The 56,297-nt window shown below is 63.3% G+C and carries 53 protein-coding genes (2 of these 53 only partly in view); 25 read left to right on the forward strand and 28 right to left on the reverse strand.

The genetic code is table 11. The annotated features are described in order from the left end of the window. The 5 genes in view from BN1119_RS13850 to BN1119_RS13870 are tightly spaced (at most 44 nt apart) and all read right to left on the reverse strand, a layout consistent with a single transcriptional unit that may run on beyond the window. On the reverse strand, positions 1–587 hold the beginning of the coding sequence (locus tag BN1119_RS13850) for an ATP-grasp domain-containing protein (protein WP_052448066.1). 667 nt of this gene lie to the left of the window's left edge; only the first 587 of its 1,254 coding nucleotides appear in the window; its start codon is at positions 585–587; the stop codon falls past the left edge of the window. Further along, positions 584–1,774 carry an ATP-grasp domain-containing protein gene (locus tag BN1119_RS13855; RefSeq protein WP_052448067.1) on the reverse strand — a complete coding sequence of 397 codons (1,191 nt, stop codon included), beginning with the start codon at positions 1,772–1,774 and terminating at the stop codon, positions 584–586. The genes BN1119_RS13850 and BN1119_RS13855 overlap by 4 nt, the downstream gene beginning before the upstream one ends. After that, positions 1,771–3,027, reverse strand: a complete 1,257-nt coding sequence (locus BN1119_RS13860) for an ATP-grasp domain-containing protein (RefSeq protein WP_041999028.1) — start codon at positions 3,025–3,027, stop codon at positions 1,771–1,773. The genes BN1119_RS13855 and BN1119_RS13860 overlap by 4 nt, the downstream gene beginning before the upstream one ends. A 44-nt stretch (positions 3,028–3,071) precedes the next feature. Continuing rightward, the gene (locus BN1119_RS13865) at positions 3,072–3,827 is read right to left on the reverse strand and encodes an iron-containing redox enzyme family protein (protein ID WP_041999031.1); all 756 of its coding nucleotides are present in this window, start codon (positions 3,825–3,827) and stop codon (positions 3,072–3,074) included. Positions 3,828–3,847: 20 nt separating this feature from the next. Beyond that, entirely contained in the window at positions 3,848–4,111 is a 264-nt protein-coding gene (locus tag BN1119_RS13870; protein ID WP_041999034.1) for a 2Fe-2S iron-sulfur cluster-binding protein, read from the reverse strand. Positions 4,112–4,267: 156 nt separating this feature from the next. Here BN1119_RS13870 and BN1119_RS13875 point away from each other — a divergent pair, with 156 nt between their 5' ends. Beyond that, positions 4,268–5,680, forward strand: coding sequence for an aminotransferase-like domain-containing protein (locus BN1119_RS13875; protein ID WP_041999037.1), 1,413 nt, complete (start codon positions 4,268–4,270; stop codon positions 5,678–5,680). 158 nt (positions 5,681–5,838) lie between these two features. Here BN1119_RS13875 and BN1119_RS13880 read toward each other — a convergent pair whose 3' ends face one another. The 6 genes from BN1119_RS13880 to BN1119_RS13900 all read right to left on the reverse strand — a co-directional run bounded on the left by BN1119_RS13880 (position 5,839) and on the right by BN1119_RS13900 (position 10,926). Further along, a complete protein-coding gene (locus BN1119_RS13880) occupies positions 5,839–6,468 on the reverse strand; it encodes a LysE family translocator (RefSeq protein WP_041999040.1) in 630 nt (209 codons plus the stop codon). A 50-nt stretch (positions 6,469–6,518) separates the two neighbouring features. After that, the gene (locus tag BN1119_RS13885; RefSeq protein WP_041999043.1) at positions 6,519–7,334 is read right to left on the reverse strand and encodes a helix-turn-helix transcriptional regulator; all 816 of its coding nucleotides are present in this window, start codon (positions 7,332–7,334) and stop codon (positions 6,519–6,521) included. Positions 7,335–7,439: 105 nt separating this feature from the next. Next, positions 7,440–8,342 carry an EamA family transporter RarD gene (gene rarD, locus BN1119_RS13890; protein ID WP_041999046.1) on the reverse strand — a complete coding sequence of 301 codons (903 nt, stop codon included), beginning with the start codon at positions 8,340–8,342 and terminating at the stop codon, positions 7,440–7,442. 132 nt (positions 8,343–8,474) lie between these two features. Beyond that, entirely contained in the window at positions 8,475–8,639 is a 165-nt protein-coding gene (locus BN1119_RS20725) for a hypothetical protein (protein WP_167335479.1), read from the reverse strand. A 122-nt stretch (positions 8,640–8,761) separates the two neighbouring features. Continuing rightward, the gene (locus BN1119_RS13895; RefSeq protein WP_041999048.1) at positions 8,762–10,261 is read right to left on the reverse strand and encodes an aldehyde dehydrogenase; all 1,500 of its coding nucleotides are present in this window, start codon (positions 10,259–10,261) and stop codon (positions 8,762–8,764) included. Between the two features lie 122 nt (positions 10,262–10,383). Further along, on the reverse strand, positions 10,384–10,926 hold the full coding sequence (locus tag BN1119_RS13900; protein ID WP_041999052.1) for a cupin domain-containing protein: 543 nt from the start codon (positions 10,924–10,926) through the stop codon (positions 10,384–10,386). Between the two features lie 174 nt (positions 10,927–11,100). On the opposite strand from BN1119_RS13900, the gene BN1119_RS13905 reads away from it, so the two are divergent. The 6 genes from BN1119_RS13905 (at position 11,101) to BN1119_RS13930 (ending at position 17,634) form a co-directional block, all read left to right on the forward strand. Beyond that, positions 11,101–12,432, forward strand: a complete 1,332-nt coding sequence (locus BN1119_RS13905; RefSeq protein ID WP_041999055.1) for an omega-aminotransferase AptA — start codon at positions 11,101–11,103, stop codon at positions 12,430–12,432. A gap of 98 nt (positions 12,433–12,530) precedes the next feature. Continuing rightward, positions 12,531–14,027: a CoA-acylating methylmalonate-semialdehyde dehydrogenase gene (locus tag BN1119_RS13910; protein WP_041999057.1), complete on the forward strand. Its 1,497-nt coding sequence runs from the start codon at positions 12,531–12,533 to the stop codon at positions 14,025–14,027. A gap of 54 nt (positions 14,028–14,081) precedes the next feature. Continuing rightward, a complete protein-coding gene (locus BN1119_RS13915; protein WP_041999060.1) occupies positions 14,082–14,801 on the forward strand; it encodes a glutamine amidotransferase-related protein in 720 nt (239 codons plus the stop codon). Positions 14,802–14,842: 41 nt separating this feature from the next. Further along, entirely contained in the window at positions 14,843–15,958 is a 1,116-nt protein-coding gene (gene ald / locus BN1119_RS13920) for an alanine dehydrogenase (RefSeq protein WP_041999062.1), read from the forward strand. Between the two features lie 109 nt (positions 15,959–16,067). Further along, the gene (locus BN1119_RS13925) at positions 16,068–16,907 is read left to right on the forward strand and encodes a PfkB family carbohydrate kinase (protein ID WP_041999065.1); all 840 of its coding nucleotides are present in this window, start codon (positions 16,068–16,070) and stop codon (positions 16,905–16,907) included. A gap of 274 nt (positions 16,908–17,181) precedes the next feature. Continuing rightward, on the forward strand, positions 17,182–17,634 hold the full coding sequence (locus BN1119_RS13930) for an Rrf2 family transcriptional regulator (protein ID WP_041999068.1): 453 nt from the start codon (positions 17,182–17,184) through the stop codon (positions 17,632–17,634). Positions 17,635–17,701: 67 nt separating this feature from the next. On the opposite strand, the gene BN1119_RS13935 is transcribed toward BN1119_RS13930, so the two are convergent. Beyond that, the gene (locus tag BN1119_RS13935) at positions 17,702–18,214 is read right to left on the reverse strand and encodes a 4Fe-4S dicluster domain-containing protein (protein ID WP_041999071.1); all 513 of its coding nucleotides are present in this window, start codon (positions 18,212–18,214) and stop codon (positions 17,702–17,704) included. 136 nt (positions 18,215–18,350) lie between these two features. Here BN1119_RS13935 and BN1119_RS13940 point away from each other — a divergent pair, with 136 nt between their 5' ends. Both BN1119_RS13940 and rmuC read left to right on the forward strand, forming a co-directional pair. After that, the gene (locus BN1119_RS13940; RefSeq protein WP_041999074.1) at positions 18,351–18,566 is read left to right on the forward strand and encodes a hypothetical protein; all 216 of its coding nucleotides are present in this window, start codon (positions 18,351–18,353) and stop codon (positions 18,564–18,566) included. Beyond that, positions 18,563–19,903, forward strand: a complete 1,341-nt coding sequence (gene rmuC / locus BN1119_RS13945; protein ID WP_084205477.1) for a DNA recombination protein RmuC — start codon at positions 18,563–18,565, stop codon at positions 19,901–19,903. The genes BN1119_RS13940 and rmuC overlap by 4 nt, the downstream gene beginning before the upstream one ends. Before the next feature lie 58 nt (positions 19,904–19,961). Here the strand turns inward: rmuC and BN1119_RS13950 are convergent, their stop codons facing one another. The 5 genes from BN1119_RS13950 to def form a co-directional block, all read right to left on the reverse strand. Further along, on the reverse strand, positions 19,962–21,404 hold the full coding sequence (locus tag BN1119_RS13950; protein ID WP_041999077.1) for a TrkH family potassium uptake protein: 1,443 nt from the start codon (positions 21,402–21,404) through the stop codon (positions 19,962–19,964). A 93-nt stretch (positions 21,405–21,497) separates the two neighbouring features. Beyond that, positions 21,498–22,874 carry a Trk system potassium transporter TrkA gene (gene trkA / locus BN1119_RS13955; protein ID WP_041999080.1) on the reverse strand — a complete coding sequence of 459 codons (1,377 nt, stop codon included), beginning with the start codon at positions 22,872–22,874 and terminating at the stop codon, positions 21,498–21,500. 61 nt (positions 22,875–22,935) lie between these two features. Beyond that, the gene (gene rsmB, locus BN1119_RS13960; RefSeq protein ID WP_041999083.1) at positions 22,936–24,234 is read right to left on the reverse strand and encodes a 16S rRNA (cytosine(967)-C(5))-methyltransferase RsmB; all 1,299 of its coding nucleotides are present in this window, start codon (positions 24,232–24,234) and stop codon (positions 22,936–22,938) included. 60 nt (positions 24,235–24,294) lie between these two features. After that, a complete protein-coding gene (fmt, locus tag BN1119_RS13965) occupies positions 24,295–25,239 on the reverse strand; it encodes a methionyl-tRNA formyltransferase (RefSeq protein WP_041999086.1) in 945 nt (314 codons plus the stop codon). Between the two features lie 12 nt (positions 25,240–25,251). Then, complete coding sequence (def, locus tag BN1119_RS13970; protein ID WP_041999089.1) at positions 25,252–25,764, reverse strand: peptide deformylase; 513 nt, start codon at positions 25,762–25,764, stop codon at positions 25,252–25,254. Positions 25,765–25,872: 108 nt separating this feature from the next. Between def and BN1119_RS13975 the strand changes: the two genes are divergently transcribed. The 8 genes from BN1119_RS13975 (at position 25,873) to BN1119_RS14010 (ending at position 32,264) form a co-directional block, all read left to right on the forward strand. Next, positions 25,873–26,961 carry a LysM peptidoglycan-binding domain-containing protein gene (locus BN1119_RS13975; protein WP_041999091.1) on the forward strand — a complete coding sequence of 363 codons (1,089 nt, stop codon included), beginning with the start codon at positions 25,873–25,875 and terminating at the stop codon, positions 26,959–26,961. Between the two features lie 11 nt (positions 26,962–26,972). After that, positions 26,973–28,115, forward strand: a complete 1,143-nt coding sequence (gene dprA, locus BN1119_RS13980; RefSeq protein ID WP_041999093.1) for a DNA-processing protein DprA — start codon at positions 26,973–26,975, stop codon at positions 28,113–28,115. Continuing rightward, positions 28,108–28,581, forward strand: a complete 474-nt coding sequence (locus BN1119_RS13985; RefSeq protein WP_041999096.1) for a DUF494 family protein — start codon at positions 28,108–28,110, stop codon at positions 28,579–28,581. Before dprA ends, BN1119_RS13985 begins: the two co-directional genes overlap by 8 nt. Positions 28,582–28,635: 54 nt before the next feature. Next, positions 28,636–29,193: a DNA topoisomerase family protein gene (locus tag BN1119_RS13990; protein ID WP_041999099.1), complete on the forward strand. Its 558-nt coding sequence runs from the start codon at positions 28,636–28,638 to the stop codon at positions 29,191–29,193. A 350-nt stretch (positions 29,194–29,543) separates the two neighbouring features. After that, positions 29,544–30,104 carry an L-threonylcarbamoyladenylate synthase type 1 TsaC gene (locus BN1119_RS13995; protein WP_041999101.1) on the forward strand — a complete coding sequence of 187 codons (561 nt, stop codon included), beginning with the start codon at positions 29,544–29,546 and terminating at the stop codon, positions 30,102–30,104. Between the two features lie 69 nt (positions 30,105–30,173). Beyond that, positions 30,174–31,082, forward strand: a complete 909-nt coding sequence (gene hemF, locus BN1119_RS14000; protein WP_041999104.1) for an oxygen-dependent coproporphyrinogen oxidase — start codon at positions 30,174–30,176, stop codon at positions 31,080–31,082. A 103-nt stretch (positions 31,083–31,185) separates the two neighbouring features. Continuing rightward, positions 31,186–32,007, forward strand: a complete 822-nt coding sequence (gene aroE, locus BN1119_RS14005) for a shikimate dehydrogenase (protein ID WP_041999107.1) — start codon at positions 31,186–31,188, stop codon at positions 32,005–32,007. Further along, positions 32,004–32,264 carry a DUF1488 family protein gene (locus BN1119_RS14010; protein ID WP_041999110.1) on the forward strand — a complete coding sequence of 87 codons (261 nt, stop codon included), beginning with the start codon at positions 32,004–32,006 and terminating at the stop codon, positions 32,262–32,264. The genes aroE and BN1119_RS14010 overlap by 4 nt, the downstream gene beginning before the upstream one ends. Before the next feature lie 758 nt (positions 32,265–33,022). Here the strand turns inward: BN1119_RS14010 and yihA are convergent. Further along, positions 33,023–33,673, reverse strand: coding sequence for a ribosome biogenesis GTP-binding protein YihA/YsxC (yihA, locus tag BN1119_RS14015; protein ID WP_041999114.1), 651 nt, complete (start codon positions 33,671–33,673; stop codon positions 33,023–33,025). A 142-nt stretch (positions 33,674–33,815) separates the two neighbouring features. Here yihA and BN1119_RS14020 point away from each other — a divergent pair, with 142 nt between their 5' ends. The 4 genes from BN1119_RS14020 to hemN all read left to right on the forward strand — a co-directional run bounded on the left by BN1119_RS14020 (position 33,816) and on the right by hemN (position 37,652). Then, positions 33,816–34,433: a c-type cytochrome gene (locus tag BN1119_RS14020; protein WP_041999116.1), complete on the forward strand. Its 618-nt coding sequence runs from the start codon at positions 33,816–33,818 to the stop codon at positions 34,431–34,433. Between the two features lie 793 nt (positions 34,434–35,226). Continuing rightward, a complete protein-coding gene (gene yihI, locus BN1119_RS14025) occupies positions 35,227–35,799 on the forward strand; it encodes a Der GTPase-activating protein YihI (protein ID WP_041999119.1) in 573 nt (190 codons plus the stop codon). Between the two features lie 11 nt (positions 35,800–35,810). Continuing rightward, positions 35,811–36,251, forward strand: a complete 441-nt coding sequence (locus BN1119_RS14030; protein ID WP_041999285.1) for a DUF2489 domain-containing protein — start codon at positions 35,811–35,813, stop codon at positions 36,249–36,251. A 27-nt stretch (positions 36,252–36,278) separates the two neighbouring features. Then, positions 36,279–37,652 (forward strand): oxygen-independent coproporphyrinogen III oxidase, encoded by a 1,374-nt coding sequence (gene hemN, locus BN1119_RS14035; RefSeq protein WP_041999122.1) that lies wholly within the window; start codon positions 36,279–36,281, stop codon positions 37,650–37,652. Between the two features lie 81 nt (positions 37,653–37,733). Here the strand turns inward: hemN and add are convergent, their stop codons facing one another. The 5 genes from add to glnA all read right to left on the reverse strand — a co-directional run bounded on the left by add (position 37,734) and on the right by glnA (position 43,575). Continuing rightward, positions 37,734–38,735, reverse strand: a complete 1,002-nt coding sequence (add, locus tag BN1119_RS14040; RefSeq protein WP_041999127.1) for an adenosine deaminase — start codon at positions 38,733–38,735, stop codon at positions 37,734–37,736. 210 nt (positions 38,736–38,945) lie between these two features. Further along, a complete protein-coding gene (glnG, locus tag BN1119_RS14045; protein WP_041999130.1) occupies positions 38,946–40,364 on the reverse strand; it encodes a nitrogen regulation protein NR(I) in 1,419 nt (472 codons plus the stop codon). Between the two features lie 9 nt (positions 40,365–40,373). After that, positions 40,374–41,429: a nitrogen regulation protein NR(II) gene (gene glnL, locus BN1119_RS14050; RefSeq protein WP_041999133.1), complete on the reverse strand. Its 1,056-nt coding sequence runs from the start codon at positions 41,427–41,429 to the stop codon at positions 40,374–40,376. An 80-nt stretch (positions 41,430–41,509) separates the two neighbouring features. Continuing rightward, the gene (locus tag BN1119_RS14055) at positions 41,510–42,070 is read right to left on the reverse strand and encodes a DUF4124 domain-containing protein (protein WP_041999136.1); all 561 of its coding nucleotides are present in this window, start codon (positions 42,068–42,070) and stop codon (positions 41,510–41,512) included. A gap of 95 nt (positions 42,071–42,165) precedes the next feature. Next, positions 42,166–43,575: a glutamate--ammonia ligase gene (glnA, locus tag BN1119_RS14060; protein WP_041999139.1), complete on the reverse strand. Its 1,410-nt coding sequence runs from the start codon at positions 43,573–43,575 to the stop codon at positions 42,166–42,168. A gap of 348 nt (positions 43,576–43,923) precedes the next feature. Between glnA and typA the strand changes: the two genes are divergently transcribed. The 3 genes from typA to dtd all read left to right on the forward strand — a co-directional run bounded on the left by typA (position 43,924) and on the right by dtd (position 47,399). After that, positions 43,924–45,735, forward strand: coding sequence for a translational GTPase TypA (gene typA / locus BN1119_RS14065; RefSeq protein WP_041999142.1), 1,812 nt, complete (start codon positions 43,924–43,926; stop codon positions 45,733–45,735). 250 nt (positions 45,736–45,985) lie between these two features. Beyond that, a complete protein-coding gene (locus tag BN1119_RS14070; RefSeq protein ID WP_041999144.1) occupies positions 45,986–46,858 on the forward strand; it encodes a virulence factor BrkB family protein in 873 nt (290 codons plus the stop codon). Positions 46,859–46,961: 103 nt separating this feature from the next. Continuing rightward, the gene (dtd, locus tag BN1119_RS14075; protein ID WP_041999146.1) at positions 46,962–47,399 is read left to right on the forward strand and encodes a D-aminoacyl-tRNA deacylase; all 438 of its coding nucleotides are present in this window, start codon (positions 46,962–46,964) and stop codon (positions 47,397–47,399) included. A gap of 6 nt (positions 47,400–47,405) precedes the next feature. Here the strand turns inward: dtd and BN1119_RS14080 are convergent, their stop codons facing one another. Further along, positions 47,406–48,059 carry a spermidine synthase gene (locus tag BN1119_RS14080; RefSeq protein ID WP_041999288.1) on the reverse strand — a complete coding sequence of 218 codons (654 nt, stop codon included), beginning with the start codon at positions 48,057–48,059 and terminating at the stop codon, positions 47,406–47,408. 51 nt (positions 48,060–48,110) lie between these two features. On the opposite strand from BN1119_RS14080, the gene BN1119_RS14085 reads away from it, so the two are divergent. Next, the gene (locus tag BN1119_RS14085; protein ID WP_041999149.1) at positions 48,111–49,013 is read left to right on the forward strand and encodes a bifunctional GNAT family N-acetyltransferase/hotdog fold thioesterase; all 903 of its coding nucleotides are present in this window, start codon (positions 48,111–48,113) and stop codon (positions 49,011–49,013) included. A 63-nt stretch (positions 49,014–49,076) separates the two neighbouring features. On the opposite strand, the gene BN1119_RS14090 is transcribed toward BN1119_RS14085, so the two are convergent. From BN1119_RS14090 to gntU, 4 genes are all read right to left on the reverse strand, one after another. Then, positions 49,077–51,113: an AsmA family protein gene (locus BN1119_RS14090; protein ID WP_041999152.1), complete on the reverse strand. Its 2,037-nt coding sequence runs from the start codon at positions 51,111–51,113 to the stop codon at positions 49,077–49,079. A 150-nt stretch (positions 51,114–51,263) separates the two neighbouring features. Beyond that, a complete protein-coding gene (recG, locus tag BN1119_RS14095) occupies positions 51,264–53,333 on the reverse strand; it encodes an ATP-dependent DNA helicase RecG (RefSeq protein ID WP_041999155.1) in 2,070 nt (689 codons plus the stop codon). Positions 53,334–53,490: 157 nt separating this feature from the next. Continuing rightward, the gene (pssA, locus tag BN1119_RS14100; protein WP_041999158.1) at positions 53,491–54,840 is read right to left on the reverse strand and encodes a CDP-diacylglycerol--serine O-phosphatidyltransferase; all 1,350 of its coding nucleotides are present in this window, start codon (positions 54,838–54,840) and stop codon (positions 53,491–53,493) included. A gap of 148 nt (positions 54,841–54,988) precedes the next feature. Then, positions 54,989–56,297: the 3' portion of a gluconate transporter gene (gene gntU, locus BN1119_RS14105; RefSeq protein WP_041999160.1), read on the reverse strand. Its footprint extends 32 nt past the window's final position; only the last 1,309 of its 1,341 coding nucleotides appear in the window; its start codon lies off the right edge, out of view; its stop codon occupies positions 54,989–54,991.

The following is a 56,297-nucleotide window of genomic DNA, read 5'->3' on the forward strand; positions in this document are numbered from 1 at the left end:
AGGGGCTCCATCATGATGCCGCTGGCGTGATAGGGGGCCAGTTCCTCCCAGACGGCGGCGCAGTCGGTGTCTTCATGGACGGCCATGCAGCCCCGGCTGTTGCCCTCGGCCACCGGCTTGATGAAGCCGGTGCCGCCAAATGCCTCCCGGGTGGCGACCAGGGAGGCCAGGCTGTCGATGGCCCGGGCCGTCAGGGGCAGATAGTGATCCGGGGCGGGAACCTCGGCCTCCATGGCCCGAAAACGCCCCTTGTCCAGGCCCGCCAGGGCCGCCTCTGGCCGGGCGCCGGGCAGCCGGTAGTGCTGGGCCAGCATGGCTCCGAGCGGTACCCCCCTGTCGGAGAAGGGGAGTATGCCGACCGGTGTCATGGCCGCGTCGGCCAGGGCCTCGCACACCCGCGCCAGTGCGGGGCTCTGGCCGAGCTCCGCCTGGATCACCAGGTCGGCAGCCTGCCAGTCTTGCAGGCTGGCCCGCTCCACCACCAGCACCAGCTGGCAGTCGAATCGGCCGTGGGCCAGCTGGCGGAGCTTGGCGACATCATAGATGCGCACATTGTTGTAACCGACGATGACGAAACAGGGGGTCATGCTGATACCTCCATCCGCGCGGGCGGGGTCGAAATGTATTCCACTCGGGTCTGCTCCAGCAGGGCGCCGAGGGCGAGAGGTAGGGTCTGTGCCTGGCCCTGCACTATGCCGGACAAGGGGGTGGCACCGGTGGCATAGCTGATGCTGCCGGGGCGTGCCGCCACAGGCGTCGCCTGATGCCAGCTGTGCAGCAGGGCGCCCCAGCGGCCGTGGTCGAAGTGGATGCGCTGGGTCTCGCCCCTGTGGTGGGCCGGGTAGACGAACCAGCCGTAGTGGGTGTCGGTCAGGGGGGCCGCCTGCTGGGTGATCTCCCCGTGGAGCTGGTATTGCAGGTCGATGTGATAGAGGTTGAGCCCCGTCCTCAGGGCGAAGGTATCGGCGACCCCGGCCCCGCCGACCCGGCAGGCGGTCTCGAGGAAATAAACCCGGCCCGCCTCATCCTGGATCAGCTCGAAGTGGAAGCAACCCTGCGCCTGCCCCAGGGCGGCCAGGGTCTGGCGCAGCAGCGTTTCCATCTGCGGCTGGGGGGCTATCTGGACCGAGCCCAGGGGGGCGCCCCCGGCGTAGTCGAGGCAGTTGCCCACATAGCGGCTGGTGATGGATTGCACGACCTCGCCATCGCGCAGGAAGCCGTCCAGATGACAGATGCTGCCGGGGATGAAGGCCTCGACGAAATAGTCGTCCGGGCGGGTCAGCTGCCCGATGGCGCCGAGCAGCTTCTGCCTGTCCCCCATCACTATCCCGGTGCTGGAGGCTTCCAGCCTGGGTTTGAGCACGAAACAGCCGGGGCCGTCCGGCAGGCGGGCAAAAGCCTCAAGGGACCAGAAGTCGGGCTGGGGGATGCCGGCGGCGCGACAGCGCAGGCGCATGGCCCACTTGTCTCGCAGGGGCAATATGGCCGCCGGGCGATCTCCTGGGATGGCGAAACGCTCGCGCAGCAGGGCCGCCGCCAGCAGCTCGTACTCTGAGCGGGCGATCAGCCGGTCGGCGGCGCGCAGCAGAGGGGCGCACTGGCGGGCCAGCTCCTCGGCCTCGAAGCTGGCGACCTCATGGTGGTGGCTCCCGGGGGGAAGGTCTGCCTGGCCGCCGGGCAGGCAGAGGTAATCGACCCGGTGCGAGCCCTGGTCTATCACCTGGTCGTAGCGGATCTTGCCATAGGGCAGGCGGTGCAGGATGACGATGTTCATGGGTGATACTCCACCTGGAAGTGGTGCGCCGTGCTGGCGGCGAAGTCGGAGAAGTTGTGGTGCGGCAGCGCCGAGATGTCCCAGAGGGCCTGGCCGATGAAGATCTCCCGCTCTATCTGTGGCAGGCGATCACCCTCCTGCACAAACAGGCGCTGATCGAGCAGGGGGACCTCGGCGCCGTTCCGGGGCTGGATGCGCGCCAGGGTGCGGCCACTCTGACCGAAGAAGACACGAAAGAAGCTGCGCCGGTTCGAGGGTTGCACCGGCTGAAGCGGCCGTGACAACAGGCTGTCTAGCCAGAGGGAGAGCAGGTCCACCCCGGCGTGATGCCGGGTGCTCTCCAGTATGTAGGCACCGCCGATGCGCGGGTTGATCTCGACCATCTCCCACCCTTGCCGTTCGGCAAACTTGGCCTCGATATGGAACAAGCCCGTGGTGACTTCCAGGCTCGCCAGGCAACGGGTGACGAAGGTCTTGCCCTGCGCCAGTTGCTCGGCTTGTACCGAGACCGGGGGGCAGACGCAGGCGTTCTCCAGCACGGTAAAGCCCTGCTGGTGCATGTCTATCTTTTCATGGACGGCCAGTACCTGCGCCTCTCCCTTCGTCACTATGACCTCGAAGCAATACTCGGTGCCCTGGATCAGGTCTTCGATGATGAATTCCGGTTCCCCCTCAAAGACACCGGCATAGGCCTGATCGGCGCAGGCCTGTCGCCACAGCGTCTCGAGCTGGTCAGGTTGATCCAGCTTGTCCGCCCGAAATGCGCCGAATGAGGCGAGCCCGGTTCTGGGCTTGATGAAGAAGGCGCTGGGATCCGTGATCCCTTGCCACAAGGCGTCGGTAAGCGGCTGGGCTTGCACCCGGGAGAGTCCGTCTCCGTGCAGCCAGCGTCGCATGGTGAGCTTGTCCCGCAATCGGGTCACGCAGCTCACGTCGAGGTCGGTGGCGCCGAGCAGGCCATTGGTCTGTGCCATGAGCTCGCGATAGCCATCCCATACCGAGATACAGGCGACCAGGGTGACCTCGTCGGGCAGGCGCGCCAGGCAGGCCGCTATGTCCTGCATGGTCAGTGCATGGCCATCGGTGATCTCGAGCTGGCTGACCCTATCCCGCCAGGGAGGGGTGAGCGCGCGGGATGGGCGGGAAGAGAGGACATAACACTCGAGTCCTCGGGCCGCCAGCTGCTGTTGCAGTGGGGCGACCATGGAGAGCAGCTGGTGGGACAGGATCAGGACACCTGTGCGTGAATTCATGGGGTCACTCCTTGGGGGCCTGATGGACAGGCCCCGCTCCGTGCTTATGCGGCTTGCCCTGTGGCCTGGCCATGCTTCTCGTACAGCTCCACGAAGAACAGCTTGAGCAGCTCCTGGATTTCGCTGAAGTAGCGCTTGATGTCGACGATGTCCTGCTCGCTCTCGATGAGCAGATGCAGGATGTCCCACATCTCCTGGGTGTGATCCTCCACCAGATCGGTGTTCAGATGGGCGGCCTGACCGGCAATCTTGTCTTTGCCCAGGGAGTCGGCCATGGCGGCAATCTGCTTGGGGGTGATCTTCTGGGTGGTGTACTCGACCAGATAGCTGTAGCAGACCACGCCGAGGGGCTTCTCGTGTTCGGCCACGAAATAGAGGTAGCCGGCCAGCAGCCGGGTGTAGAAGCTGGGCTCGGTGCGATAGATCTCTTCCTGGCTGACGCCGATCCGCTCCGCATCCTGAATGAACAGGGTGTCGTGCAGCATCTCTTCATCCTGATAGGCGGCATAGCGCTGGGCGGCTTCGGCATTGATGCGGCTGATCTTGTGCAGGTTGTTGCACTGGGCGCTGCGCATCAGGCGGATACGCCAGGCATGCTCCATGAGGGTCTGGCGATAGTAGGGCAGGTTGACTTCGGACCCCTCCAGGTGGCGGGCGAAGGGAACGGTGCGGTTCCACTCGTCAATCTTGGTATCGAGAAATGCGTCCAGCTCCCGCTTTACCCTGGCGCTCTCCTGAAGGGAGAGCAGGGGTTTGCGACGAACGATGGCGCGGTCCGTGATGCGATTTTTCAAGTCCATTTGAGAGTCCTCAGGTTGAGTTAGCGAAGAATGACGTCGCCCAGCACCTTGCATTGGCAAGCCAGGCGCAGGTTGGTATCGGTCTGTTTTGTCAGCGCGAACAGCCGCTGCTCCCTGGGTGTCAGGGCAGAGAGCTGGTCCTGCCCCTCGACGACATTGATGGTGCAGGTGCCGCAATTGCCGGCGCGACAGGCGAACCGGATGTGGTCGTCCATGTCGAGCAGGCGGATCGGGTCGGGTGAGTCGATGACGACGCCGCTTTCCAGGAAGGTGATGCTTGGCATAGTTGAGTTCCGGCAGATAGGGGCTAGGCCGTGGATGGGCCTCATTTGCTGGGGCAACTCTAATCTCGCCCTCTATGGGGGGGCAGGGAAGGACGGTATTCATTTGGCATTACTTTGCCGGTAAAGTGGCCGGTAAAGTTGCGCAAGGAGGCAGCCATGATGATCCCAGCGTTGGTATTCAGGCCAGGGGAGCCCAAGGTGGTTCAAATCACGGACCACCTCGGCCAGTTGATCCGGGAGGGCGTGCTGCCCATGGGGACGCGGCTCCCCTCCATCCATGCCCTGACGCGCCAGTTCGGGGTGAGCAAGTTCACCGTGGTGGACGCCCTTGACCGGCTCAAGGGCCAGCAGCTGGTCCATGCCAGCCAGGGGCGTGGCTACTTCGTCTCCCGCCGTGGCCCGGTGCCGGATGGCGACAGCCTGGGGCAGCTGCTGCCCCAGGATTTTCTGAGCGTCTCCCGGCGCGCCCTGATCGGCGAACAGGGGGCGAGCCGTCCCGGCTGCGGCTTCTTGCCCGCCGATTGGCTCGATGGTGACAACCTGCGCCAGGCCCTGCGCCAGGTGAGTCGGCAGCCCAACCTCAGGCTGGCCGAGTATGGCGATGCCGCCGGCTATCGCCCCCTGCGCGAGACCCTGAGGGATCGCCTGGCGGTGCTCGGCATGGCGCTGACCCCGGGCCAGCTGGTGACCACGGCCAATACCATGCAGGCGCTGGATCTGCTGCTGCGCCTGCTGTTGCGCCCCGGGGATACCGTGCTGGTGGATGACCCCTGTTACTTCAACTTCCACGGTGTCCTGAGCCTGCATGGTGCCCGGGTGCTCTCCCTGCCCCGCACCCCGAATGGCCCCGATCTGACCCTGCTGGAGCGCTGGCTCAGGGAGGAGAAGCCGCGGCTCTATCTCACCTCCGGCCTGCTGCACAACCCCACCGGCCAGTCGCTCTCGCCTGCCCAGGCGTTCAGCCTGCTGGCATTGCTGTCCCGCTGGGATTGCCATCTGATCGAGGATGACCTCTATGGGGATCTGCTCGGGGAGGTGCCCAGGCTGGCCAGCCTGGGGGGCTGGGATCGGGTGACCTATGTGTCGGGGTTCTCCAAGCTGCTCAGCGCCAACCTCAGACTGGGTTTCGTCGCGGCCAGCCCGGCCCTGGCCGCCAGCCTCGCCGGCCTGAAGCAGGTGTGCGGCGGGGTGACCATGGAGATAGGGGAGCGGATGCTGACCGGGTTGCTGCGAGATGGCCACTACGATCGGCAGCTGCGGCGGATCCGCCAGCGGCTGTGCGATGCGGGGGGGCGTGTCGACGACTGGCTGGCGGGACTGGGCTGTCGGCTGGAGTTCGATGGCCAGGGGGGCCTGTTTCGCTGGGTGCGGCTGCCGGACGGGGTCAACAGTGAGACCCTGGCCCAGTCGGCCCTGGCCGAAGGCATCGCCCTGGCGCCGGGATCCCTCTTCACCCGGAGCGAGGAGGGGCAGCGTCACATGCGACTCAACCTCGCCCACACCGATCACCCCGAGCTGATGGCGCGACTGGGTCGGCTGCTGCGCGAGGCCGGGCGAGGGGAGACTTAGCCCCCAAAGGGGCCTTATCGGCCCGGGCTATCCGTGCTGGATAAGCTGCCCGGCCATTCCGCCCGGCAATGTCGCCCGGGAGGGAGAGGCTGGGTCCGGACACCCAAAGAGCGGGCCGGGGCCTGGCCCCTGAGGGGGGCGCCGCGCCGTTGCCCGCGTTAAATGAGCTGCTCGGCCATGCCGCCCAGAATGGAGAGGCTGACGGCGCCGAACAGCAGGCCGGTGACCAGATTGAGGGGGCGCTGCACCCGGCCGAGCAGGCGCTGGGCTCGCGGGGTGGAGAGGCACCAGGCGAGCAGGCCGAACCAGGCCAGGGAGAGCAGGAACAGCTCCAGGATCAACAGGCCCCGGGTCAGGCTGCCCACCTGGGGGGTGACCATGGCCGCCAGCAGGCCGACGAAGAACAACAGCGCCTTGGGATTGAGCAGATTGGTGGCGAGTCCGCGCCGAATGCCGAGGGCCAGTCCGCCCCGTTCGCTCCCTGCCTGCAGGCGGTCGGCCTCGCCACCCTGCCAGGCGGCCCTGAGGGCACCCCAGCCGAGCCAGCCCAGATAGAGGGCCCCGACCAGCCGCACCAGGGTGAACAACCAGGGGTGACTGGCGATCAGCAGGCTGATGCCGGTCAGGCTGAAGGTGGCGTGCAACAGGATGGCGAGGGCGATGCCGATGGCGGCGCCCAGGGCGGTGGGCCTGTGCAGGCTGGTGCGCAGGATCAGCGCAAAATCGGGCCCCGGGCTTGCCAGGGCGATGAGATGGAGGAGTCCCAGGGTGATGAACAGGCTCTGCATGTGGCTGCTTTCCTTTACTGTGCCGGCGATGAGGAGAAGAGCTTGCCAGCTCAGGGATGGCCGCGGCTTGTAAAAGATTGCATCTGCTGGCGGTATTGCGCCGGCGTGATGCCGAAGGCCTGGCGAAAGCCGTGGTGGAAATGGCTCTGATCGAAGAAGCCTACCGTCAGCGCCACCTCGCTCACCGCCATGCCCCGGGCGAGCAGGGCCTTGCTGCGCTCGAGCCGCAGCCGCTTGAGCCAGGCGTAGGGGGTCATGCCGCTTTTTTTCTTGAACTGACGCAGGAAGGCGAAGCGATCCAGCCCGAACAGGGCGGCGAGCTCCTCCAGGCTGTGGGGCTGGTCGAGTCGGTCCAGCAGATGCTCGCGCAGGAACCTGAGCTGGGGATCCGACAGCCTGTGCTCGCAGGGGGCCAGGTGCAGCAGATCCCCGAGCAGGGTCAGCAGGGTGCTCTGGGCCAGCAGGCCGTCGGCCAGGGGATCTTCCAGGTACATGTGCAGGCGGGCGAAACCGGCGTAGAGATCCGGGCGCCGCTGCAGGGCGCGGTCGAAGAAGTGTTCGCCACCGGGCAGCCAGTTGGCCAGGGTGGCGGGATCGATGGAGAAGACCCGCACCTCGTACCCCTCCGGCAGCAGGCTCAGGCCGTCGTGCATCTCGTCGGGATTGACGGTGGAGAGTTCGCCGCGCACCAGGGCGTGGCTGTTGCCCTTGTGGATGAACTTCTGGCCACCGCGCTGCACCAGGCCGACGTGATAGTCCAGGTGGACGTGACGGCCATAGCTGAACTCCCTGTGATGGGAGTGGGACAGCTCCAGTCCCGGCAGGTGGGGGGAGTGCCAGTAGTGAATGGGGGCTATGGGTTTCATCCCCTATCAATACCCCAGATGAAGGCAGGACGCTTGTAGATTATTGCGATCCCGGGTCGAGACCAGACAGGACACACCCGGCCAATGCCGGGTGTGTCTGCGGATTTATCGGGGCGCGGGCTGGGACGGACGCCGGCTGCTGCGCAGGCCGTCCAGGCTGAACAGCACCAGGGCGCTCCAGATGCAGGCGAAGGTGATGAGCTTGTCGGTGCGCAGCGCCTCCCCATACAGGGTGACCGCCAGGATGAACATCAGGCTGGGCCCTATGTACTGGAAGAACCCCAGGGTGGAAAACTTGAGCCGGGTCGCGGCGGCGGTGAAGCAGAGCAGGGGGGCCGTGGTGACGGCGCCGGCGGCAATCAGCATCAGGTTGAGGTAGAGGCTGTTGTCGGTCATATGGCTGGTGGGGCTGTCGGCGATGCCCCACAGATAGATGGCCGCCGGGGGCAGCAGGATCAGGGTCTCCAGCAGCAGACCGGTGAGGGCATCCAGGGCCAGCTTCTTGCGGATGAGGCCATAGAAGGCGAAGGAGCTGGCCAGCACCAGGGCGATCCAGGGCAGGGAGCCGAACGCTATCAGTTGCACCGCCACGCCGATGAAGGCGAGGCCCACGGCCCACCACTGCAGGCGGCGCAGCTTCTCCCCGAGAAACACCATGCCGAGCAGCACGTTGAACAGGGGATTGATGTAGTAGCCCAGACTCGCATCCAGCATGTGGCCATTGTTGATGGCCCAGATGAACAGCAGCCAGTTGCCCCCCACCACGGTAGAGGTCAGGGCCAGGGTCATCAAGACCCTGGGTTTGCGCAGCACGGCGCGCACCTTGGACCACTGGCGACCCAGCAGCACCAGGATCACCAGCAGGGCACAGGACCAGATGATGCGGTGGGTGAGGATCTCGGCGGCGGGCACCTCGGCGATCAGCTTGAAGTAGACGGGGGCTATGCCCCAGAGGGTATAGGCACACAAGGCATAGAGGATGCCCTGGCGCTGGATCTGTTGTGGCATTGGATGACCTTCGCTGGACGGCGGATGTGACTGACATCGCCAAACCCGCAGTGTAGCCATCCCGGCGACGGGAAAGAAGCGATTAAATAGTGATTAACATGCAACTTATGGCCGGGGATCCGGCGCTTCGCCTCACCCCCGGCGGATCTTGCCGATATCCAGCAACACCCACAGCATAAGCACTATGGCCGAAATCCAGGGGCCCCAGGTGACATAGGCCTCCCCCTGACCCAGCAGGAAAAACAGCAGTGGCAGCCCTATCACCAGCAGCAGCACGCTTCCCACGAGAAAAAGCATTTTTATCTTGATATTGAAGGGTTTGTGTAGCTGATGATTATATCAATCGACTCGGGTGAGGGAAGGGGAAAAACGAGAAAGGGGGGGCAAGCCCCCCTCCCATGTTCACCCCGGCGCCAGGATCAGGACTCGAGCTGTATCCAGGTGCTCTTGAGCTCTGTGTATTTCTCCAGGGCGTGCAGGGACTTGTCGCGGCCGTTGCCCGACTGCTTGAAGCCGCCAAAGGGCATCGTCATGTCGCCGCCGTCCCAGTTGTTGACGAACACGGTACCGGCGCGCAGGGCGCGGGAGCCCTTGATCGCCTTGTTCAGATCCGCCGTCCAGATGGCGGCTGCCAGGCCGTAGTCGGTGTCGTTGCCAAGGGCAATGGCCTCCTCGAGGGTGTCGAAGCCGGTGATGGCGAGCACGGGGCCGAAGATCTCCTCGCGGAAGAGGCGCATCTGGGGGGTCACCTCATCGAAGATGGTGGGGGCTATGTAGAAGCCGCCGCTCTCCTCCCGGGTGCGCTCGCCGCCGAGCAGCAGCCTGGCCCCCTCCTGTTTGCCTATCTCGATATAGCGCAGAACCTGCTCCATCTGGATGCCATCCACCATGGCACCGATGCGGGTGGCGGGATCCTGGGGATCCGCCGCGACCCACTCCCTGGCATGGACCAGCAGCCGCTCGATGAAGTCGCTCTTGATGCTGTTTTGCACCAGCAACCGGGAGGCGGCGGTGCACACTTCCCCCTGGTTGTAGAAGATGGCGGCGGCCGCACTCTTGGCGGCAGCGTCCAGATCCGGCGCATCCGCCAGTATGATGTTGGGGCTCTTGCCGCCGCACTCCATGAAGGCGCGTTTGAGGTTCGACTTGCCTGAGCACTCCACCAGATGCTTGCCGACCCGGGTGGAGCCGGTGAAGGTGATGCAGTCCACATCCATGTGCATGGCGAGCGCCTCGCCCACGGTATGGCCAAAGCCCGGCAGCACGTTGAAGACGCCGTCCGGAATGCCCGCCTCTTTGGCGATGCCGGCGATGCGCAGGGCGGTGAGGGGGGATTTTTCCGACGGCTTGAGGATGACGGAGTTGCCGGTGGCGAGCGCCGGGCCCAGCTTCCAGCACGCCATCACCAGGGGAAAGTTCCAGGGGACGATGGCGGCCACCACCCCGAGCGGTTCCCGGGTCACCAGGGCCAGGGCCCCCTCTTCGACCGGGGCCACCTCGTCATAGAGCTTGTCGATGGCCTCGCCGTTCCAGGCGATGCAGTTGGCGGCGGCGGGGGCATCGTAACCCATGGCGTCCGAGATGGGCTTGCCCATGTCTAGGGACTCCAGCAGGGCCAGCTCGACCCGGTGGAGCCGCATCAGCTCGGCGAAGCGCTGCAACACCAGCTTGCGCTCCTTGGGGGATTGTCCCGCCCAGCGCCTGTCGTTGAAGGCGGCGCGGGCGGCCTTGACCGCCAGTTCGGCATCGGCGGCATCACAGGCGGCGACATTGGCCAGCAGCTGGCCATTGGCCGGATTGATGCACTCGAAGGTGGCACCATGGACCGCATCCCGGTAGCTGCCGTCGATGAACGCCTGGGTGGGGAGGGTCAGCTGGGCCTGTCGGTATTGCCACTGGGCCAGGTTCATATCACTCATGTTCGCTCCTTGAACGTGCAAAGGTCATCCGCGTATCAATATGCTAAACATTTCGCCGCCTGTAAATCCGGCTTGTAACAACTTCTTAAACAGGCGCTGGCCAGGATCGCCGCTGGCCCGGGTCAGAAGGTGGCCGGTGTGTTGGCGGAGATCAGCACGCACTCCTGCTCGTCGACGTTGCGAAAGCGGTGCGGGGTGCGGCTGTCGAAGTAGTAGCCATCGCCGGCGCCGAGCAGGTGGATCTGCTCGCCTATGGTCACCTCGACCCGGCCCTGGATGACGATGCCGCACTCTTCGCCATCGTGACTCAGCATGTCGTCGCCGGTGTCGGCGCCGGGGGGCAGTCTCTCCTGCAACATGCCGATGGCGCGGTTGGCGCGGCTGTGCCCCACCAGGCGGTAGCTGATGGGGTGGCTGCCGAGATCCGGCATGTCGGCGGCACGAAAGACCACCTCGGAGTCGAGGGCCGTCTCGTCGGTGAAGAAGCTGGCCAGGGACATGGGAATGCCTTCCAGCACCTTGCGCAGGGAGGCGACCGAGGGACTGACCTGATTTTTTTCTATCTGGGAGATAAAGCCGTTGGTCACCCCCGAGCGCTTGGCGAGTTCGCGCTGGGACAGAGCCGCCTTGGTGCGGACCGCCTTGAGGCGTTGACCTATATCCATCCTTCTGTTCTCCTCGAGTGTTTACTATTATTGAATTTGTGTTAAATATCTTATACCACCCTGGTCGGGGTGACACCATCACTGGGCAGCATAGCGCCCTTTTTTATGGATACAGGTGTTTAATTTAATAGGCGATCACCCTGAGTAGCTAAACACCTTAAGGATGAGGTGACCATGAAAGTTGTCAGTGACATCAATACGCCGGCGGACATGTCCGCCTTCTGGATGCCCTTCACCGCCAACCAGCAGTTCAAGGCGGCGCCACGGATCCTCAAGTCTGCCGAGGGCATGTATTATCGCGCAGAGGATGGCCGCAAGATACTGGATGGCACCGCCGGCCTCTGGTGTTGCAACGCGGGCCATGGCCGGCGGGAAATTGCCGAGGCGGTCTCCCAGCAGATCGCCCACCTCGACTTTGCCCCCACGTTCCAGATGGGCCACCCCCTGCCGTTCGAGCTGGCCAACCAGCTGGTGGAGATAGCCCCCAAGGGCTTCGGCCACGTCTTCTATACCAACTCCGGGTCGGAGTCCGTGGACACGGCGCTCAAGATCGCCCTGGCCTGGCAGCGGGCCCGCGGTCAGGGCACCCGCACCCGGCTCATCGGCCGCGAGCGCGGCTACCATGGGGTGGGATTCGGCGGCATCTCGGTCGGCGGCATTCCCGGCAACCGCAAGTGGTTCGGCTCCCTGCTCGGCGGGGTGGATCACCTGCCCCACACCCTCAATATCGCCAGGAATGCCTTCACCAGAGGCCTGCCCGACGAAGACCTGACCCTGGCCGACGAGCTGGAGAAGATCGTCTTCCTCCATGACGCCAGCAACATAGCGGCCGTCATCGTCGAACCCATCGCCGGCAGCACCGGCGTCATCATGCCCCCCAAGGGCTACCTCAAGCGGCTGCGGGAGATCTGCACCAAACACGGCATCCTGCTCATCTTCGACGAGGTGATCACCGGCTTCGGTCGCCTCGGCTCCCCCTTCGCCGCCCAGGAGTTCGATGTCATCCCCGACATGATCACCTGTGCCAAGGGGCTCACCAATGGCGCCATCCCCATGGGGGCCGTGCTGGTGCAAGACCATATCCATGACGACATGATGGCGGCGGGCAAGGGGGCCATCGAGCTGTTCCACGGCTACACCTACTCGGGTCACCCGGTGGCCGCCGCCGCCGGCCTGGCCACCCTCGAGATCTACCGCAATGAAAACTTGCTGACCCGGGCGGCCGAGCTGGCGGGCTACTGGGAGGAGGCGGCCCATTCGTTGAAGGGCTGCAAGCACGTCAAGGACGTGCGCAACTACGGCCTGGTGGCGGGCATTGAGCTGGAATCCATGGCGGACGCGCCGGGCAAGCGGGCCTATGAGGTGTTCGTGCGCTGCTTCGAGAAGGGAGCGCTTATCCGGGTGACCGGCGACATCATCGCCCTGTCGCCCCCCCTCATCATAGAGCGCAGCGAGATCGACGGTCTCTTCACCCTGCTGCAGGACGCCCTGCTGGCCCAGGATTGACCCCTAATTACTCGGGGTGACGCCCGCCGAGGGTGTCACCCCCCATGCCTCTTTTCGGCGCGGCAGAGGGAGGACGAATGACCCATCACGGAGGATTTATGAGTTACAGGATTGACAACTTTATCGACGGCGAGACGAGGGAGAGCCGCAGCGAGCGTTTCGGTGCCATCTTCGATCCGGCCACCGGACAGCCGCAGGGCTCGGTCGTCCTCAGTACCGCCGATGAGTGTGCCGAGGCGATAGCCTGCGCCGAGCGCGCCTTCGCCGACTGGTCCCAGACCCCGCCCCTGGTGCGGGCCCGGGTGCTGTTTCGCTTCAAGGAACTGATGGAGCAGCACAGGGACGAGCTGGCCCGCCTCATCAGCCGCGAACACGGCAAGGTGTTCTCCGATGCCCAGGGGGAGCTGACCCGGGGGCTGGAGGTGGTGGAGTTCGCCTGCGGCATTCCCCATCTGCTCAAGGGGGAGCACTCCCTCAATGTGGGGCGCGGGGTGGACAGCTATTCCCTGATGCAGCCGGTCGGGGTGTGCGCCGGCATCACGCCGTTCAACTTCCCGGCCATGGTGCCGCTGTGGATGTTCCCGGTGGCCCTGGCCTGCGGCAACAGCTTCATCCTCAAGCCCTCCGAGAAGGATCCCTCTCTTGCCCTGCGCATGGCCGAGCTGCTCAAGCAGGCCGGACTGCCGGACGGGGTACTCAACGTCATCAACGGCGACAAGGAGGTGGTGGACGTGCTGCTCACCGACCCCAGGGTGGCCGCGGTGTCGTTCGTCGGCTCCACTCCCATCGCCGAATACATCTATACCACCGCCTCGGCCCACGGCAAGCGGGTGCAGGCCCTGGGCGGCGCCAAGAATCACATGCTGGTGATGCCGGATGCGGATCTCGACCAGGCGGTCTCCGCCCTGATGGGCGCCGCCTATGGCGCGGCCGGCGAGCGCTGCATGGCGATCTCGGTGGCCCTGGTGGTGGGGGACGACACCGCCGATGCCCTGGTGGCCAGGCTGGCACCGCTCGTTGAGGGGCTGCGGGTCGGGCCCGGCCTCGGTTCGATCCCGGAGAACGAGATGGGGCCCCTCATCAGCCGGGAGCACCTGGCCAGGGTGCGCGGCTATGTGGATCAGGGGGTGGCCGAGGGGGCCGAGCTGGTGGTGGATGGCCGGGGCCTGAGCCACGGCGAGGGCTACTTCATCGGCGGCAGCCTGTTCGATCGGGTCGGCCCCGAGATGCGCATCTACCGGGAGGAGATCTTCGGCCCCGTGCTCGCCATCGTGCGGGCGCCGGACTACGAGACGGCGCTGCGCCTCATCAACGAACACGAGTACGGCAACGGCACCGCCATCTTCACCTGCGACGGCGACACGGCGCGGGACTTCACCACCCGGGTGCAGGTCGGTATGGTAGGGGTGAACGTCCCCATCCCGGTGCCCATGGCGTTTCACAGCTTTGGTGGCTGGAAGCGATCCCTCTTCGGGCCGCTCAACATGCACGGGCCGGATGGGGTACGCTTCTACACCAAGATGAAGACGGTGACCGCCCGCTGGCCCCAGAGCCTGCGCGCCGGCGCCGAATTCGCCATGCCGACCATGAAATAGGGCCCAGGGCCGATTTCGGTCGGCCCCCTGAGATGTGACGCAAAGGAGTGAAGGATGCGACTGGGAATTCTCGATTGTGATCGGTTGGACCCCGAGTTCGAGCAGCAGTTTGGCCGGGTCTATTCCGGGATGTTTATCGAGGGATTCAGGGCCCTGGCGCCCCACCTGGAGTTTCGGGTCTGGTCGGCCCTGGATGGCGAGCTGCCGACCGATCTGGACGAGTGCGATGGCTGGCTCATCACCGGCTCGCGCCACGACGCCTATGGCGATACCCCCTGGGTGGTGGCGCTGCGGGAGTGGGTGTGCCGGGCAGATGAGGCCAGGGTCAAGCTGGCGGGCGTCTGCTTCGGCCATCAGCTGATCGCCCAGGCCCTGGGGGGCGAGGTGGGCAAGTCCGACAAGGGCTGGGGACTGGGGGTGGCCAGCAATGCCATGCTGGCGAGCGAGCCCTGGATGCAGCCAGGGCTGGATCGGATCCGCATTCTCGCCAGCCACCAGGATCAGGTGATGCGCCTGCCCTCTGGCGGGCGTCGCCTGGCGGGCAATGATTTCTGTCCGAACTTCATGTTCGGCCAGGGGGAACACATAGTCGCCATCCAGGGTCACCCTGAATTTTCGGTGGACTACGACAGGGCGCTGATCGAGAAACGGCAGCAGAGTCTGGCGCCGGAACGCTATCAGGCCTTCCTCGCCTCCCTGGAGCAGGAGGTGGACTCCACCATCATGCTGGGCTGGTTGTTGCGATTTTTAGGCATGCTGCCGGCTCGGCCATAGCGACGCCGGCGGGGGACAAGGACGAACGCAGGAGCATCGAGATGATCATTGGCGTACCCAAGGAAATCAAAAACCACGAATACCGCATCGGCATGACCCCCGCCGGGGTGCAGGAGCTGACGGCCCGGGGCCACCAGGTGCTGGTGCAGCGGCAGGGGGGCGAGGCGATCGGCCTGTCCGATGCCGAGTACCAGGGGGCGGGGGCCGAGCTGGTGGCCAGTGCGGCGGAGATCTTCGCCCGGGCCGAGATGATAGTGAAGGTGAAGGAGCCGCAGCCGGAGGAGTGCGAGCTGCTGCGCCCGGATCAGCTGCTGTTCACCTACCTGCACCTGGCACCGGATCCGGTGCAGACCCAGCTGCTGGTCCATTCGGGCGCCGTGGCCATCGCCTACGAGACGGTGACCGACGAGCGTGGCGGCCTGCCGCTGCTGGCCCCCATGTCCGAGGTGGCGGGGCGGATGGCGATCCAGGCCGGGGCCCACAGCCTGGAGAAGGCCCAGGGGGGCAACGGCACCCTGCTCGGCGGCGTGCCCGGCGTGGCGCCCGCCCGGGTCGTGGTGCTGGGTGGGGGAGTGGTGGGGATCAACGCGGCGCGCATGGCTCTGGGTCTGGGGGCCGATGTCACCCTGCTCGACAAGTCCCTGCCGCGGCTGCGGGAGCTCGATGGCCTGTTCGGCCCGGCCCTCAAGACCCTCTACTCGACCCAGGTCAATATCGAGGCCTGCCTCGCCCAGGCGGATCTGGTGATCGGCGCCGTGCTGATCCCGGGGGCGGCGGCGCCCAAGCTGCTGACCCGCCCCATGCTGGGGCTGATGCGCAAGGGCTCTGTGCTGGTGGACGTGGCCATCGATCAGGGGGGCTGCTTCGAGACCTCCCATCCGACCACCCATGAGGATCCCACCTATGTGGTGGATGGCATCATCCACTACTGCGTGGCCAACATGCCGGGCGGGGTGGCGCGCACCTCCACCTTCGCGTTGACCAACGCCACCCTGCCGTTCGTGCTGGCGCTGGCGGACAAGGGCTATGTCCAGGCACTCAAGGAGGACAAGCACCTGAGGGCTGGCCTGAACGTGTTCAAGGGCAAGGTGACCCAGGGGGCGGTGGCCCAGGCCCTGGGCTACGAGTACGCCAGCGCCGAGTCGGTACTGGGCTGAGCCGGTCGCGGCGAAAGCTTGAGCGGGTTCACAAACCCCGCCATCCCCGGGAGGGCCGTCATGGCCCTTTCTCTTTATAATGAGCCTTCGCTCTCCCGGAGGTTTCCCCATGTCCCGCATCCTGCTGCTCGCCAATCTCAACTGTGACCACGTGCTCTCCCTCTCCGAACCCCTGGTGGCGGGGGCCCGCCTGCACTACGTGGACCAGGGCCGACGGCTGGGGGGCGGCGCCGCCAATACCGGCATAGGGCTGGTATGGGCCGGGCACCGGGTCGCCATCGCCTCGCGCATCGGCCTGGACGAGACCGGCGACTGGCTGCTGGCCGAGGCCCGCAGCCACGGCCTGGACTGTCAGCATGTGGAGCGGTTTGGCGGCGAGACCGGCGAGCTGCTCATCCTGGTGGATGCCACCGGGGAGCGCACCATACTGCGCCAGCCCCGCCGCCCGGATCTGCCGGGCCAGCTGCCCCAGAGCGGGGTGGACTGCCTCTATGTGAACTACCCGGGGGGCGCGGTGGCCCAGTACATGGCCTCCATGCTGGAGCAGTGCCTGGTGGTGGCCCAATATCCCAAGGGGGGCAAGCATCCCAGGCCCTGCCACCTGCTGGTGGCGTCGCGCTCCGATCTGGGGGAGATGACCGACCCCTGGGCCCATGCCCTGACCCTGGCCGGGGACAAGTTGCAGTGGCTGGTGCTGACGGAGGGCAAGGAGGGTGCGGTGGCCATCCATGGCGAGGAGCGGATCCGGGTGGCGGCCCGTCCCGTCTCCGTGGTGGATACCACCGGCGCCGGGGATGCCTTCGCCGCCGGGCTGATCCATGGCCTGGCCCGGGGCATGGCCATGGCGGATGCGCTGCAATGCGCGGTGGACTGGGGCGCCTTCGCGGTCGCCAGCCAGAGCTCCATTCCTTCCCAGGCCTTGAAGAGCTGGCTGGCCCAGGGCCACTGAGGCTGCGTCGCCGGATGCGGGATCCCGGGCGTTTCGCCCCCCTTTATCCTCGCGCCTCCTTGCGCCGATTGCTGCTGAAAGCGGGGCAAACGATGGCATAAGTCGGCAAGTTTGCGATCAATCAAAGAAAGTGTCGATTTATGTGCATCTTCATCGACACCCGCTGCGGCTGCTCTTAACCTTGGAGCCTCAACCTCAGGGAGCCCGGTCCCGACCGCCGTCTTCCTCCGGTCTCTTTGTCCGATCCCCGGCTGTAGTGAGAGGCAGAACCAGCATGCAACTGACCCGTTTTACCGACTATGCCCTGCGCACCCTGACCTTCCTGGCCTTGCAGCCGGTGGATCGGCTGTCGACCATCACAGAGGTGGCCGACACCTTCGCCATCTCCCGCAATCACGTGGTCAAGATAGTGCATCAGCTCGGCATCAAGGGGTACATAGAGACGGTGCGCGGCAAGCATGGCGGCATTCGTCTCGGTCGCGCCGCCGTCTCCATCAACCTGCGGGATGTGGTGATGGACATGGAGAACATCCTCTGCCCCGCCTACTGCAAGACGGACAACTGCCGCCTGGCCGGTGGCTGCCGCATCCAGGGCATATTGCGCAAGGCGATGAACGCCTTCCTCGAGGTGCTGGGGGAGTACACCCTGGCCGATGTGGTGAGCGATCCGACCCGCCTCTGTCACCTGCTGGGGCTGGAGCAGGATCAGCTGCTGGTGGCGGGCTGAGACGGACCGCCGCTGCGTGGTGGAGAAGGGGCCTGCGGGCCCCTTCTGCTATCTGGCCCCGATGTGATCAGGGCTGGCGCACCAGGCTGATGGCACCATAGACACAGGCGAGGCCGCAGGCACCGCAGCCATCGCAGGCGACCATGTTGACCGTGACCCCGTCAGGGGCCGCCTTGATCGCCTGGCGGGGACAGGCATCCTCGCACAGCAGGCAGTAGAAGCCCTGACGGGCCTGGCAGCTCGTCTCTATCCTGACCCGGGTCTGCACCTGACGGCCGTAGCGCAGGTCGAGGGCGCCGCTCGGACAGGCCCTGGCGCAGCTGCCACAGTAGCTGCACTGGCCACAGGCGAGATCCAGTACCGGAGTGCCGGCCACCGGGCTGCCCAGGTACTCGGCGCCGCCAGCCCCCTTGATGAGCCCCCGTGGGCAGGCCTGTCGGCAGCGATCGCAACGCTGGCAGAGGGCGAGAAACTGGGACTCCTCGATGGCCCAGGGGGGGCGGGCCTCGCGGCAGTCGATGGTCCGGGGCCGACGGCGGGCCCAGAGCCGCGTCAGCCGTCGACAGAGTGCATGGGCCATGCTGGCCTCCTGATACCTAATAGGGGGTAATTCTATGGCCATAATGCCGCACAGGCCAGCGGAACCCGCACGGCAGGATCGCAAGGCCAGGCCCCCTTGTGTAAGCTAGGCGAGTCTTTTTTGCTGGGCTGACTCTATGTGGTTATTTCTGTGGCGGGCCTCCCTGCTCTATGTCTTCCCCCTGCTGATGTGGGGCTATTGCCGATTCAAGGGGATCGGTTTCGATGAGCTGGATACCGGCGTCAATGGTCACAAGTGGGTGGTGCTGTCGTCCTATCTGCTCTACGTGGTGCTCTGGCTGCTGATCAATCGCTATCTGCTGCTGTTCCTGCGCCAGCGGGGCCGGCGATGATGGCATCGCTGACCTGGCTCTGGCTCTGCGGCGCCGGGTTGCTGGCCGTGGGGCTCGGCTGGCTGTGGGGGCGACAGGGGGCCCAGGCTCTGGCCCAGGAGCTGGCCTTGAGCCGGGAGCGGGCCGAGACCTGGCAGGAGCGCCTCGCCGAGCTGCAGGATCAGCAGCTGCGGGATCAGGAGAAGCTGGAGCAGCAGCAACACTTCATCATCAAGCTCACCGCCCGTCTCAAGGACGCCGAGGCGACCCTGCGCAGCGAGCGTCTTGCCAGCGCCGAGAAGCTGCAACTGCAGCAGCAGGCGGAGGCGCGCCTTGGCCAGCAGTTCGAGAACCTCGCCAATCGCATCTTCGAACAGAACTCGGGTCACTTTCGCGAACTGAACCAACACAGCCTGGACAATCTGCTCGGCCCGCTCAAGGAGCAGCTGGAGGGGTTTCGCCGCCAGGTGGGGGAGACCCATGCCCAGGAGACGGCCCAGCGCCACAGCCTCAAGTTCGAGCTGGAGCGCCTCGCCGAGCTCAATGCCCGCATGACCGAAGAGGCGGCGGCCCTGACCCGTGCCCTCAAGGGGGACAGCAAGCAGCAGGGCAACTGGGGCGAGGTGGTGCTGGCCCGCATCCTGGGGGAGTGCGGCCTGCGGGAGGGGCACGAATACGAGACCCAGGTCAGCCTGGAAACCGACAAGGGCAAGCGTTATCAGCCCGATGTCATCGTCCATCTGCCCCAGGGCAAGGACATCATCATAGACGCCAAGGTGTCGCTGACCGCCTACGAGCGCTGGTACAACAGCGATGACGAGCTGGCGCGGGCGGTGGCGCTCAAGGAGCACGTCGCCTCGGTGCGCAACCATATCCGCGAGCTGGGCCGCAAGGACTACCAGCAGCTGCCCGGGGTGCGCACCCTGGATTATGTGCTGATGTTCGTGGCGGTGGAGCCCGCTTTCCTGGCGGCGCTGGAGGCGGACCCTGCCCTGGTGCGCTTCGGCCTGGAGCACAACATATTGCTGGTCAGCCCCACCAACCTGATGGTGGCGCTGCGCACCATAGAGAACCTGTGGCGCTACGAGCGCCAGAACCAGAACGCACGGCAGATCGCCGAGCGGGCCGGGCGTCTCTACGAGAAGCTGCGGCTGTTCGTGGAAGAGATGCAGCAGCTGGGTGGCAGCCTGCACAAGGCCCAGGAGAGCTACGACAAGGCCATGGGGCGCCTGGCCAGCGGCCGCGGCAACCTGATCGCCCAGGCCGAGCGGTTTCGCGAGCTGGGGGTGGAGGTGACCAAGACCCTGCCCGAGCCCCTGGTCAATCGTGCCCTGGAGCGGGAGGAGTCCGGCGACTGAGGCGGATGAACAGACAACAAGGGCAGCCCGCGGGCTGCCCTTGTTGTTGCGACTGGCGTCACTGCTTCCAGAAGGAGGGGAAGAAGATCACCGCCACCGTCAGGATCTCGAGCCGCCCCAGCAACATGCCGAAGGAGAGCAGCCACTTGGCGACGTCCGGCAGGGCGGCGAAGTTGCTGCTCGGCCCTATCAGGGGGCCCATGCCGGGCCCCACGTTGGCCACCGCCGTGATGGCCCCCGAGATGGCGCTCAGGGGATCCAGCCCTATCACCGCCAGCAGGGCGGCGATGAGCAGTATGATGGCGAAATAGGCCAGCACGAAGGAGATCATGGAGCGGATGATGGCGTCGTTGACCGGGCGGCCGTTGTACTTCTGCGGAAAGACGGCGGAGGGGTGCATCAGCTGGCGCATCTGTTTCTTGAACAGGGCGAAGGCCACCTGGACCCGGAAGATCTTCAGCCCCCCCGAGGTGGAACCGGAGCAGGCCCCGAGCAGCATGATGAAGATGAACAGCAGGCTGGTGAGGGAGCCCCAGGTGCCGAAATCGCCGAGCCCGTAGCCCGTGGTGGTGAGCACGGAGACGATGTTGAAACTGCTGATGCGCAAGGCATCCATGAAGTCGAAGGTGCCACGATGCCAGAGGTAGAGCGTCATGATGAGGGTGACCCAGACCACCAGCCAGAAGAAGCCGCGCACCTGGGCGTCACGCAGCAGGCTGGTGTCGCGCCGGGAGAGGCTCTGCACATAGAGCAGGAAAGGCAGGCCGCCGAGGAACATGAAGAGGGTGCCAATCCAGTGGGCGGAATTGGAGAAGTGGGACATGGACTGATCCGAGGTGGAGTAGCCTCCGGTGCTCAGGGTGGTCATGGCATGGTTGACCGCCTCAAAGCTGGTCATGCCGCTCGCCCAGTAGGCGAGGAAGCAGAGCATGGAGAGCACCAGATAGACCTGCACTATGTTCTTGGCCACCGTCTTGGCGCGGGGGGCACTCTTGTCGGACCAATCCGAACTCTCGGTCTGGAACAGCTTCATGCCCCCCACGTTGAGGTAGGGCAGCACGGCCACCGCCATCACGATGAAACCCACCCCCCCCAGCCACTGCAGGATGGAGCGCCACAGCAAGATGCTGTGGGCCATGCCGTCGAGCCCGGACAGCACGGTGGAGCCCGTGGTGGTGACCCCCGACATGGTCTCGAAGTAGGCGTCGGCGAAGCCGATGTGGTTGATGAAGACGAAGGGGAGGGCGCCAAACAGGCAGGCCACGCCCCAGACGGAGGTGGTGAGCAGGAACATCTCCCGTACCCCGAGCCGGAATTCCGCCTTGCGGCCATAGTGCAGGCACCAGAAGGCGGCGAGGTGGGTGATGACCACGGATTGCAGAAATTCGACGAAGCCTTCCGAGCCGGTCAGCAGGGCAAGCAGGGTGGGCAGCCACATGAAGAGGGCGAGCTTGGAGAGCACCAGCCCCAGGGTGAACACGATGGGACGCAGCTTGATCATGATGCACGGCCTGGTTGTTGATGAGAGAAGCAGGAAATGCCACTGCTGGCGGCATTCCCTGGCTTGTCAGTCCGATGAGTCCGCATGGTGGCGCTACAGGAAGAAGGGACTTGGCTGGAACAGCCGTTCCACTTCCTGTATGTATTTCTTGTCCACCAGAAACATGACCACGTGGTCATCTTGCTGGATCTCGGTGCGATCGTGGGCGATCAGTACCTCTTCACCACGAACGATGGCGCCTATGGTGGTACCGGGCGGCAGCTTGAGCTCGCCCACCGTCTTGCCCACCACCTTGGAGGTGTTCTCGTCGCCATGGGCGATGGCCTCGATGGCCTCGGCCGCCCCGCGGCGCAGGCTGTAGACGTTGGCGATGTCGGCCCGGCGCACATGGGTCAACAGGGCCGAGATGGTGGCCTGCTGGGGCGAGATGGCGATATCGATGGAACCGCCCTGCACCAGATCCACGTAGGCGCCTCGCTGGATCAGCACCATGGTCTTCTTGGCGCCCATCTTCTTGGCGAGCAGGGCCGACATGATGTTGGCCTCGTCCTCGTTGGTGACCGAGATGAAGACGTCGATCTGGTCGATGTGCTCCTCGGCCAGCAGCTCCTGATCCGCGGCATCGCCGCAGAAGACGATGGTGTTCTCCAGCAGCTCGGAGAGCTGTTCCGCCCGCTTCTGGTTGCGCTCGATCAGCTTGACGCTGTAACGCTTCTCCAGCTGGCGGGCGAGGCCGGCGCCTATGTTGCCGCCGCCGACGATCATGATGCGGCGATAGGGGCTCTCGAGCCGTTGCAGTTCCGACATCACGGCGCGGATATGACCGGCGGCGGCGACGAAGAACACCTCGTCATCGGCCTCTATGATGGTGGTGCCCTGGGGGCGGATGGAACGGCCCTGGCGGAAGATGGCGGCCACCCGGGTCTCGATGTTGGGCATGTGCTCGCGCAGGCTGGAGAGGGCGTTGCCCACCAGGGGGCCGCCGTAGTAGGCCTTGACCGCCACCAGACCCACCTTGCCACCGGCGAAGTCCACCACCTGCAGGGCGCCGGGATACTCGATGAGGCGGCGCACATAGTCGGTCACCAGCTGCTCGGGGGCGATCAGGTGATCCACCGGCACGGATTCCGGCAGGAACAGGCGATCCCGCTCCATCAGATAGGCGGGGGAGCGAATGCGCGCCACCTTGTTCGGGGTGTTGAACAGGGAGTAGGCGATCTGGCAGGCGATCATGTTGGTTTCGTCGCTGTTGGTGACGGCCACCAGCATGTCCGCATCCTGGGCCCCCGCTTCGCGCAGCACCTTGGGGTGGGCGCCGTGACCATTGACCACCCGCAGATCGAACTTGTCCTGCAGCTCTCGCAGGCGGTCGCTGTCGGTGTCGACCAGGGTGATGTCGTTGTTTTCCCCGGCCAGGTTCTCGGCCAGGGTGCCGCCCACCTGGCCGGCTCCCAAGATGATGATTTTCATAGGGAACGCTTGCTCACATGCAGAGAGAAGAGGAGGCCATCGGTCTGGCCAATGATGCCCGTCATGGCTGAACTTTTACCAGCTTGGCGTAGTAGAAGCCATCCATGCCCGCCTCGCCAGGGAGGAACTGGCGGCCCGGACAGGCCGGGGTATCCTGCGGGTGCAGCGGGATCAGGCGGGCGTCCGGGGTTGCCGCCAGGAAGGCGCGCACCTGGTCGCGGTTCTCCTCGGGCAGCACGGAGCAGGTGGCGTAGAGCAGAGTGCCACCGGCCTTGAGCCTTGGCCAGAGTGCGGCAAGGATGCGGCCCTGCAACTCGGCCAGCTCGCGAATGTCCTGATCCCGGCGCAGCCACTTGATGTCGGGGTGGCGACGGATGACGCCGGTGGCGGAGCAGGGAGCATCGAGCAGGATGCGGTCGAACTGACCCTCTGGCCACCACTGCTCCGGGGTGCTGGCATCCCCATGGATGAGCCGGGCCTTGAGACCGATGCGATCCAGATTCTCCTGCACCCGCTTGAGGCGGTTATCGTCGGCATCGACGGCGACCACCCCGGCCAAGTCGGGCTGGCGCTCGAGCAGATGTGCCGTCTTGCCGCCCGGGGCGGCGCAGGCATCCAGTATCCACTCGCCCGGTTGCGGGTCGAGCAGCTGGGCGGCGAGCTGGGCGGCGCCATCTTGCACCGAGCAGTCACCCTGTTCGAAACCGGGCAGTTTGGTCACGTCACAGGGGCGCTCCAGCAAGATGCAGTCAGCACCCTCTTCACCGGCCAGCGCATTGATGCCCGCCTCGGCCATGCGCGTCAGCATCTGGTCGCGGCTCTGGCGCTGACCGTTGTTGCGGATCCACATGGGTGGGCGCTGGTTGTTGGCCTCCATGATGAATTCCCACTGGTTGGGGTAGGCCTGGCGCAGACGCTTGGTGAGCCACTCGGGGTGGCCGAGGCGTATGCTGGGTACCCTGTCGATACGAGCCAGTATCACCTCGGCGCTGCGCTGGAAGTTGCGCAACACGCCGTTGATCAGGCCTCGCAGCGAGCTGCCCTTGAGCAGCTTGACCGCATTGACGGTCTCGGCCACGGCGGCGTGAGCCGGGATACGGGTGTAGATGAGCTGATAGAGCCCGACCAGGATCAGATAGTGGAAGACGCGGCTCTTGTTCTTGAGGGGCTTGTCCATCATCTCGTTGACGGCGGCATCCAGGCGCGGCATCCAGCGCAGAGTGCCGTAGCAGAGTTCTTGCAGGAGGGCGCGATCGCGGGGGGCGACCTTCTCCTGGGCAGCAGGCAGAACGGCGGAGAGGGACAGCCCCTGATCCAGCACCTGTTGAATGACGAGAGCGGCCTGTGCACGTGTTTTCATAATGTTACCTTAGATGCGCAAGTCGGGGCTTGGGCCCCGCTTGTTTCAATTCCATCCAGCTCAATGCAGTCGGATGCCGGGGGCAAACCAGTCACGGCGCGAGTTGAGCAGATCCGAGACGGACATGGCTTTCTTGCCGGGAGGTTGCAGAGTCAGCAGACGCAGGATGCCATGGCCGGTGGCGATGTCGATCCCTTGCTTGTCGGCCTTGAGCAGGGTGCCGGGACGCTGGTCATGTTCGGCCTCGAGTGCTTCTGCCTGCCAGACCTTGACGGTCTGTTCCGCCACTTCAAACCAGCTGATGGGCCAGGGATTGAAGGCTCGTATGCAGCGCTCAATGGCGACGGCGTCCATGGACCAGTCGATGCGCGCCTCCTCCTTGGAGAGCTTCTGGGCGTAATTGGCCAGGGCATCATCCTGCGGCTCGGCGGCGGCGTTGCCGGCGGCTATCCCGTCTAGCGTCTCGACCAATGCCTGGGGGCCCAGCTCGGCCAGCTTGTCATAGAGGCTGGCGGAGGTTTCGTCGGGGGCGATGGGGCAAGCTACCTTGCGGATCATGGCACCGGTGTCCAGGCCCACATCCATCTGCATGATGGTCACGCCGGTTTCGGCATCTCCCGCCCAGATGGCCCGCTGGATGGGCGCCGCACCACGCCAGCGTGGCAGGAGGGAGCCGTGGACATTGATGCAACCCAGACGCGGGGTATCGAGCACCACCTTGGGCAGGATCAGGCCATAGGCGACGACCACCATCAGGTCGGCACCCAGTGCCTTGAGTTCGGCCTGGGCCTCTTCATTGCGCAGGGAGGCGGGTTGGTAGACGGGCAACTGGTGCGCAAGCGCCAGCTCCTTGACCGGGCTGGCCGTCAGCTTCTGGCCACGGCCAGCGGGCTTGTCCGGCTGGGTGTAAACGGCAACGACCTCATGGTCGGAAGACAACAACGCCGCCAGATGACGGGCGGCGAAGTCGGGGGTACCGGCAAAAATCAGTTTCAATTTATTCAAAGGGGCAGGTCCTTAACCGGCTTTACGGTCTTCGCGCGCCATTTTTTCCAGTTTTTGACGGATGCGCTGGCGCTTGAGTGGGGACAAGTAATCCACAAACAGCTTGCCCACCAGATGATCCATCTCATGCTGGATGCAGATAGCCAGCAGATCGTCCGCTTCGAGTTCAAACGGCTTGCCGTTACGGTCCAGGGCGCGGATCTTGATCCACTCGGCGCGCGGCACCAGCGCACGGCTGCCTGGTACAGAGAGGCAACCCTCTTCGATACCTGTGCTGCCTGACTGGGCAATGACTTCCGGGTTGATCAACACCAGAGGATCTTCTCGATCTTCAGAGACGTCGATAACTATGATGCGCTGATGGATGTCGACCTGAGTTGCGGCCAAGCCTATGCCTTCCTCCGCATACATGGTGTCGAACATATCATCTACAATCTGTTGTAACTCGGGTGTAATGGTCTCGACAGGGGCTGCAACGGTCCGCAGACGTTCATCGGGGAAACGCAATACATCTAGAATGGCCATAGTCTTATCTTTAGTTTCGTATAATTGCCGTCAATATTGACGTAATTCTAGTCATTTACGCCGACAAAAAACAGCAACACTTTGCGCACAGAAATAACAGGGAGTGTTATGTATCTGAAGCAAACGACTTTTGCCTGTCTGCTGGCCCTGATAAGCCAGGGCGCACAGGCCCAGACGCTGTCCCTCAAGAGCGGTTATCCCAGCAACTATGTGGTCCAGAAGGGCGACACCCTGTGGGATATTTCCGGCAAGTATCTCGAGCAGCCTTGGCTTTGGCCCCAGCTCTGGAATATCAATGCGCAGATTGCGAATCCGCACTGGATATACCCGGGGGATGTGCTGCAACTCAGCTGGGTCAATGGTCAGCCGCGCCTCGGCAAGACGGTACAAGGTGGAAAGCGGGTCATCACCCTCTCTCCCAAGAATCACTATGAGAGTAAAGCGAATCCTATCCCGACATTGCCGTTGAGCGAAATTGGTCCCTTCATGCAGACGGATCACATCTTCGCGACGCAACAGGAGAGCAAGGCCTTGCCCTATATCCTGGGTGAAAATGAAGGCCATGTCGGCATGCTGGAGGGGGCAACCCTCTATGTGCAGGGGGATCTGATCCCGGGTCAGGACTATGGCATCTATCGGCCAGGCACCATTTATAAAGATGCGAAGACCCGCGAGTTGCTGGGCCAGGAGGCCATCTTCGTGGGGACGGCTCATGCGCAGGCGCGACTGGCCAAGGATCGCAGCCGTATCCTCCTCACCAGCAATCAGCGCGAAGTCTATCAGGGGGACAAGCTGATGCCCTTGCCGGCTCAAGAGAACCTCTCTGCCTTGTTTACCCCCAAGGCTGCACCGCTCACCAGCCCTGGCTATGTGGTCGAGTTGCCGAGCAAGGCCCGTGGTGGTGGCAAGTTTGACATTGTCCTGATCAACAAGGGGGCTCGCGATCAGATGACGCCCGGTGATGTGCTGGACGTGCAGCGACCCGGACTCCGCCTGACTGACAAGTATGGCAAGGTCTCCTATCGCGACTTCTCGTCCCTCTATGACAAGGGCTTCCACTCGGCGGGCCGGACTCCTCTGCCTGACGAGTCCATCGCCCGCATCATGCTGTTCAAGGTCTATGACAAGCTGAGTTACGGCATGATATTGCAGAGCCAGGACATGGTGAGTACAGGTTACAAGGTCAGTAATTTCTGAGCTCGGTCATCATGGATGAACTCCGAGCCTGGCTGATACTGGAAAGCGTACCCGGGATAGGGCCTGTCACCGCTTCGCGTCTTTTGGCGGCCCTGGCTGAGCGTGCCGCCGCAGAAAAGCCAGAGGGTGGCATAACTGCGCTGTTTGATTGCGATGATGTCCATCTCCATGATTTAGGCCTGAAATGGGAGCAGATCAGGGCCCTGCGCCACCCCGGTGCCGGGGTAGATCAGGCTCTTGTCTGGGCTGACCGCCCCGGCAACAGACTTATCTGTCTGGACAGTCCGGCATATCCTCCCTTGCTGCGGGAGATCCCTGCGGCCCCCCTCTTGCTCTACTGTCGCGGCGATATTGACGCCTTGTGCTTACCGCAGATTGCCATGGTTGGCAGTCGTCACCCCAGTTATGCGGGCAAGGATAATGCGGCCAGGCTCGCTCAGGCATTGGTGGGATCCGGACTGGCGATCACCTCGGGGTTGGCCCTGGGTATAGATGGCGTCTGCCATCAGCAAGCTCTGGCCGTTGGCGGCATCACCCTTGCCGTGCTTGGCTCCGGGTTGGATCAGGTCTACCCCAAACGCCATCAACTCCTGGCTGAGCAGATCCTGGGCAATGGCGGTCTGATCATCTCCGAATTTGCACCGGACAAGGGGCCATTGGCCGAACATTTCCCCCGTCGTAACCGCATCATCAGCGGCCTCTCCCTGGGTACGCTGGTGGTCGAGGCCGCCGAGCAGAGTGGCTCTCTCATCACGGCCCGCTATGCGCTGGAGCAGGGGCGCGAGGTGTTTGCCGTGCCGGGGGCTCCCCAGAATGGACAAGCCCTCGGTTGCAACCGACTGATCCAGCAAGGTGCCAAGTTGGTGATGGAGCCAGACGATGTGTTGGTCGAGCTCAATTGGGCACAGATCCGGGCCGTCTCGGGGGCTGAAGTCGACGAGATGGCAGCCATTACCGGTACTAATAGTGCATTGCCTTATGCCGATTTGTTGGATAACGTAGGTTATGAGACCACGAGCGTGGATACCGTTGCCGAGCGGGCCGAGCTCCCTGTCGAGGTGGTTCTGGGCAGGTTAGTCGAGCTTGAGCTGGCGGGCGCTGTGATAGCGGTAGCCGGTGGATACGTCAGAACGAGGAGGGCGAATCATGTTTGATGTATTGATGTACCTTTTCGAGACCTACATCCACAGTGATGCCGATGTAACGGTCCAGCAAGATGAACTCACCGACGAGTTGACCCGTGCCGGTTTCGACCAGGACGAGATCAACAAGGCCCTCAACTGGCTGGAACGGCTGGCCAACCTGCATGACAGCGAACGGGAAGTCTATGTCACTGCCAGCGCCCAGGGCTCGATGCGGGTCTATGCGCCGCAAGAGCTGGCACGGCTCAGCACCGAGTGTCGCGGCTTCCTGCTGTTCCTGGAACAGGCTCAGGTTCTCAACGCCGAGACCCGCGAAATCTGCATCGAGCGGCTGCTCGAACTCGACAAGCCCGACATCGAACTCGATGACCTGAAATGGGTCGTGATGATGGTGTTGTTCAACGTGCCCGGCAGCGAGACCGCCTACCATCAGATGGAAGAGCTGGTGTTCGACGAGTCGGACGGCATACTGCACTGACAGCCCGGTGCCGCGCTGGTAGAATTTGGATCTTCTGAATTCGAGGCGCGGCCCATGTCCAAGATCGACAATCACCTGTTTTCCGCCCACGAGCATGCGCTCGAGCGAGAGCCCTGTCCCCAATGCGGCTCCGAGCTGGTGATCCGTCAGGGCAAGCATGGTCCCTTCCTCGGGTGTGCCAGCTATCCTGCCTGCGACTATATCCGTTCGCTGACCCCTTCCGGCCGTGACATCGAAAAGGTGATGGAGGGCTCCGTCTGCCCGTCATGCGGCCAACCGCTGGCCATCAAGAAAGGGCGTTATGGTCTCTTCGTCGGCTGCACCCAGTACCCCGCCTGCCAGCACATGGCCTCCCTGCAGGAGAGCGATGATACCCAGATCCCCTGTCCCGCCTGCGGCAAGGGCCATCTGGTCAGCCGAACCTCCCGTTTTGGCAAGTTCTTCTATAGCTGCGATGACTATCCCCACTGCAAATATGTGGTCAATGACAAGCCTGTGGCCATGCCCTGTGCCAAGTGTGGTTGGGGCATCATGGTGGAGAAGCGGATCCGGGGGACGCTGAAATGGTGCTGTCCGCAAAAGAAATGCGGCCACCAAGACGAGCGGGTATAATCGCACCGCCGCCTGATGGGCCAAGTGCGTTATCCTGTGGCTCACCCCTGCTGCAAGAACATGCTTGCATTGCCTAAGCCTGCGTCGCCGGGATTTGTGCCGCGCTCCCCGTGATGGAGTGCATTTCGGGCAGCGACATCCTGGCTGCCACACAGGCAAGGAAGCAGGTCTTCGAATACCGCCTCGCAGCTTGGCATGGATGGCAAGGCTATCTTAGGTTGCCTACGTGTGCCGGCGAGGGAAGAGCGCCGAAGGGGTCATGGCGAAGGCGCCACCCTGCAGGCTTTATCATTGACGTGAACCAGATGCGACAGCCCGAGCTGGCGCGTTTGCCCTGATACAGAATGCGTATGTCGAACGAATTTGAACAAGCCGTCGCCGCTCTGCGGGCGGGCGGTGTCATTGCTTATGCCACCGAGGCCGTCTTTGGTCTGGGTTGTGATCCCGATAACCAGGCCGCGGTACAGCGCCTGCTCGCCATCAAGCAGCGGCCGGTGGAGAAGGGGTTGATCCTGATTGCCGCCGACGTGAGCCAGTTGGAGCACTACATCGACTTGAGCCAGCTGAACAGCGAGCAGATGGCCAGGGTCGACGCGAGCTGGCCCGGCCCATTCACCTGGGTCATGCCGGCCCGGGCGAGCACCCCGGCATGGTTGACCGGCCGTTTCGATACCCTGGCGGTGCGTGTCAGTGGCCATCCCCAGGTGCAGGCACTGTGTCGTGCCTTTGGCAAGCCGTTGGTGTCAACCAGCGCCAATCTCACTGGTGAGGAGCCTGCTCGCAGCGTCGCCCAGATTGGCCAGGCCCTGGCCGCGCAGCTGGCACATATACAGGTTGGCGAGGTGGGCGGGCTCAGCAATCCGTCCGAGATAAAAGACGCTCGCAGCGGCGCCGTGATCCGTCCCTCCTGACGTGACGGCCGGACCCCTGACACGACAATAATGAGGCGGGGCGCCAAGATCCCGCCGGCTGGAGAAGCAATGAGCAAACCGGATGTGGCCGCAGTCAAGACCTTCCTGCTGGCACTGCAAGACACCATCTGTCAGGGGCTGGAGCGGGCCGACGGCCTGGGCCGCTTCGTCGAGGATGCCTGGACGCGGGAGGGCGGCGGCGGTGGCCGAACCCGGGTGATGCGGGCCGGCAAGGTGATCGAGCAGGGGGGGGTGAACTTCTCCCATGTCTATGGTGATGCCATGCCCGCCTCGGCCACCGCCCACAGACCCGAGCTGGCCGGACGTCGCTTCGAGGCCATGGGGGTCTCACTGGTCATCCATCCTCATAATCCGTATGTGCCGACCAGTCACGCCAATGTGCGCTTCTTCATCGCCGAGAAAGAGGGCGAAGATCCCATCTGGTGGTTTGGTGGTGGCTTCGATTTGACCCCCTTCTACCCGTTCGAGCAGGATGTGCGGCACTGGCACAGTGTGGCTCATGAGCTGTGCCAGCCGTTTGGCGATGACATCTATCCCGAATTCAAAGCCTGGTGCGACCGTTATTTCTATCTGAAGCACAGGGACGAAACCCGCGGGGTTGGCGGTCTCTTCTTCGATGATCTCAATCGTTGGCCCTTCGAGCAGTCATTTGCCTTCATGCGGGCGGTGGGGGAAGGTTATCTCGCGGCATATCTGCCCATTCTGGTCCGCCGCCAGGATACCCCCTATGGCGAGAGAGAGCGCCAGTTCCAGCTTTATCGCCGCGGTCGCTACGTCGAGTTCAATCTGGTCTACGACAGGGGTACCTTGTTTGGCCTGCAGACCGGTGGTCGGACCGAATCCATACTGATGTCCATGCCACCTCTGGCGCGCTGGGAGTACGACTGGCATGCCGAGCCGGGGTCGGCTGAGGCGCTGCTCTATCAGGATTATCTCAAGCCACGGCAGTGGCTCTGATGACAAGGGTCGCCGAGGCGACCCTTTTTCATGGGAATGGCACTTGTCCCGCCGGGGTAAAAACCGTTAAATCGGATCATTCTCCTCCAGACGGACCCTTGCGATGGACAGGTATGCGGTATTCGGTTATCCGGTACGACACAGTAAATCCCCCTTTATTCACACCCTCTTTGCCCGGCAGACCCAGCAGTTGATGGAATATACCCTGGCGGAGCCCGCACCCGATGGCTTTGCCGAGGCGCTGCGCAATTTCTTCGCCGAGGGCGGCAAGGGCTGCAACATCACTGTCCCGTTCAAGGAGCAGGCGTTTGCGCTGGTCGATAGCCTGAGCCCGCGTGCCAGGCTGGCGGGGGCGATCAATACCATCAAGCTGACCGATGACGGCCTCCTGCTGGGGGACAATACCGACGGTGCCGGCCTGGTGGCCGATCTGACCTCCCAGGGGGTCAGCCTGGCGGGGTGCCGGATCCTGCTGCTCGGTGCCGGAGGCGCGGCCCGTGGTGCCTTGGCCCCCCTGTTGGCCGAGGGGCCGGGTCGTCTGGTCATTGCCAACCGCACCCATGACAAGGCGGCCCAGCTGGCCCGGGACTTCGCCTCCCTGGGTCCCGTCGAGGCCGTACGATACGAGGATCTCCTCGGTCCGTTCGACCTGGTGATCAACTCCACCTCGGCCAGCCTGCAAGGCTCGCTCCCCCCCATACCCTCTTCGGTCATACACAGTGATATCGCCGTCTACGACATGATGTATGGCGCCGAAGATACGCCGTTCAACGCCTGGGCTCGGGCGCAGGGGGCGCGCAAGATCATGGATGGGCTCGGCATGCTGGTGCAGCAGGCTGCCGAGGCATTTACCATCTGGCGCGGCATTCGTCCGGGAACGACCCAGGTGCTGCGCGAATTGAAACGCAATCTGGGGGTGGCATGAACCAGAGCATCCAGTTCCCGGACTCGGCCGAATGGCAGGCCGAGCAACAGCGGGTTCACTTCCCGGCTCAGTTGATGGGGGGGCTGATCCCTTGCTATATCAGTCGCCACCGTCTGGAGCGGTTGGCCGGACTCTCCCTGGTGCGGGAAGACGATATCCTGCGAGCATTCGATAGCTTGAGGTTCGATATCGAGGATATGGTTGAAAAACTCATTGAGGAACAAGAGTTTGGAGAAGATGGTGCCATCTATCTCTAAGCAGGCAAAGTTTTTTTGCTGAGGATTGGAACTTTCCAAAGATCAGGCTGACTAACTAGATAGTTGAGGAAGTGCTAGTTAGTCACCTTTATAACCCCCGGTATTCGTACTGGGGATTTTTTTATCTATATGAAAATAAAAGAAAAAATATCATTATCTTTGAGTGAAACTTTGTTACATAAATTACTTTCACTTTTTTGTTGGTTTGATGTACAGTTGTTCTCGTAGGGTACAGAGGTAAGATGTTCTATCTTTCAGACCTTTTATTTCACGTAATTGAATGTGGCTGAATAGCAGCCCCGATGAGTCATCGTCGGGGCGTTTTTTTATGGCTCAAGTTTAGAGTAAAGACTTTAAAAACCGCTATCCTTTGATAAAATGATGGGGTTTCTTGAGTAAACCCAGTCGTCATTTCTTCTCAAGACGGATTTCTTCCCAATTTTGAACAGTATCTTCGGGCCGGTTCCTTACCCAGGGAACTGGCCTCATTTTTATCCCATGCCGGCCGTTAAATGTAATTAACTTACAGTTTGGTATTTATCGCCGACTTTTAGCTGGCTGACACAGCTCCAGGTTGAAAACGTTATCATTTGGTGGTTTTGTTTGTTCTTGATGAGAATTAAGTAGTTGCTTACTGAAAACAGTCAGTTATCCCGTGCGGGATGGGGTTTGATGACAGAAGGGGGCGAGGAGATGAGGTGGTTTGGGGAGGGGTTTCAATTGGCGGAGCCTGCTCCGCCAATTGAAAAGTGGCAGGATTATTCGATGTCGGATTCGGCATCGATGGCGTCTTCGGCCGCCGCACCAGAGAGGTACCAGCCACTGAGGGTCTGCGCCAACTTCTCTACCCCGATCTGAGTGAGGGAGGAGAAGGCTTCCACCTGGATCTGGGGGCCCAGATTGGCCACCGCCTGGCGAACCTTGATCACCTGATTGTTGCGTGGCCCCGGACTCAACTTGTCGGCCTTGGTCAGCAGCAGCATGACAGGCAGTTCGCGGTGGGAGCTCCACTCCAGCATGTTCATGTCGGTTTCTTTGAGCGGATGACGGATGTCCATCAGGATCACCAAGCCTTTCAAAGACTCACGACGTTGCAGATATTCAGCCAGCGACTTTTGCCACTTTAGCTTCATTTCCAGTGGAACCTGGGCATAACCGTAACCTGGCAGATCGACCAGACGCTTGCCCGGTTCCAGCTCGAACAGGTTGATCAGCTGGGTCCGGCCTGGCGTTTTACTGGTGCGGGCCAGGTTCTTGTGTTTGGTCAAGGTGTTCAAGGCTGATGACTTGCCGGCATTGGAACGCCCGGCAAACGCAATCTCGACACCCCCATCATTTGGCAGGTGACGGATGTCGGGTGCGCTGGTCACAAAATGCACCTTATTGAAATTCAGAGTTTGTGTATCCAACGTAAATTCCCCATGGAGAGAGAGGGTTATAGAGTTACTTTTTTGTGAAATCGTGTAAAATGGCGTCGCTTAAACGCGTTTATTTTAACATGCCTTCAGCGGCATGGGATCTGGAAGCCTAATAACGAGAAGTTGGAACGCCATGAAGAACCTAGTCATTACTCTTGCTCTGATGGTTGGCGTAACGGGGATGGCACAAGCCAAGGGCGATGCCGCTGCGGGACAAACCAAGTCGGCGGTGTGCGCTGCCTGTCATGGACCGGACGGTAATGGTCCTGCTGATATTTACCCCAAGCTTGCTGGTCAGCACGCATCATATATCAAAAAACAGTTAGTGGAACTGAAGGCTGCCGCTTCTGGCGCCACGGGGCGTGCTTCTCCCATCATGGGACCCATGGCACTGCCCTTGTCCGATCAGGACATGGATGACCTGGCGGCCTATTTCTCCGGCCAGCAGATCACGCCGGTGGCGGTGCCCGATGAGGTCGTTGCCGAAGGCAAGGCGCTCTACATGGGGGGTGACATGAGCCGGGGCCTGCCTGCGTGCGCCGCCTGCCATGGTCCCCGTGGTGTGGGTGTTGAACAGGCCAAGTATCCCAGCCTGTCCGGTCAGCATCCCGCCTACATCAAGGCGCAGCTGGAAGGTTTCCGGGCTGCGACCCGCGACAATGATCCCAATGGCATGATGCGCGATGTGGCCAAGAAGCTGACGGACCACGATATCGAAGTGTTGTCCAAGTACGTAGCCGGATTGCACTGATGGCGGTATGGCGGCCGCGTGCGTTGCCAGGCCGCATAGCGAAACAGGGAGCCTAAGGGCTCCTTTGTTTTATGGGTTGCCGCTTTGCCCCTCTCCCTGTGCGATATTTCCCATTTCGAGCGTTGGCCTCGGCTGAAAAAATCACGTCCTATCAAATAAAGTTATTATTTATTAATTGGTTATTCATTTCTTTTGTCACCATTCCCCCTCACGAGAGCGCGATCGGATTGAGTCACCTCCCGAGCTTGATAGAGTGTCGGCCAGGGAATGACTCGGGATCGGGTCAAGGGTTTGCCCGGGAGCGGGCGAGAGCAAGGATGCCGGGACAGGCTGGGATGTCTGGCAAGGGAGTGAAGCATCAGGATGATGACCTCTCGGGACGGGAGGGGCGCGGGATGCAATCGGGTCGACGTACTACAGGGAGGTCGCGCGTCGAGACAAGCAAGCACACGCATATTCAGGAATGATCCACTAAGGTCAGGACGACCCATATAAAGATATGAGGCGAGGCGCCAGGGAAGGGCGGCATCGATAAAGATGGGACTCGCACAGCATATAGAGGCAGCTTCGGCTGCCTTTTTTCTATTGGGTGATTAACCCGGGCCGGCATTTTGTGTCAAAATACCAGCAACATGCCCAGAGGGTACCGATCCTGCGCTGTTCAGTTGCCCTGCGGGGCAGCCATGATGCCGGATCCTGTGCCGCCTCGATCATTCACTGTCAGCATCTTATCCCCCGGGCGCCATGGCGCCTCGTGGCGGTTTTTATATCCAGCAATGTCCCGGAGTCATTCATGTCGGCCAAACAACCCAGTCGCAAACCCACGGGTAAGCGTAAAGAATCAGATGCCAGTGCCCAGGAAGGCCGTGAGCGCAAGCGTGCCGCCCGGCGCAAAGGTCTGAAGGCGGGGACGCGCCAGCAGGTCGCCGAGCCCAAGCGCAACAAGGGCAACAAGCAGGCACAGGATCCCCGCCTGGGATCGCGCAAGCCGGTGGCGCTGATCGTTGACGATAAACAGAGCAAGCCGCAGCCCGCCCAGGTCGCCAGGGAGAAGATCCTCAAGCTGACCCCGGAGCAGGAGCTGGCCGCCATCGAAAACGATGACCGTCTCAATGACTTCCTCGACCGTCTGGATGAGGGCGAGACCCTGAGCGCCGCCGATCAGGCCTGGGTCGACCAGCGGGTCGATCGCTATCAGGAGCTGATGGATGAACTCGGCATCATAGATGACGAGGACGAAGACGAGTCCGCCTTCCTGGCGGAGGATGCCGAGCAGACGCAGGCTCCCGCGAGCGAAGAGGATCTGTGGGATCGCTTCACCAAGGCGGATTACCAGCCGCAACAAGCAGAGCCCAAGAAAAAGTGAGCGGCGCCCTGATGCTGGCTACCCTGGCGGGTAGCCTTGTCTTGCTCGGTCTGGCCGTCTATGCCGGCATGCTGCTGGCCAGGGTACGACGCCAGACGGAGCAACAGGAGCAGGCCATCCAGGCACGCAACGAGCGCATCCTCGACAGCGTACGCGTCATCGCCCATGCGGTGCGCGATGGTCAGTGCGACTACTCGGAAGGGGCCATCCGCCTGACCAACCTGCTCAATGCCTTGCAGATCAAGGAGGGGCGTGCCTTTGCCGAGGAGTTCCCCGGTCTGTACGGCTTGTATGAGAAGGTGAAGGAGATGCCGACCCATGAGGCGCGCAAGGCGCTCAAGCGCAACGAGATCATGAAGATGGATCTCGAGCGCAGCGGCTACGAGGTCGAACTGGAGGCCCAGATCCTCAAGGATGTGGCCCTGTTGAAGGATTTTCAGCTGGGCAAGTGATCCCGGCCAACCCATGAGGAAGCAAGTGTGCGAGTCGAACCGATAGTGTGGGATCAGGCGCTGATCGAGAAGTACAACCACAGCGGCCCCCGTTATACCTCCTATCCCACCGCGCTGGAATTCAACGAGGCGTTCGGTTATCCGGATTTCGTCCGCGCCGCCGGCCAGTATCCCCAGCGCAATCTCTCGCTCTATGTGCACATCCCCTTCTGCCACAAGCTCTGCTACTACTGTGGCTGCAACAAGGTGATCACGCGCCATCAGCACAAGGCCGATCAGTATCTCGACTATCTGGAGCGGGAGATTGCCGCCCAGGCCCCCCTGTTTGCCAACCGCACCGTGACGCAGCTGCACTGGGGGGGTGGCACGCCCACCTATCTGGATGAAGCCCAGACCCGACGGCTGATGGCCATGCTGCGGCAACACTTCCACTTCGCCGAGGAGGGGGAGATCAGCATAGAGGTGGATCCGCGGGAGATCGCACTCTCCATGCTGGACGTGCTGCGGGAGCTTGGTTTCAACCGGATCAGTCTTGGCGTGCAGGACTTCAACAAGCAGGTACAGGCGGCGGTCAACCGGGAGCAGGACAACGACTTCATTCGTGCCATGCTGGAGCGGGCGCGGGAGCTGGGGTTCAGATCCACCAACCTGGACCTCATCTACGGCCTGCCGCACCAGAACCGTGACAGCTTCCACCACACCCTGGAGGAGGTGCTCAAGACGGATCCTGCCCGGCTCTCCATCTTCAACTATGCCCACCTGCCGAGCCGCTTTGCCGCCCAGCACAAGCTGAAAGAGGCGGATATGCCGGCCCCTCGGGAGAAGCTGGCCATGCTGCAGGACACCATCGCCTTCCTCACCGGCCAGGGCTACCAGTTCATCGGCATGGATCACTTCGCCAAGCCCGATGACGAGCTGGCCGTCGCCCAGCGCAACGGCACCCTGCATCGCAATTTCCAGGGCTACACCACCCAGGGGGATTGCGACCTGCTGGGGCTGGGGGTTTCCTCCATCAGCATGATGGGGGATGCCTACTCCCAGAATCAGAAGGATCTCAAGGCCTACTACGCCCAGGTGGAAACGCTGGGCCATGCCCAGTGGAAGGGGTGCACCCTCAACCGGGACGACCTGATCCGCCGGGAGGTGATAAAACGCCTCATCTGCGACTTCTCCCTGGATTTCACCGCGGTCGAGCAGGCCCATGACCTGGTGTTCGTCCAGTATTTTGCCGACGATCTCAAGCTGTTGCAGACCTTTGTCGACGATGGTCTGGTGCGCCTGACCGACACAGGCCTGACGGTGGTCGGCACGGGCCAGCTGCTCATTCGCAACATCTGCATGTGCTTCGATGTCTATCTGCGCAACGCGGCGCGGGCCCAGCAGTTCTCCCGGGTGATCTGAACCAGAGCCCTTATGCACGCAATAAAAAAACCGCCTCGGCGGTTTTTTTATTGCTGTCAGGACAAGCCCTGATGGGCTGGCTTAGCGGGCGACGGCGCTGGCGGCCAGCTCTGCCTTCTCCTGTTTGCTCAGGAAGGCCAGCTTGAGGCCATTCTCCTGGGCGCTGCGTATCTGGCTGGAGCTGAGACCGGCGGCCGGGGCGGCTACCTCGTATTCGTGGCGCAGCTCTATGCCTTCCACCGCAGGATCGTCGGTATTGAGGCAGGCGAGCACGCCATGGTCCAGGAACTGGCGGATCGGGTGGCGTTGCAGGCTCTCCACCGTGCTGGTCTGCAGGTTGGAGGTGAGGCAGGACTCGATGCCGATGCCGTGCTCGGCCAGATAATCCATCAGGCGCGGATCCTGCACCGCCTTGACCCCGTGGCCGATGCGAGTCGCCCCCAGATCGCGAATGGCCTGCCACATGCTTTCGGGACCGGCGGCCTCACCGGCATGGACGGTGACATGGAGACCGGCATCGCGTACCCGGCGAAAATGCTCGGTGAACAGCTCGCCGGGAAAGCCCAGTTCGTCACCGGCGAGATCGATGGCGACCAGCTGGTTGCCGTGGGCCAGGCAGGCCTCCAGCTCGCGGCGGCACTGCTCGGTGCCGAAGGTGCGGCTCATGATGCCGATGAGCTTGGCCTTGACGCCGAAGTCGCGGCAACCGGCCTGGACGCCGTCGATCACCGCCTCCACCACCCCTTGGGGATCCAGCTTGTGGGCCATCGCCATGTAGGCCGGGCTGAAGCGCAGCTCGGCATAGTCGATGCCGGCGTGCAGCAGGTCTTCGGCATTCTCGTAGGCGACCCGGCGGCAGGCGTCATAATCCGCCAGCACGGCCACGCCCCAGTCCAGCTTCTTGAGGAAGGCAACCAGGCTCGGCTCCTTCTCGACGATCTGCACATGGGGGCGCAGCGCCTCCAGCTCGAGCGCGGGCAGGGCTATGTTGTGCTGACGGCCGAGCTCGAGGATGGTCTGGGCCCGGATGTTGCCGTCCAGGTGACGATGGAGGTCGGTCAGGGGGAGGGATCTGTCAATCATGAGGGGTGCCTTCTTCGAGCCGATGATAGAGAAGCTAGTCATTCTAGGCGGGGATGACAAAAAAGATACCCTGTTTGAAAGCAAAGGGGCCTGGATTGCCGTCGGCGTGATGGTAAGCGTTTTTCTGGCGGGCCGGGACCAGGACCTGGGGTTGTCATGACGTTGGCTGGGGGAATGGCGGGGCCCCCTTGGGCGGGGGCCGGCCGATGCTCAGGAGAAATCGAGCTCCTTGAGTTTGCGGGTGAGGGTATTGCGGCCCCAGCCGAGCAGGCGCGCCGCTTCCTGCTTGTGGCCATGGGTATGTTCCAGCGCCGTTTCCAGCATGATCCGTTCGAACTGGGGCATGGCGTCGGCCAGTATGTCTATCTCCCCCAGGGCCAGCTTGCTGGCGACCCAGTCGCGCAGCTGCTGTTGCCAACCGCCGGCGAGGGCGGGCTGACCCGGTTCGGCGACGGTGGCGATGGGGGTCAGCAGCTCGGTGGGCAGGTCGGCGACCAGCACCTCCTGGCCCGAGGCCATGACGGTGAGCCAGCGGCAGACGTTCTCCAGCTGGCGCACGTTGCCCGGCCAGGGCAGCCGGCTGATGAAGGCCTGGGTATCCGGGTGCAGGCTCTTGGCCTCGACGTTGAGCTCCTTGGCGGCCCGCAGCAGGAAGTGGTGGGCGAGCTGGGGGATGTCCTCCCGTCGCTCCCTGAGGGCCGGAATGTGAATGCGAATGACGTTGAGGCGGTGAAACAGGTCTTCGCGAAACTCGCCGTCGGCGACCCGTTTCTCCAGATTCTGGTGGGTGGCGGCGATGATGCGCACGTCCACCTGCACCGGCTGATGGCCGCCGACCCGATAGAACTGACCGTCCGCCAGCACCCGCAACAGCCGGGTCTGCACGTCCAGCGGCATGTCGCCTATCTCGTCGAGAAACAGGGTGCCGCCATCGGCCTGCTCGAAGCGGCCGTGGCGTATGTTGTTGGCACCGGTAAAGGCGCCTTTCTCGTGACCAAACAGCTCGGATTCGATGAGATCTTTCGGGATGGCCGCCATGTTGAGGGCGATGAAGTTCTTGTGGGCCCGCGGGCTGTGGCGGTGCAGGGCATGGGCGACCAGCTCCTTGCCGGTGCCGCTCTGGCCGTTGATGAGCACAGAGATGCTGGAGCGCGACAGTCGTCCGATGGCGCGAAATACCTCCTGCATGGCGGGAGCCTCGCCGATGATCTCCGGGCTGCTGCCGGCGTCCTGCTGGCGGGCCTTGCGCTTGGTGCGCTGCTCCTTGAGGTGATTCTCGGCCCGGCGCACCAGGGTGACCGCTTCCTCGATGTCGAACGGCTTGGGCAGGTATTCGAAGGCGCCACGCTGGTAGGCGTTGACGGCGGCGTCGAGGTCGGAATGGGCGGTCATGATGATGATGGGCAGGTCCGCCTGACGACGGTGGATCTGCTCCAGCAGGCTGAGGCCATCGATGCCGGGCATGCGGATATCGGACAGGATCACATCCGGGGTGCGCGCTTCCAGGGAGTGCAGCAGGGCCTCGCCATCGGCGAAGCTCTCGCACTCGAATCCTTCGCTGCCGAGGGTGCGCTCCAGCACCCAGCGGATCGAGCTGTCGTCATCGACGATCCATACTTTTGCGGTCATGAAGATCCCTTATTTGCGAAGCGGTAGATAAACGGTGAACTCGGTGTGGCCCGGCCAGCTGATGCAGTCGATGCGGCCCTTGTGCTGATCGATCAGATTCTGGGCGATGGAGAGCCCCAGGCCTGTGCCCCCCTCCTTGCCGGTGATCATGGGGTAGAAGAGGGTGTCGCGGATGGCATCCGGGATGCCGGGGCCGTTGTCGATGATCTTGATCTCGGCCGCCAGGCGGTAGCGCTGGCCGTGGATGGTGATCTGGAACACGGTGCGGGTGCGAATGCTGATGAGGCCGGTCTGGTTGCCCAGGGCCTCGGCGGCATTGCGCACAATGTTGAGGAACGCCTGCTGCAGCTGATCCGGCTCCATCTCGAACTCGGGGATGCTGGGGTCGTAATCCCGCTCGATGCGGATCCCGCCGGGCAACTCCAGCTCCACCAGGCGGCGCACCTGCTCCAGCACCGAGTGGACATTGTGCACCTGATGGCGGCCGGGGCGCTGGGGGCCGAGCAGCCGGTCGACCAGCAGCCGCAGCCTGTCGGCCTGCTCTATGATGATGCCGGTATATTCGCGCAGCGCCGGGTTGGGCAGCTCCTTTTGCAGCAGCTGGGCGGCGCCACGCAGGCCGCCGAGGGGGTTCTTGATCTCGTGGGCCAGGCCGCGCACCAGCTCTCTGGCCGCCTGTTGCTGGGCATGTTGCTGCAGCTCCTGACTGATCTTCTTCTGCTGGTCTATCTTGCGCAGCTCCACCACGATCAACCTGTGTTCATGGTCGGCCAGCGGGCTGGCACTGAGCTCGACCAGGCGTGGCTCTCCTTCCACCACCAGGGTCACTTCGCTGTCGGTGAAGCCCTGACCCGATGCCAGGCACTGACGAAACCGGTTCAGGTCGAGGGAGATGTGCTCCAGCAGATGGGGCAGTTCCAGCCCGATCAGCCGGCGTTGACTGAGGGAGAGCAGCTGTTCTGCCGCCGGGTTGACGAACTGGATGCAGAGGCGCTCATCCATCAGGATGACGGCGGTCAGCAGGTTGTCGAGTAATGTCTTGGCTTGATCCGAGCGGACTGGCACAGGTTTCTCCCTAAAACGGTGCTACACACCGGCAATGCACCAATATAGTGCATTCAGTCTACCTGCATCGGTGCAGAGGATCACCCCTTGCGAGGCGTGGCGCTGGCGGCAGCGGCCTGATTGACTCTGGTCCTGTGCAGGTAGAAAGTCACTATCTCCGATTTAGCAAGGATCGTACCGTCTTTTGCCAGCAACTCGAGTTGCACCTTATGGGTGCCCCGATCCAGGTTCTCAAGGCGTAGCATCAGGGTGTTGCTGGCCCGGGCGCGTTCCTTGCCGTCGAGCAACAGGCGCAGGTCGAATTGGGTGGGAGGGGTGGGGGTGATGCGCGCCTCGAAGACGATGTTGCCCGTGTTGTCGCGCAGCGTGCTCTCCGCTTCGGGAGAGAGCAGGGTGATGGCCAGCTCGGCCTGTTTCAGATCGGTGCCGGTCAGGTGGTGGTAATTGGCGACCTGTACCGACTGGGGCATAGTGCCGACCAGGGGGGCGACCCGCAGGTCGATCTCCTGGCTCTTCTGGCCGGCGGGGGGGGCATTGGTGTAGTGGGTGATCCCCCGGCTATCGACCCAGGAATAGATCTTGGCGCCATGGGCGCCCAGGCTTGTCAGTAACAATAATCCGGCCAGGCAGCTGAGGTTCATTCCTCTCTCCTTGATGGGATCCCGCTTAAAGCCTAACAGAGAAAAAACCCGCCATGAGGCGGGTTTTATTATCCATTTGGTACTGACTGTGTCGATCAGACGGAGTAGTACAGCTCGAATTCCAGCGGGTGCGGGGTCATGCGCACACGGTCAACATCCTGCTGTTTCAGTTCCAGGTAGGAGTTGATGAAGTCATCGCTGAACACGCCGCCACGGGTCAGGAACTCACGGTCTGCATCCAGTGCGGCCAGGGCCTCGTCCAGAGAGCCGGCCACGGTCGGCACTTCGGCGGCTTCTTCCGGCGGCAGGTCGTACAGGTTCTTGTCCATGGCATCGCCCGGATGGATCTTGTTGATGATGCCGTCCAGACCGGCCATCAACTGGGCTGCAAAGGCCAGGTACGGGTTGGCAGCCGGATCCGGGAAGCGCACCTCGATGCGGCGGGCTTTCGGGCTCGGCACCACGGGGATGCGGATGGAGGCAGAGCGGTTGCGGGCGGAGTAGGCCAGCATGACCGGCGCTTCGTAACCCGGCACCAGACGCTTGTAGGAGTTGGTGGTCGGGTTGGCGAAGGCGTTGATGGCCTTGGCGTGCTTGATGATGCCGCCGATGTAGTGCAGTGCCATCTCGGACAGACCGCCGTACAGGTCACCCGCGAACAGGTTGACGCCGTCTTTGGCCAGGGACTGGTGGCAGTGCATGCCGGAGCCGTTGTCACCGAACATGGGTTTGGGCATGAAGGTGACGGTCTTGTTGTAGGCGTGGGCCACGTTGTGGATCACGTACTTCAGTACCTGCACTTCGTCCGCTTTCAGGGTGAGGGTGTTGAAGCGGGTGGCGATCTCGTTCTGACCGGCAGTGGCCACTTCGTGGTGGTGAGCCTCGACGACCTGGCCCATCTCTTCCAGCACCAGACACATGGCGGCGCGGATGTCCTGGGAGGAGTCAACCGGTGCAACCGGGAAGTAACCGCCCTTGACGAAGGGACGGTGACCCTTGTTGCCGTGCTCGTAGGCGGTGCCGGAGTTCCAGGCTGCTTCTTCGGATTCGATCTTGACGAAGCTGTGACCCATGGTGTTCGAGAAGGTGATGTTGTCGAACATGAAGAACTCGGGTTCCGGTCCGAACAGCACGGTATCGGCGATGCCGCTGGACTTCAGGAAGTCTTCGGCACGCTTGGCGATGGAGCGCGGATCGCGGTCGTAGCCCTGCATGGTGGCCGGTTCCAGGATGTCGCAGACGATGTTCAGGGTGGTCTCTTCGGTGAACGGATCCAGCTTGGCAGAGGCCGGATCCGGCATCAGCACCATGTCAGACTCGTTGATGCCCTTCCAGCCGCCGATGGAGGAGCCATCGAACATCTTGCCGTCTTCGAAGAAGTCTTCGTCGATCTGGTGGGAGGGAATGGAAACGTGCTGCTCTTTACCCTTGGTGTCGGTAAAGCGCAGGTCGACAAACTTGACTTCATGTTCCTGGATCAAGGCCATTACGTTCTGAGCTGACATGCTAAGTAACCTCCGGTGTTAAAACTCTTTGGGTGAATGCGTCATCAGATTCACATAAGCGAGTATCGTGCCAAGTTTGTGACAGCTTGATTTCAGGGCAGTTGCCGCATCTTGGCGTCCCAAAACCAGCTGGGTTCGTGCCGGCATGCATCATATTGGTGCATTCAGGGATCTTTTTGGTGCACCAAACCAGTGCGACGGTCACGAACTCCCATCTAAACAGGCTTGTTGCCCCGGGTCCATGATCCAGATCCACTGTCATGCGTGAATCTACTGCGATTCTGCTAGGCAGATCACAAAGGCGAGAGTACAATTAGCGCCCAATTTTACCCGGTGATTGAGGCGAGAATGTTAGAGAATTTACGCAATATTGCGATTATTGCGCACGTTGACCACGGCAAGACAACCCTGGTGGACAAGCTGCTGCAGCAGTCCGGTACTCTGGACCGCACCAGCGAAGGTCAGGAACGGATCATGGACTCCAATGATCTGGAACGGGAACGTGGCATCACCATTCTCGCCAAGAACACTGCCATCCGCTGGAACGACTACCGCATCAACATCGTAGATACCCCGGGTCACGCCGACTTCGGTGGTGAGGTTGAGCGCGTGCTCTCCATGGTTGACTCAGTGCTGCTGCTGGTCGACGCCGTTGACGGCCCCATGCCGCAAACCCGCTTCGTGACCCAGAAGGCATTTGCCCAGGGCCTGAAGCCCATCGTGGTCATCAACAAGATCGACCGTCCGGGCGCGCGCCCCGACTGGGTCATGGATCAGGTCTTCGATCTGTTCGACAACCTGGGTGCCACCGATGAGCAACTGGACTTCAAGGTTGTTTACGCCTCTGCACTGAACGGTTTTGCCACCCTGGATCCGAACGTTGAATCCGACAACATGGAACCCCTGTTCCAGGCCATCGTCGACAACGTGGAAGCGCCTGCGGCCGATGCCGACGGTGGTTTCCAGATGCAGATCTCCCAGCTGGACTACAACTCCTACGTGGGCGTCATCGGCATCGGCCGCATCACCCGCGGCCGCGTCAAGACCAACCAGCAGGTCACCATCGTCGGTGCCAACGGCAAGAACCGTACCGGCAAGGTCGGTCAGGTCCTGGGTTACCTGGGTCTGTCCCGTACCGAAGTGACCGACGCGCAAGCGGGCGACATCATCGCCATCACCGGTCTGGGCGAGCTGAAGATTTCCGACACCATCTGTGACAACAACGCCGTGGAAGCGCTGCCGCCCCTCTCCGTCGACGAGCCGACCGTGAACATGACCTTCCAGGTCAACACCTCGCCGTTCGCCGGTAAAGAAGGCAAGTTCGTCACCTCCCGCAACATCCTGGAGCGTCTGAACCAGGAACTGGTCCACAACGTGGCCCTGCGCGTGGAAGAGACCGAAGATCCGGACAAGTTCCGCGTCTCCGGCCGTGGTGAACTGCACCTCTCCATCCTGATCGAAAACATGCGTCGCGAAGGCTACGAACTGGCGGTTTCCCGTCCGGAAGTTATCCTGCGCACCGTGGATGGCGTTCTGCAAGAACCGTTCGAAACCGTTACTGTCGACGTGGAAGAAGCCCACCAGGGTTCCGTCATGGAGCAACTCGGCCTGCGTAAGGGCGAGATGACCAACATGACCCCGGATGGCAAGGGCCGTGTCCGTCTGGACTTCATGATCCCGAGCCGTGGCCTGATCGGCTTCCAGACCGAGTTCCTGACCATGACCTCAGGCACCGGTCTGCTGTACCACACCTTCGACCATTACGGTCCGCACAAGGGTGGCAGCATCGGCGAGCGTCAGAACGGCGTGCTGATCTCCAACGCTACCGGCAAGGCCCTGACCTTCGCCCTGTTCGGTCTGCAGGACCGTGGTCGCCTGTTCATCGGTCACGCGACCGAGGTATACGAAGGCCAGGTGATCGGGATCCACTCCCGTTCCAACGACCTGACCGTCAACTGCCTGAAAGGCAAGCAGCTGACCAACATGCGTGCCTCCGGTACAGACGAAGCCCAGGTGTTGACTCCGCCGATCCGCATGACCCTGGAGCAGGCTCTGGAGTTCATCGACAACGACGAGCTGGTGGAAATCACGCCCAAGGCCATCCGCATCCGTAAAAAGCTGCTGACCGAGATGGATCGCAAGCGCGCCGGTCGCGCCTGATCCCTCCCTCATCGGGCCGCTGAACCGGCCCGAATGACGGCAATCAGAGTCCGAACGCCCCAGGCGTTCGGACTTTTTTTATGGGCGATGCTTGGGAAGGGCTTAGTGCACCACGGCTCTTCATGGCCAGAAGGTGGAGGGCGTCACAGGCCGGCGCGGGCCGATCTCGGGACTCATTTCGTTCGGTATCGGGCAATCCGGGGGCTAAGCTGGCACAATAGCGTCATGATATGTTCGTCAGGAAGCCAATATGCAGCATCACCTTCGTCGCCAGCTGGCGCATGCCTCCTCCTTCTTGCGCCATGATGGCCGCCATTTTGCCCAGTTCGTCTGGGGCCGTTTTCAGCAGGACAGGCTGACCGTCACCGCCGGCTACCTGGCCTATGTCACCCTGCTCTCCCTGGTGCCCATGATCGCCGTGGTATTCGGCATGATGTCCGCCTTTCCCGTCTTCCAGAGCCTGAAACAGGCGATGGAGCAGTTCGTCTATCACAACTTCGTGCCTACCGCGGGGGAGATGCTCAAGGAGTACATCGACGGCTTCGTGGCCAACGCCACCAACACCACGGCGGTGGGCATAGGCGCCCTGGTGGTGGTGGCCCTGATGCTGATCTCGGCCATCGACAAGAACCTCAACTACATCTGGCGCTCCACCCAGAGCCGCCCCCTGGGTCAGGCCTTTGCCATGTACTGGATGATACTGACCCTGGGCCCTGTGCTCATCGGTGCCAGCATCGCCATCTCCTCCTACATCCTCTCCCTCAGGCTGTTTGCCGCGGACAGCCTGTTCGGCGTCGGTTACCTGCTGCTGCGCAGCCTGCCGTTCCTGTTTTCGGTGTTCGGCTTCCTGCTGATCTATACCGTGGTGCCCAACTGCAAGGTGCGGCTGGTGCATGCGCTGATCGGCGCCCTGGTGGCGGCCGTGCTGTTCGAGCTGGCCAAGCGCGGTTTCGCGCTCTACATCACCAACTTCCCCTCCTATCAGGCCATTTATGGTGCCCTGGCGACCATTCCGATCCTGTTCGTCTGGGTCTATCTGAGCTGGCTGGTGGTCTTGCTCGGCGCCGAGACCACCGCCTGCCTCGGGGAGTACGAGAAGCCGGGGAGCGACGAGCTGGCCTGAGCCATCTGAACCATCGCCTTGCCCCCCGTTTTATTGGTAGCATCGACGACCGCCCCTGAGGCGGTCGTTTCATTTCCAGGGTTGTCAGTCAGAGGAGCTGCGAGTGATTGCATTGATTCAGCGGGTCAGCGAGGCCAGCGTCACCGTCGAGGGGGAGGTCATCGGCGCCATCGGCCAGGGTTTGCTGGTACTGCTCGGGGTGGAGCAGGGAGATGACGAGGCCAAGGCCGACAAGTTGCTGCACAGGGTGAGCGGCTATCGCATCTTCTCCGATGCCGAGGGCAAGATGAACCTCAATGTGGGCCAGGTCGGCGGCAGCCTGCTGGTGGTTTCCCAGTTCACCCTGGCGGCAGACACAGGTCGGGGCATGCGCCCCAGCTTCTCCGGTGGCGCCCATCCTGCCGATGCGAAGCGGCTCTACGACTACTTCGTGGCCCGGGCCCGTGCCGACAATCTGCCGACACAAACCGGCCGCTTTGCCGCAGACATGAAGGTCAGCCTGCTCAACGACGGCCCGGTCACCTTCTGGTTGCAGGTCTAGTGTCGTTCAGCCTTTCCTGGCGTGGACTATCCGGTTGAGGCAGCCGGGCACGCCGCGCAGCTGCGCCGGGCCAATCCAGTGTTCGACCAGGGTCAGCACCCGGTCCAGCTCTCGGCCCGTTCTTGGCAGCAGGTTCATGATGAGCTCGCCTTCCAGCCGGGCGGCCAGGGCCTGATAGAAGTCGGGGGCGAACAGGAGCGGGGGGTTACCATCCTGACTGAATAGGTCGACCAGGATCAGGTCATGGCATCCCGGCGTCTCGATCAGGAAAGAGAGGGCATCGGCCCGATGGAGCCGCTGGCGACCGAGGGCCTCGTCTGTCATGAAAAAGTCGCGATAGAGGCCGATCACCTCGGCATCGAGATCCACGCCGTCAAATTCTGCCTCGGGCCAGCGGGCCTGCAGGTGGCGGCCCATGTCTCCGCCCCCCAGCCCCAGCTCGAGCACGTGGCTGGCCCGCTCCGGCAGCAGGGCGGCGATGGTCTGTTGATGGGGCAGGCAGAGGCGGTGAGGGGCGCTGAGGACCATGGCGGACTGCACCACACCGTCGATCTCCAGCCAGCGATGCAGCTCGTTTTGCTGTACGCAGATGCGGCGAGCCGGACTGACTCCCAGGTGCAATAACTGTTCGGCGCGATACGTCTGTAGATTGAAGTCCATGAAATTGCACGGCAAGATGGCTTTCGACCAGTGTAACTCAAGGATGTCGCTATGTACCGGGTGGTAACCCCTCAAACGGAGTCGGAGCTGGAGGCGTATTATCAACTGCGCTGGGAACTGCTGCGCAAGCCATTCAACTTCCCCCTGGGCTCGGAGCGGGACGAATACGATTCGGTTGCCATTCATCGGATGATGCTGGCCCCCGATGGTACTCCCATCGCCGTGGGGCGGCTGTTCGTCGGGGGAGACGAGGCCCAGATCCGTTTCATGGCCATGCTGCCAGAGTATCGCGGCCAGGGACTGGGGGCGCGCATGGTGGCGGATCTGGAGCAGCTCGCCTGCCAGGAGAAGGTCAAGCGCCTGGTCATGAACGCCCGCCAGGAGGCGGTGGAGTTTTATCGCAAGTGCGGCTTCCTCGAGGTGGGCGAGGGCCCCGTCTCCTTTGGCCGCATCCCCCATCGGCAGATGATCAAGTCCCTGAGCCCCTTGCAGACCATCCAGTATCGTCCCCAGTGGTGTCAGGATCTCACCACCCGCTGGTCGCGGGGCATCCCCATCAGCGAGAAGATGGGGGTGCACATCACCCACTATGACGGCCAGACCTTCCACCTCAAGGCCAACCTGGCCGCCAACCTCAACGTCCATGACACCATGTTCGCCGGCAGCATCTACAGCCAGTGCGTGCTGGCGGGTTGGGGCCTCATCTGGCTTCAACTCAAGGAGGAGGGACTGGTGGGAGACACAGTGCTGGCCCAGGGGGAGATCAAATACTACCGTCCCGTCACCGAGGAGCCGGAGGCGCGGGTCGCCCGGGAAGGCATGCCCGCCGTGCTGGCGCCACTCAAGGCGGGGCAGTCCGCCAGGTTCAGCCTCAAGATCCAGCTGTTCAGCGGCTGCCGGCTCGCCGCCGAGTTCCTCGGCCATTATGTGGTGCAACCGGTGAGGCGCGGCTAGGGCGGGGCTTGCCCTGCATGATCGACAAGGCCTCCCGCGGGAGGCCTTGTTGCTGATGGCGTCCTATCCGCCCTGATGTGAGTCGGGCCGATGGAGGGGGCTGCTGCGTCCCTGGGCGGGATAGGTGACCCCGGGTTGCCAGTCGCAGCTGGCCTTCTCGTCCAGCAGCTGCCAGCCGAGGGTGGGGGTCGCGAGCCGATCGCGCCACTGGCCGACCAGCTCGGCGCACCCCTCGCGGTTGAGGGCGCCGACATCGAGCCGCCAGCTGTCCGCCCCCAGATCCAGCCCGCCGCCGAGGGCCAGCAGATGGGTGATGGTGGAGGCCCCGCCCTGCGCAATGGTGATCTTCCCCTGATCCGCTTTGGCCTCGAGCCTGATCCGATAGAAGGGGGTATCGCCCCCCTGCATCGCCTGCCAGAGCGCCTGCGGGCTCAGGGTCGGCGGCTGTGGCTCCTTGAACCAGGCATCGAGCAGGGGGTCCAGCTTGATCCCGTCCCAGAAGGGGTCCCTGGCATCCAGGCTCAGGCTGCCGCTCAGGCTGTGGCGCCAGTCGGCGAGATCGGCCTGCAGCGCCAGATCCAGGTCGGCCTTGCCGGCGAAGGAGAGGGGGCTGTGCAGCAGCTCCCCCCAGAGATCCAGATCCAGCTGCTCTCCCTTGAGCCGCAGGCGGGAGGCTTGCCGGGGCTGGCGACTCCACAGGCCGCTGGCGTTCAGGCTGCCGCCGTCGGCCAGCTGGCTGGCGAGGCTCTCCAGCTGCCATTGCTGCGGCGTGGCCGTGAGCGCCAGCTGGCCATTGCGGGCGGAGAGGCCATCCCACACCAGCTCTATCCAGTCGCTCTTGACGGTGCCCTGTTCGCTCAGGGCCAGGGGCTGCCCACCCTCGACTCCCAGCTGCGCCAGCTCCAGGTTCCAGCCGCTCAGTGAGAGGGGCAGGGCATCGTCGAAGGAGAGGACCCTCAGCTTGTCGAAATGGAGCTGGCTTATCTCGAGCCGGGTCGGCGCTGCGGCCTGCCAGGCCTGCCACCACCCCTGGGGCAGGCTGATGTCCATGCCGCTCAGGGTCAGCTGGCGCAGGGTGAGGCGCTGGCGATCGGGATCCAGGCTGAACAGGGTGTCGAAGCGGCCGTCATAGGCCTTGCCCTTGAGGGCGGCGCCGATCTGCTGGCCGGAGAAGCTCAGCTGTCCCTCTATCTCCTCCAGCTGGAACAGGCCGCGGCCCGCATCCCCCAGGCTGCCAAGCAGCTGGCCGCTGGCGGGGCTCCCCGCCTGCCACTCGAACTGGCTCAGCTCGCCGTTGAAGTCGTTGAGGGCGAACTCGCCCTCCAGGGAGTTGAGGCTGACATGCTGGAAGTCGCCCCGATCCAGGCTGACTCGGCGCAGGGGCCAGGGCTGATCGCCGAGATCCGCCAGTTCGATGCGCAGCCCCCGGGCCTTGAGATCCCCGAGACGCAGACTGCGAGCGGGCCAGTCCAGCACCATGGCGCTCTCCAACACCCCATCGAACAGCCGGGTGACCAGGCGGTCCGTGCTCAGCACCTGGCCTTGCAGCGTGCCGTTGAGGGCCAGCTGGCTCAGGGTCAGCTTGGGGCTCTCCAGGCGGTTGATGGTGAGGGAGAGGTCGGCCTGCACCTGCTGGCCCGGGCCGAGCAGCTGCCAGTTGCGCAGGGTGGCGCTGGCCCCCCGCAGAGTGAGGCCGTCGCTGGTCAGGTTCAGGCCATCTATCTTGCTGTCCCCTATGGTGAGGGAGCGCAGCGGCAGGGCGGGGAGCTGGTTGGGCAGGGGCCAGCGGATGCTGGGCTTGATCAGATCCAGATGGGCGAGGCGCACGTCCCGGCTCAGCCAGTCGATGCTGTCGACCTCGACATAGAGCTTCTCGACCCTGACCCCATCCCCATAGCTGACCTGTTCCGCCAGCAGGGTGTAGGGGTGCAGCGGGTTGAACACCAGTCGGCCTATGGTGACCGGCTCTCCGGTCTGGCGACTGAGCCAGTTGGCGATGGGATCCTTGGCCCGCTGGGCATCGAACAGGCCGAGCCCCATCCAGACGAACAGCAGCAGGAAGGCGAAGAAGTAGAGCAGGGCACGTAACCAGGCATTCATCTGTGTGTTCCTCCTGTGGCTGGATGGGGGTCAGGCGTTGGAATCGTGGTCCCGCCGCCCCGAACGTCGGCGGAGCGGCGGGTCGACATGGCGTGGCCCGGGGGCGGATCCATCAGGCAGCTTGGGTATCATGGTGATGGTTTTCTCCGCTCAGGCATTGGAGTAGTGATCCCGCAGGCCCAGCCAGCGTCGGATCAAGGGGTCGACCTGGGCTGGGTGCTGATCCATCAGGAAGCGGGCCAGCTTCTGCACCTGGGGAATGAGCGGCTGATCCCGCACCAGATCGGCGATCTTGAGATCCGCCAGCCCGGTCTGGCGGGTGCCGAGCAGTTCCCCGGGGCCGCGCAGTTCAAGGTCGCGCTGGGCGATGAGAAAGCCGTCGTTGGTCTCCCGCAATACCCCGAGCCGGCTCTGGGCCGTCTTGGAGAGGGGGGCGTGATAGAGCAGCACGCAGTGGGAGGCCACAGACCCCCGGCCGACCCGGCCCCGCAGCTGGTGCAGCTGGGCCAGCCCGAGCCGCTCCGGGTTTTCGATGATCATCAGGCTGGCGTTGGGCACGTCCACCCCCACCTCGATGACGGTGGTGGCGACCAGCAGTTGCAATATGCCCGCCTTGAACTCCTCCATCACCCTCTGCTTCTCGATCGGGCGCATCCGGCCGTGGACCAGGCCGATGTGCAGGCCTGGCAGCAGGGCCTGCAGCTCGGTGGCCGTGTCCTCGGCGGCCTGGCATTCGAGCACCTCGGACTCCTCGATCAGGGTGCAGACCCAGTAGGCCTGCTTGCCCTCCTCGCAGGCGAGCCTGACCCGCTCGATCACGTCCCCCCGGCGGCTGTCCGGCAGGGCCACAGTGGTGATGGGGGTACGGCCCGGCGGCAGCTCGTCGATGACGGAGGTGTCGAGGTCGGCGTAGGCGGTCATCGCCAGGGTACGGGGGATGGGGGTGGCGGTCATGATCAGCTGATGGGGGTGGACGCCGTCCCGCTCTCCCTTTTCCCGCAGGGCGAGGCGCTGGTGCACCCCGAACCTGTGCTGTTCGTCGATGATCACCAGCCCGAGCCGCTCGAACACCACCTGCTCCTGAAAGATGGCGTGGGTGCCCACCACCATCTTGACGCTGCCATCAGCAATGGTGGCCAGCGCCTCCTCCCGCGCCTTGCCCTTCTGCTTGCCCGCCAGCCAGCCGACCTTGATGCCCAGCGGCGCCAGCCAGTTGGCGAAGTTGATGGCGTGCTGCTCGGCCAGCAGTTCGGTCGGCGCCATCAGCCCCACCTGACAGCCGTTGCCGATGGCCTGCAGGGCGGCGAGCGCCGCCACCAGCGTCTTGCCCGAGCCCACGTCTCCCTGCACCAGCCGCATCATGGGATGACCCAGCTGCAGATCCCGGCTTATCTCATCCACCACCCGGCGCTGGGCTCCGGTGGGGCTGAAGGGCAGGGCGCCGAGCAACTGTGCCACCAGGGCCGGGGCCGGAGCCAGGGCATGGGCATGCTGGGTCTGGGCCTGGGCGCGGACTTTCAGCACCGAGAGGTTGTGGGCCAGCAGCTCTTCGAGCACCAGACGGCGCTGGGCCGGATGCTGACCCCGGTCGAGCTGATCCAGGGCCACGGAGGGAGGAGGGCGGTGCAGCAGTTTCAGGGCGGCAGCCAGCTCTATCTGCTGGGGGTAGAGACCGGCGGGCAGCAGCTCCTCCACCCCGTGTTGATCGAGCAGCAGCAGTGCCTGATCCGTGAGGTTGCGCAGGGTGAGCTGGCGCAGCCCCTCCGTGGTGGGGTAGACGGGGGTGAGGGCCTCTTCGGTCTGGCCGGCCTGCTCCTCGCCGAGCAGCTTGTACTCGGGGTGGGCCATCTCCAGGCCGAACTTGCCGGGGCGGGCCTCGCCGAAGCAACGGATCAGCCGTCCCTGGGCCAGGCTGTTTTTCTGGGCGGCGGTGAAATTGAAGAAGCGCAGGGTGAGGGAGCCGGTGCCGTCAATGATGCGGCAGACCAGCATGCGGCGGCGACCCATCACCAGCTGGGTATCCTGGATCTCCCCTTCGACGGCGCCATGGAGACCCGGCATCAGGTCGCCGATGGGCCACACCTGGGTGCGATCCTCGTAGCGGTGGGGCAGGTGGAACAGCAGGTCCTGCACGGTGGCGAGCCCGAGCCGCTCGAACTTCTCCTGCATCTTGCTGCCGACACCCTTCAGGCTATCGAGAGGGATTTTATCCAATTTCATCAATCAGATGCCTGCGATCACTGTAAATATGTCCAGATGATAGGGTCTATTGAGGTTGCGACGCAAGCCGCGCGGACGGGGGGCATGGCCCGTATGACAGAGGCCTGCCGAAAACGGCAGGCCTCTGGAGGGGCGGAAACGGGCGGCGGATGAGGGCTCAGATGATGCGCTTGAGCAGCAGATGCGCCTTGACCCTGTGGATCCGAGCCAGCAGCTTGCGCACCTGCTCCGGGTAGTCCTTGGGCTCTTCCACCTGGCTGAAACTGTCGATGCGGCTGGTATTGGCCAATATGTTGGCCTTCTCCTCGGCGAACTGGCCGGCCAGCAGCCCTTGTTCGTCGCGGATCAGCAGGCCGTTCTCCAGATCCAGCGCCCAGGCGCGGGGATTGAGGTTGTTGCCGGTGAGCATGGCCCACTCCTCATCGACGAAGATCCCCTTGAGGTGATAGGAGTTGCGATCGTGGCGCCACAGCATGAGATCCAGCCTGCCCGCATCGATGTGATGCTGGTTGCGCTGGGCAAACTTGCGCAGGTTGGTCTCGTACAGATAGGGCAGGCCGCCTATGGTGCTGAACTTCTCGCCGGGGGGAATGAAGAAGTCGTTGGCCGTCTTGTCCCCCACCACTATGGTCACCTTGCAACCCCGGTTGAGCAGGGACTCTATGTCCTTGCTGAGCTCCTTGGGCGGGTTGAAATAGGGAGTGCAGATGAAGATCTCCCGCTCCGTGGTTCGCACCAGGTTGCGGATGGTACGGTTGAGCAGGTTGTTGCGCTTGCCCAGGCCCGCCAGGGGGGTAATGGCAACCTCGGCCTCGCCCGCCTTGCTGGTGTTGAAGCGGTACTGGCTCTGGCGCAGGCTCAGCTTGAAGCGGCGGATCGGTCCCTTGAGCTGCTTGGCGGTCGGGATCGGCGTCTGATCCAGGCGCTGCACGGCGGGGTTGGCGACAAACTGATCGTCCACATAGTTGACCATGGCGCGGCAGAGCTCGGCGCTCTCTATCTGGTGATAGCGGTCGAAGCGGTAGCGATCCTGCTGATGCAGGTAGATGTCGTTGAGGCTGGCACCCGAGTAGAGCAGGGTGTCATCGAAGATGAAGCCCTTGAGGTGCAGCACGCCGAGCAGCTCGCGCCCCTTGACCGGCACGCCATAGACGGCGATGGGATGTTCATGCCGGGCGGCCATCTCCTGATACATCAGGTGGTTGCCCCCCTGCTTGCCCTTGCCGATGAGGCCGCGCTGGGCCCGGTGGAAATCGACGAACAGCTTGATGTCCAGCGCCGGGTTGCGCTGCTTGGCGGCGTGGAGGGCGGCCATGATCTCGCGGCCCGCCTCGTCATCTTGCAGATAGAGGGCGACCAGATAGATGCGCTGGGTGGCTTGCTGGATGAGCGAGAGGATCCGGCTCTTGAAGTCACGGGCGCTGTAGAGCGTCTGAAACTGCTGGGCGGCAACGGCAATCTGGGGCAGGCGCGCCAACAGGTGTCGATAATGGGCCGATGAATGCATAGAGAAACCTGATATCACTGAGTTAAGCGTTCCACTCGGGGCGACGAATAGGCGATTCTAGCAATCTCACCCCTTCAGCCAAAGCAACAATCGTCGGAAAGATGAAAAAGGCCTCGCGATGGAGGCCTTGGGGTGGGGAGGCAGCTCTTCAGAGCAGGCTGAAAATGAGCATGGCGACCAGGCCGCCCGTGGTGCCGATGATGGTCTCCATCAGGGTCCAGGTTTGCAGGGTCTGCTTCTCGGTGAGGCCGAGGTAGCGGTTCGCCAGCCAGAAGCCGGAGTCATTGACGTGGGAGAGCACGATGGAGCCACCGCCGATGGCGACCGTGATGGCCGCGAGCTGGGCACCGTTCAGACCCAGGGGTTCCAGCATGGGGAGCACCAAGCCGCAGGCGGTCAGCATGGCGACCGTCGCCGAGCCCTGGATCACCCGCACCGCGGCGGCCAGGATGAAGGCCAGGGCGACGATGGGCAGGCCGGAGTCGGCCAGCATGTTGCCAAGGGCCGCCCCCACGCCGGAATCCACCAGCACCTGCTTGAATACGCCGCCGGCCCCCGTCACCAGAATGATGACGCCGGCAGGCTGGATGGCGCTGGAGCAGACGGCCATCACCTCGTCACGGCTCATGCCGCGGCGTATCCCCAGCAGATAGAAGGCGGCCAGACAGGCGACCATGATGGCGGTGAAGGGGTGGCCGATGAATTCCAGCCAGCCGTGCAGGGTGGAGCCTGCCTCGACGAAGCGGCTGACGATGGTCTTGAGGCCGATCAGCAGCAGCGGCAGACCGATGAGGCCCATGGCCAGGGCGAAGGAGGGCAGCTTGTCGCCATGGTCGTGGATGCTGTTCTGGGCATCGGCGGGCAGCGGCACGTCGACCAGCTTGCTGATGAAGCTGCCGAACAGGGGGCCGGCCAGGATCAGGGCGGGCACGGCGGCGATGAGGCCGAACAGTATCATGTAGCCGAAGTCGGCACCGAGCTGGGAGGCGACCAGGATGGGGCCAGGGGCCGGGATCAGGAAGGCCTGACAGGTGGCAATCCCCGCCAGCAGGGCGATGCCTATCTTCACCACGCTGCCGCCGCCGCGACGGACGATGGCGAACGCCACCCCGATCAGCAGCACCACGGCCACGTCGAAGAACAGCGGCAAGGCGCAGACGAAACCGGTCAGGGCGATGGCCCAGTTGGCCCGCTCCACCCCGAACTTGTTGAGCAGGGTGTGGGCGATGCGGTCCAGGGCGCCGGTCACCTCCATCACCTTGCCGAACATGGCGCCGAGCGCCACCACCACGGCGACGAAGCCCAGGGTGCCGCCCATGCCTTTCTGTATGGTGGCGGCGATGTCGGCCGGGTTCATGCCGGCGGCGAGGCCAGCCACCATGGAGACCAGGATCAGCGAGACCACCGCGTGCAGGCGGGCCTTCATCACCAGGAAGAGCAGCAGCAGAATGGAGCCT

Source organism: Aeromonas bivalvium, from assembly GCF_000819765.1.
Taxonomy (GTDB): Bacteria; Pseudomonadota; Gammaproteobacteria; order Enterobacterales; family Aeromonadaceae; genus Aeromonas; species Aeromonas bivalvium.

Bases quoted from the DNA above. Each gene is read 5' to 3' on its own strand.
- BN1119_RS13855 (WP_052448067.1), bottom strand. From the start codon at position 1,774: ATGAACATCGTCATCCTGCACCGCCTGCCCTATGGCAAGATCCGCTAC.
- BN1119_RS13860 (WP_041999028.1), bottom strand. From the start codon at position 3,027: ATGAATTCACGCACAGGTGTCCTGATCCTGTCCCACCAGCTGCTCTCC.
- BN1119_RS13865 (WP_041999031.1), bottom strand. From the start codon at position 3,827: ATGGACTTGAAAAATCGCATCACGGACCGCGCCATCGTTCGTCGCAAA.
- BN1119_RS13870 (WP_041999034.1), bottom strand. From the start codon at position 4,111: ATGCCAAGCATCACCTTCCTGGAAAGCGGCGTCGTCATCGACTCACCC.
- BN1119_RS13875 (WP_041999037.1), top strand. From the start codon at position 4,268: ATGATGATCCCAGCGTTGGTATTCAGGCCAGGGGAGCCCAAGGTGGTT.
- BN1119_RS13880 (WP_041999040.1), bottom strand. From the start codon at position 6,468: ATGCAGAGCCTGTTCATCACCCTGGGACTCCTCCATCTCATCGCCCTG.
- BN1119_RS13885 (WP_041999043.1), bottom strand. From the start codon at position 7,334: ATGAAACCCATAGCCCCCATTCACTACTGGCACTCCCCCCACCTGCCG.
- rarD (WP_041999046.1), bottom strand. From the start codon at position 8,342: ATGCCACAACAGATCCAGCGCCAGGGCATCCTCTATGCCTTGTGTGCC.
- BN1119_RS20725 (WP_167335479.1), bottom strand. From the start codon at position 8,639: ATGCTTTTTCTCGTGGGAAGCGTGCTGCTGCTGGTGATAGGGCTGCCA.
- BN1119_RS13895 (WP_041999048.1), bottom strand. From the start codon at position 10,261: ATGAGTGATATGAACCTGGCCCAGTGGCAATACCGACAGGCCCAGCTG.
- BN1119_RS13900 (WP_041999052.1), bottom strand. From the start codon at position 10,926: ATGGATATAGGTCAACGCCTCAAGGCGGTCCGCACCAAGGCGGCTCTG.
- BN1119_RS13905 (WP_041999055.1), top strand. From the start codon at position 11,101: ATGAAAGTTGTCAGTGACATCAATACGCCGGCGGACATGTCCGCCTTC.
- BN1119_RS13910 (WP_041999057.1), top strand. From the start codon at position 12,531: ATGAGTTACAGGATTGACAACTTTATCGACGGCGAGACGAGGGAGAGC.
- BN1119_RS13915 (WP_041999060.1), top strand. From the start codon at position 14,082: ATGCGACTGGGAATTCTCGATTGTGATCGGTTGGACCCCGAGTTCGAG.
- ald (WP_041999062.1), top strand. From the start codon at position 14,843: ATGATCATTGGCGTACCCAAGGAAATCAAAAACCACGAATACCGCATC.
- BN1119_RS13925 (WP_041999065.1), top strand. From the start codon at position 16,068: ATGTCCCGCATCCTGCTGCTCGCCAATCTCAACTGTGACCACGTGCTC.
- BN1119_RS13930 (WP_041999068.1), top strand. From the start codon at position 17,182: ATGCAACTGACCCGTTTTACCGACTATGCCCTGCGCACCCTGACCTTC.
- BN1119_RS13935 (WP_041999071.1), bottom strand. From the start codon at position 18,214: ATGGCCCATGCACTCTGTCGACGGCTGACGCGGCTCTGGGCCCGCCGT.
- BN1119_RS13940 (WP_041999074.1), top strand. From the start codon at position 18,351: ATGTGGTTATTTCTGTGGCGGGCCTCCCTGCTCTATGTCTTCCCCCTG.
- rmuC (WP_084205477.1), top strand. From the start codon at position 18,563: ATGATGGCATCGCTGACCTGGCTCTGGCTCTGCGGCGCCGGGTTGCTG.
- BN1119_RS13950 (WP_041999077.1), bottom strand. From the start codon at position 21,404: ATGATCAAGCTGCGTCCCATCGTGTTCACCCTGGGGCTGGTGCTCTCC.
- trkA (WP_041999080.1), bottom strand. From the start codon at position 22,874: ATGAAAATCATCATCTTGGGAGCCGGCCAGGTGGGCGGCACCCTGGCC.
- rsmB (WP_041999083.1), bottom strand. From the start codon at position 24,234: ATGAAAACACGTGCACAGGCCGCTCTCGTCATTCAACAGGTGCTGGAT.
- def (WP_041999089.1), bottom strand. From the start codon at position 25,764: ATGGCCATTCTAGATGTATTGCGTTTCCCCGATGAACGTCTGCGGACC.
- BN1119_RS13975 (WP_041999091.1), top strand. From the start codon at position 25,873: ATGTATCTGAAGCAAACGACTTTTGCCTGTCTGCTGGCCCTGATAAGC.
- dprA (WP_041999093.1), top strand. From the start codon at position 26,973: ATGGATGAACTCCGAGCCTGGCTGATACTGGAAAGCGTACCCGGGATA.
- BN1119_RS13985 (WP_041999096.1), top strand. From the start codon at position 28,108: ATGTTTGATGTATTGATGTACCTTTTCGAGACCTACATCCACAGTGAT.
- BN1119_RS13990 (WP_041999099.1), top strand. From the start codon at position 28,636: ATGTCCAAGATCGACAATCACCTGTTTTCCGCCCACGAGCATGCGCTC.
- BN1119_RS13995 (WP_041999101.1), top strand. From the start codon at position 29,544: ATGTCGAACGAATTTGAACAAGCCGTCGCCGCTCTGCGGGCGGGCGGT.
- hemF (WP_041999104.1), top strand. From the start codon at position 30,174: ATGAGCAAACCGGATGTGGCCGCAGTCAAGACCTTCCTGCTGGCACTG.
- aroE (WP_041999107.1), top strand. From the start codon at position 31,186: ATGGACAGGTATGCGGTATTCGGTTATCCGGTACGACACAGTAAATCC.
- BN1119_RS14010 (WP_041999110.1), top strand. From the start codon at position 32,004: ATGAACCAGAGCATCCAGTTCCCGGACTCGGCCGAATGGCAGGCCGAG.
- BN1119_RS14020 (WP_041999116.1), top strand. From the start codon at position 33,816: ATGAAGAACCTAGTCATTACTCTTGCTCTGATGGTTGGCGTAACGGGG.
- yihI (WP_041999119.1), top strand. From the start codon at position 35,227: ATGTCGGCCAAACAACCCAGTCGCAAACCCACGGGTAAGCGTAAAGAA.
- BN1119_RS14030 (WP_041999285.1), top strand. From the start codon at position 35,811: ATGCTGGCTACCCTGGCGGGTAGCCTTGTCTTGCTCGGTCTGGCCGTC.
- add (WP_041999127.1), bottom strand. From the start codon at position 38,735: ATGATTGACAGATCCCTCCCCCTGACCGACCTCCATCGTCACCTGGAC.
- glnG (WP_041999130.1), bottom strand. From the start codon at position 40,364: ATGACCGCAAAAGTATGGATCGTCGATGACGACAGCTCGATCCGCTGG.
- BN1119_RS14055 (WP_041999136.1), bottom strand. From the start codon at position 42,070: ATGAACCTCAGCTGCCTGGCCGGATTATTGTTACTGACAAGCCTGGGC.
- glnA (WP_041999139.1), bottom strand. From the start codon at position 43,575: ATGTCAGCTCAGAACGTAATGGCCTTGATCCAGGAACATGAAGTCAAG.
- typA (WP_041999142.1), top strand. From the start codon at position 43,924: ATGTTAGAGAATTTACGCAATATTGCGATTATTGCGCACGTTGACCAC.
- BN1119_RS14070 (WP_041999144.1), top strand. From the start codon at position 45,986: ATGCAGCATCACCTTCGTCGCCAGCTGGCGCATGCCTCCTCCTTCTTG.
- BN1119_RS14080 (WP_041999288.1), bottom strand. From the start codon at position 48,059: ATGGACTTCAATCTACAGACGTATCGCGCCGAACAGTTATTGCACCTG.
- BN1119_RS14085 (WP_041999149.1), top strand. From the start codon at position 48,111: ATGTACCGGGTGGTAACCCCTCAAACGGAGTCGGAGCTGGAGGCGTAT.
- BN1119_RS14090 (WP_041999152.1), bottom strand. From the start codon at position 51,113: ATGAATGCCTGGTTACGTGCCCTGCTCTACTTCTTCGCCTTCCTGCTG.
- recG (WP_041999155.1), bottom strand. From the start codon at position 53,333: ATGAAATTGGATAAAATCCCTCTCGATAGCCTGAAGGGTGTCGGCAGC.
- pssA (WP_041999158.1), bottom strand. From the start codon at position 54,840: ATGCATTCATCGGCCCATTATCGACACCTGTTGGCGCGCCTGCCCCAG.